The 56,560-nt window shown below is 59.2% G+C and carries 55 protein-coding genes; 32 read left to right on the forward strand and 23 right to left on the reverse strand.

Translation table 11 applies throughout. The features are described from left to right. On the forward strand, positions 1-1,474 hold a 1,474-nt coding region (locus tag ACTG3T_RS07005), incomplete at its 5' end, for a M20 family peptidase (protein WP_439101546.1). 48 nt (positions 1,475-1,522) lie between these two features. On the opposite strand, the gene ACTG3T_RS07010 is transcribed toward ACTG3T_RS07005, so the two are convergent. Beyond that, positions 1,523-2,185 (reverse strand): thymidine kinase, encoded by a 663-nt coding sequence (locus ACTG3T_RS07010; protein WP_439101547.1) that lies wholly within the window; start codon positions 2,183-2,185, stop codon positions 1,523-1,525. A gap of 77 nt (positions 2,186-2,262) precedes the next feature. On the opposite strand from ACTG3T_RS07010, the gene ACTG3T_RS07015 reads away from it, so the two are divergent. Continuing rightward, a complete protein-coding gene (locus ACTG3T_RS07015) occupies positions 2,263-3,123 on the forward strand; it encodes a tetratricopeptide repeat protein (protein ID WP_439101548.1) in 861 nt (286 codons plus the stop codon). Between the two features lie 45 nt (positions 3,124-3,168). Next, positions 3,169-3,624, forward strand: a complete 456-nt coding sequence (locus ACTG3T_RS07020) for a hypothetical protein (RefSeq protein ID WP_439101549.1) — start codon at positions 3,169-3,171, stop codon at positions 3,622-3,624. 21 nt (positions 3,625-3,645) lie between these two features. Here the strand turns inward: ACTG3T_RS07020 and msrB are convergent, their stop codons facing one another. Continuing rightward, positions 3,646-4,170, reverse strand: coding sequence for a peptide-methionine (R)-S-oxide reductase MsrB (gene msrB, locus ACTG3T_RS07025; protein WP_439101550.1), 525 nt, complete (start codon positions 4,168-4,170; stop codon positions 3,646-3,648). Positions 4,171-4,362: 192 nt separating this feature from the next. Here msrB and ACTG3T_RS07030 point away from each other — a divergent pair, with 192 nt between their 5' ends. Both ACTG3T_RS07030 and ACTG3T_RS07035 read left to right on the forward strand, forming a co-directional pair. Then, complete coding sequence (locus ACTG3T_RS07030; RefSeq protein ID WP_439101551.1) at positions 4,363-5,025, forward strand: TIGR00730 family Rossman fold protein; 663 nt, start codon at positions 4,363-4,365, stop codon at positions 5,023-5,025. 58 nt (positions 5,026-5,083) lie between these two features. Then, positions 5,084-5,581 (forward strand): SixA phosphatase family protein, encoded by a 498-nt coding sequence (locus ACTG3T_RS07035; protein ID WP_439101552.1) that lies wholly within the window; start codon positions 5,084-5,086, stop codon positions 5,579-5,581. 25 nt (positions 5,582-5,606) lie between these two features. Here the strand turns inward: ACTG3T_RS07035 and ACTG3T_RS07040 are convergent, their stop codons facing one another. Next, positions 5,607-6,587, reverse strand: a complete 981-nt coding sequence (locus ACTG3T_RS07040; protein ID WP_439101553.1) for a glutathione S-transferase family protein — start codon at positions 6,585-6,587, stop codon at positions 5,607-5,609. A 116-nt stretch (positions 6,588-6,703) separates the two neighbouring features. Then, positions 6,704-7,588, reverse strand: a complete 885-nt coding sequence (locus tag ACTG3T_RS07045) for a LysR family transcriptional regulator (RefSeq protein WP_439101554.1) — start codon at positions 7,586-7,588, stop codon at positions 6,704-6,706. Between the two features lie 103 nt (positions 7,589-7,691). On the opposite strand from ACTG3T_RS07045, the gene ACTG3T_RS07050 reads away from it, so the two are divergent. From ACTG3T_RS07050 to ACTG3T_RS07070, 5 genes are all read left to right on the forward strand, one after another. Beyond that, positions 7,692-8,534 (forward strand): pirin family protein, encoded by an 843-nt coding sequence (locus tag ACTG3T_RS07050; RefSeq protein ID WP_439101555.1) that lies wholly within the window; start codon positions 7,692-7,694, stop codon positions 8,532-8,534. Positions 8,535-8,615: 81 nt separating this feature from the next. Then, the gene (locus ACTG3T_RS07055) at positions 8,616-8,888 is read left to right on the forward strand and encodes a hypothetical protein (RefSeq protein ID WP_439101556.1); all 273 of its coding nucleotides are present in this window, start codon (positions 8,616-8,618) and stop codon (positions 8,886-8,888) included. Beyond that, a complete protein-coding gene (locus tag ACTG3T_RS07060; protein WP_439101557.1) occupies positions 8,885-10,204 on the forward strand; it encodes a dicarboxylate/amino acid:cation symporter in 1,320 nt (439 codons plus the stop codon). Before ACTG3T_RS07055 ends, ACTG3T_RS07060 begins: the two co-directional genes overlap by 4 nt. A gap of 8 nt (positions 10,205-10,212) precedes the next feature. Then, the gene (locus ACTG3T_RS07065) at positions 10,213-10,863 is read left to right on the forward strand and encodes an MBL fold metallo-hydrolase (RefSeq protein ID WP_439101558.1); all 651 of its coding nucleotides are present in this window, start codon (positions 10,213-10,215) and stop codon (positions 10,861-10,863) included. Beyond that, positions 10,856-11,191: a DUF2288 domain-containing protein gene (locus ACTG3T_RS07070; protein ID WP_439101559.1), complete on the forward strand. Its 336-nt coding sequence runs from the start codon at positions 10,856-10,858 to the stop codon at positions 11,189-11,191. Before ACTG3T_RS07065 ends, ACTG3T_RS07070 begins: the two co-directional genes overlap by 8 nt. Before the next feature lie 4 nt (positions 11,192-11,195). On the opposite strand, the gene ACTG3T_RS07075 is transcribed toward ACTG3T_RS07070, so the two are convergent. From ACTG3T_RS07075 to ACTG3T_RS07140, 14 genes are all read right to left on the reverse strand, one after another. Next, the gene (locus ACTG3T_RS07075; RefSeq protein ID WP_439101610.1) at positions 11,196-12,875 is read right to left on the reverse strand and encodes an amidohydrolase; all 1,680 of its coding nucleotides are present in this window, start codon (positions 12,873-12,875) and stop codon (positions 11,196-11,198) included. Positions 12,876-13,037: 162 nt separating this feature from the next. Next, positions 13,038-14,450, reverse strand: coding sequence for a M48 family metalloprotease (locus ACTG3T_RS07080; RefSeq protein WP_439101611.1), 1,413 nt, complete (start codon positions 14,448-14,450; stop codon positions 13,038-13,040). Positions 14,451-14,472: 22 nt separating this feature from the next. Then, on the reverse strand, positions 14,473-15,150 hold the full coding sequence (locus ACTG3T_RS07085; protein WP_439101560.1) for a hypothetical protein: 678 nt from the start codon (positions 15,148-15,150) through the stop codon (positions 14,473-14,475). Next, on the reverse strand, positions 15,147-15,869 hold the full coding sequence (locus ACTG3T_RS07090) for a hypothetical protein (protein WP_439101561.1): 723 nt from the start codon (positions 15,867-15,869) through the stop codon (positions 15,147-15,149). Before ACTG3T_RS07090 ends, ACTG3T_RS07085 begins: the two co-directional genes overlap by 4 nt. Next, positions 15,841-16,836, reverse strand: coding sequence for a VWA domain-containing protein (locus tag ACTG3T_RS07095; RefSeq protein WP_439101562.1), 996 nt, complete (start codon positions 16,834-16,836; stop codon positions 15,841-15,843). The genes ACTG3T_RS07090 and ACTG3T_RS07095 overlap by 29 nt, the downstream gene beginning before the upstream one ends. A gap of 11 nt (positions 16,837-16,847) precedes the next feature. Then, positions 16,848-17,942, reverse strand: a complete 1,095-nt coding sequence (locus ACTG3T_RS07100; RefSeq protein ID WP_439101563.1) for a VWA domain-containing protein — start codon at positions 17,940-17,942, stop codon at positions 16,848-16,850. A 9-nt stretch (positions 17,943-17,951) separates the two neighbouring features. Beyond that, positions 17,952-19,280: a hypothetical protein gene (locus ACTG3T_RS07105; protein ID WP_439101564.1), complete on the reverse strand. Its 1,329-nt coding sequence runs from the start codon at positions 19,278-19,280 to the stop codon at positions 17,952-17,954. After that, positions 19,280-20,080, reverse strand: coding sequence for a MotA/TolQ/ExbB proton channel family protein (locus ACTG3T_RS07110; protein ID WP_439101565.1), 801 nt, complete (start codon positions 20,078-20,080; stop codon positions 19,280-19,282). Before ACTG3T_RS07110 ends, ACTG3T_RS07105 begins: the two co-directional genes overlap by 1 nt. 8 nt (positions 20,081-20,088) lie before the next feature. After that, on the reverse strand, positions 20,089-20,349 hold the full coding sequence (locus ACTG3T_RS07115; RefSeq protein WP_439101566.1) for a hypothetical protein: 261 nt from the start codon (positions 20,347-20,349) through the stop codon (positions 20,089-20,091). A 5-nt stretch (positions 20,350-20,354) separates the two neighbouring features. Then, a complete protein-coding gene (locus ACTG3T_RS07120; RefSeq protein WP_439101567.1) occupies positions 20,355-22,415 on the reverse strand; it encodes a PEGA domain-containing protein in 2,061 nt (686 codons plus the stop codon). Then, positions 22,415-23,953 (reverse strand): hypothetical protein, encoded by a 1,539-nt coding sequence (locus ACTG3T_RS07125; RefSeq protein WP_439101568.1) that lies wholly within the window; start codon positions 23,951-23,953, stop codon positions 22,415-22,417. The genes ACTG3T_RS07120 and ACTG3T_RS07125 overlap by 1 nt, the downstream gene beginning before the upstream one ends. Before the next feature lie 15 nt (positions 23,954-23,968). Then, a complete protein-coding gene (locus ACTG3T_RS07130; RefSeq protein ID WP_439101569.1) occupies positions 23,969-25,195 on the reverse strand; it encodes a hypothetical protein in 1,227 nt (408 codons plus the stop codon). Then, positions 25,192-26,682 carry a hypothetical protein gene (locus ACTG3T_RS07135; protein WP_439101570.1) on the reverse strand — a complete coding sequence of 497 codons (1,491 nt, stop codon included), beginning with the start codon at positions 26,680-26,682 and terminating at the stop codon, positions 25,192-25,194. Before ACTG3T_RS07135 ends, ACTG3T_RS07130 begins: the two co-directional genes overlap by 4 nt. Further along, entirely contained in the window at positions 26,663-27,925 is a 1,263-nt protein-coding gene (locus tag ACTG3T_RS07140) for a tetratricopeptide repeat protein (protein ID WP_439101571.1), read from the reverse strand. Before ACTG3T_RS07140 ends, ACTG3T_RS07135 begins: the two co-directional genes overlap by 20 nt. A gap of 207 nt (positions 27,926-28,132) precedes the next feature. Here ACTG3T_RS07140 and ACTG3T_RS07145 point away from each other — a divergent pair, with 207 nt between their 5' ends. Genes ACTG3T_RS07145 through pdxH form a run of 3 tightly spaced genes read left to right on the forward strand, consistent with a single transcriptional unit; the run spans position 28,133 to position 29,693 of the window. Next, on the forward strand, positions 28,133-28,432 hold the full coding sequence (locus ACTG3T_RS07145; protein ID WP_439101572.1) for a hypothetical protein: 300 nt from the start codon (positions 28,133-28,135) through the stop codon (positions 28,430-28,432). Between the two features lie 50 nt (positions 28,433-28,482). Further along, positions 28,483-29,052, forward strand: a complete 570-nt coding sequence (locus tag ACTG3T_RS07150; RefSeq protein WP_439101573.1) for a DUF4136 domain-containing protein — start codon at positions 28,483-28,485, stop codon at positions 29,050-29,052. Further along, on the forward strand, positions 29,049-29,693 hold the full coding sequence (gene pdxH, locus ACTG3T_RS07155) for a pyridoxamine 5'-phosphate oxidase (protein WP_439101574.1): 645 nt from the start codon (positions 29,049-29,051) through the stop codon (positions 29,691-29,693). Before ACTG3T_RS07150 ends, pdxH begins: the two co-directional genes overlap by 4 nt. A gap of 122 nt (positions 29,694-29,815) precedes the next feature. Here the strand turns inward: pdxH and ACTG3T_RS07160 are convergent, their stop codons facing one another. Next, the gene (locus ACTG3T_RS07160) at positions 29,816-31,099 is read right to left on the reverse strand and encodes a CinA family nicotinamide mononucleotide deamidase-related protein (RefSeq protein WP_439101575.1); all 1,284 of its coding nucleotides are present in this window, start codon (positions 31,097-31,099) and stop codon (positions 29,816-29,818) included. A gap of 161 nt (positions 31,100-31,260) precedes the next feature. Here ACTG3T_RS07160 and ACTG3T_RS07165 point away from each other — a divergent pair, with 161 nt between their 5' ends. The 4 genes from ACTG3T_RS07165 to asnS all read left to right on the forward strand — a co-directional run bounded on the left by ACTG3T_RS07165 (position 31,261) and on the right by asnS (position 35,309). Continuing rightward, positions 31,261-32,043 (forward strand): ParA family protein, encoded by a 783-nt coding sequence (locus ACTG3T_RS07165; RefSeq protein WP_439101576.1) that lies wholly within the window; start codon positions 31,261-31,263, stop codon positions 32,041-32,043. A gap of 61 nt (positions 32,044-32,104) precedes the next feature. Continuing rightward, positions 32,105-32,608, forward strand: coding sequence for a GAF domain-containing protein (locus ACTG3T_RS07170; protein WP_439101577.1), 504 nt, complete (start codon positions 32,105-32,107; stop codon positions 32,606-32,608). Between the two features lie 106 nt (positions 32,609-32,714). Beyond that, positions 32,715-33,842: a tetratricopeptide repeat protein gene (locus ACTG3T_RS07175; protein ID WP_439101578.1), complete on the forward strand. Its 1,128-nt coding sequence runs from the start codon at positions 32,715-32,717 to the stop codon at positions 33,840-33,842. A 69-nt stretch (positions 33,843-33,911) separates the two neighbouring features. Next, entirely contained in the window at positions 33,912-35,309 is a 1,398-nt protein-coding gene (asnS, locus tag ACTG3T_RS07180) for an asparagine--tRNA ligase (protein WP_439101579.1), read from the forward strand. Between the two features lie 64 nt (positions 35,310-35,373). On the opposite strand, the gene ACTG3T_RS07185 is transcribed toward asnS, so the two are convergent. Next, positions 35,374-37,377 (reverse strand): VacB/RNase II family 3'-5' exoribonuclease, encoded by a 2,004-nt coding sequence (locus ACTG3T_RS07185; RefSeq protein WP_439101580.1) that lies wholly within the window; start codon positions 37,375-37,377, stop codon positions 35,374-35,376. A gap of 609 nt (positions 37,378-37,986) precedes the next feature. On the opposite strand from ACTG3T_RS07185, the gene ACTG3T_RS07190 reads away from it, so the two are divergent. Both ACTG3T_RS07190 and asd read left to right on the forward strand, forming a co-directional pair. Beyond that, positions 37,987-39,420, forward strand: coding sequence for a PhoH family protein (locus ACTG3T_RS07190; protein WP_439101581.1), 1,434 nt, complete (start codon positions 37,987-37,989; stop codon positions 39,418-39,420). Between the two features lie 46 nt (positions 39,421-39,466). Next, the gene (gene asd / locus ACTG3T_RS07195; RefSeq protein ID WP_439101582.1) at positions 39,467-40,309 is read left to right on the forward strand and encodes an archaetidylserine decarboxylase; all 843 of its coding nucleotides are present in this window, start codon (positions 39,467-39,469) and stop codon (positions 40,307-40,309) included. Here the strand turns inward: asd and rsgA are convergent, their stop codons facing one another. Next, positions 40,310-41,368 carry a small ribosomal subunit biogenesis GTPase RsgA gene (gene rsgA / locus ACTG3T_RS07200; RefSeq protein ID WP_439101583.1) on the reverse strand — a complete coding sequence of 353 codons (1,059 nt, stop codon included), beginning with the start codon at positions 41,366-41,368 and terminating at the stop codon, positions 40,310-40,312. A 39-nt stretch (positions 41,369-41,407) separates the two neighbouring features. On the opposite strand from rsgA, the gene orn reads away from it, so the two are divergent. Next, the gene (gene orn / locus ACTG3T_RS07205) at positions 41,408-41,962 is read left to right on the forward strand and encodes an oligoribonuclease (protein WP_439101584.1); all 555 of its coding nucleotides are present in this window, start codon (positions 41,408-41,410) and stop codon (positions 41,960-41,962) included. Here the strand turns inward: orn and queG are convergent. Further along, entirely contained in the window at positions 41,959-43,035 is a 1,077-nt protein-coding gene (gene queG, locus ACTG3T_RS07210) for a tRNA epoxyqueuosine(34) reductase QueG (protein WP_439101585.1), read from the reverse strand. The two genes, orn and queG, sit on opposite strands and share 4 nt — an antisense overlap. A gap of 89 nt (positions 43,036-43,124) precedes the next feature. Here queG and ACTG3T_RS07215 point away from each other — a divergent pair, with 89 nt between their 5' ends. The 12 genes from ACTG3T_RS07215 (at position 43,125) to ACTG3T_RS07270 (ending at position 56,047) form a co-directional block, all read left to right on the forward strand. Beyond that, positions 43,125-44,630: an NAD(P)H-hydrate dehydratase gene (locus ACTG3T_RS07215; RefSeq protein ID WP_439101586.1), complete on the forward strand. Its 1,506-nt coding sequence runs from the start codon at positions 43,125-43,127 to the stop codon at positions 44,628-44,630. Further along, complete coding sequence (tsaE, locus tag ACTG3T_RS07220) at positions 44,627-45,124, forward strand: tRNA (adenosine(37)-N6)-threonylcarbamoyltransferase complex ATPase subunit type 1 TsaE (protein WP_439101587.1); 498 nt, start codon at positions 44,627-44,629, stop codon at positions 45,122-45,124. The genes ACTG3T_RS07215 and tsaE overlap by 4 nt, the downstream gene beginning before the upstream one ends. A 43-nt stretch (positions 45,125-45,167) precedes the next feature. Then, the gene (locus ACTG3T_RS07225; protein WP_439101588.1) at positions 45,168-46,490 is read left to right on the forward strand and encodes an N-acetylmuramoyl-L-alanine amidase; all 1,323 of its coding nucleotides are present in this window, start codon (positions 45,168-45,170) and stop codon (positions 46,488-46,490) included. Between the two features lie 17 nt (positions 46,491-46,507). Beyond that, positions 46,508-48,397, forward strand: coding sequence for a DNA mismatch repair endonuclease MutL (mutL, locus tag ACTG3T_RS07230; protein WP_439101589.1), 1,890 nt, complete (start codon positions 46,508-46,510; stop codon positions 48,395-48,397). A gap of 25 nt (positions 48,398-48,422) precedes the next feature. Then, positions 48,423-49,367 carry a tRNA (adenosine(37)-N6)-dimethylallyltransferase MiaA gene (miaA, locus tag ACTG3T_RS07235; RefSeq protein WP_439101612.1) on the forward strand — a complete coding sequence of 315 codons (945 nt, stop codon included), beginning with the start codon at positions 48,423-48,425 and terminating at the stop codon, positions 49,365-49,367. Positions 49,368-49,520: 153 nt separating this feature from the next. Beyond that, a complete protein-coding gene (hfq, locus tag ACTG3T_RS07240; RefSeq protein ID WP_008292735.1) occupies positions 49,521-49,769 on the forward strand; it encodes an RNA chaperone Hfq in 249 nt (82 codons plus the stop codon). 98 nt (positions 49,770-49,867) lie between these two features. Then, positions 49,868-51,130, forward strand: coding sequence for a ribosome rescue GTPase HflX (hflX, locus tag ACTG3T_RS07245; RefSeq protein ID WP_439101590.1), 1,263 nt, complete (start codon positions 49,868-49,870; stop codon positions 51,128-51,130). A gap of 86 nt (positions 51,131-51,216) precedes the next feature. Further along, positions 51,217-52,368: an FtsH protease activity modulator HflK gene (gene hflK / locus ACTG3T_RS07250; RefSeq protein WP_439101591.1), complete on the forward strand. Its 1,152-nt coding sequence runs from the start codon at positions 51,217-51,219 to the stop codon at positions 52,366-52,368. Position 52,369: 1 nt separating this feature from the next. After that, positions 52,370-53,245, forward strand: coding sequence for a protease modulator HflC (hflC, locus tag ACTG3T_RS07255; protein ID WP_439101592.1), 876 nt, complete (start codon positions 52,370-52,372; stop codon positions 53,243-53,245). 104 nt (positions 53,246-53,349) lie between these two features. Beyond that, positions 53,350-53,544, forward strand: coding sequence for a DUF2065 domain-containing protein (locus ACTG3T_RS07260; RefSeq protein ID WP_439101593.1), 195 nt, complete (start codon positions 53,350-53,352; stop codon positions 53,542-53,544). A gap of 2 nt (positions 53,545-53,546) precedes the next feature. Then, positions 53,547-54,758 carry an ATP phosphoribosyltransferase regulatory subunit gene (locus ACTG3T_RS07265; RefSeq protein WP_439101594.1) on the forward strand — a complete coding sequence of 404 codons (1,212 nt, stop codon included), beginning with the start codon at positions 53,547-53,549 and terminating at the stop codon, positions 54,756-54,758. Then, complete coding sequence (locus tag ACTG3T_RS07270; protein WP_439101595.1) at positions 54,755-56,047, forward strand: adenylosuccinate synthase; 1,293 nt, start codon at positions 54,755-54,757, stop codon at positions 56,045-56,047. Before ACTG3T_RS07265 ends, ACTG3T_RS07270 begins: the two co-directional genes overlap by 4 nt. A 27-nt stretch (positions 56,048-56,074) precedes the next feature. On the opposite strand, the gene ACTG3T_RS07275 is transcribed toward ACTG3T_RS07270, so the two are convergent. Continuing rightward, a complete protein-coding gene (locus ACTG3T_RS07275; RefSeq protein ID WP_439101596.1) occupies positions 56,075-56,371 on the reverse strand; it encodes a helix-turn-helix domain-containing protein in 297 nt (98 codons plus the stop codon). Positions 56,372-56,560: the final 189 nt, after the last annotated feature.

Genomic DNA, 56,560 nt, shown 5'->3' on the forward strand with positions numbered 1-56,560 from the left:
AAGAGGATTTATGAAGCGTTTAGTTGTTGCCTGTTTTGGCGCACTGTTAGCTCTTGCTGTTGTGCTGGTCTATCGCGCCGAAAACCATTTTGAAAATCCGGTGCAAGAGATACCCGTGAAGAAGCGGCTGTTTTCGGTGGATGTCGATGCCGCTGCTCAGCGTCTCGCCAGGGCGATCACCTACCCCACCATCTCCTATGATGACGCTGCAAGGCTCGATGCGGTGGCCTTTTCCGGGCTGCGTCAGCACATGGCAGACAGTTACCCCCGGGTATACGGCGCAGCTCCGCCGCGATTGATCAACGAACATAGCCTGTTGTTCCGTTTTCCCGGAACCCGTTCAGATTTGAAGCCTGTGCTTTTTATGGGCCACGTGGATGTGGTGCCCGTAGATGAGGCTACCCTTAGCGAATGGCGCTATCCGCCTTTTTCGGGGGCGATGGAAGACGGCGTGATCTGGGGCCGAGGCGCCATGGACGACAAAGTGACGGTGTTCGCCCTACTGGAGGCGATGGAGGCCCTTCTTGAGTCCGGGACGGAGCTTGAAAGAACCATCTACTTTGCCTTTGGTCATGATGAGGAAATCGGTGGGCCTCAGGGAGCAGCGGCCATGGCTGACATACTTGCTGAAGAGGGGGTGGAGTTTGAGTTCGTTCTCGATGAAGGAGGTGTCATTACCCAGGGCGTGATGTCCGATATCGATGCTCCCGTAGCATTGGTGGGCGTTGCCGAAAAAGGCTTCGTTAATCTGAGACTCACCGTTAATGCGCCAGGAGGCCACTCTTCCCAGCCCCCCGATCACACCGCGGTGGGTATTCTCAGTGAAGCGATTGTGGCCCTTGAGTCGCACCCCTTTCCAAGTGACGTCAGCTACACCAAGATGACGCTGGACAGCATCGGCAGTGAAATGGGTTTTGTCACCCGTTTGATGATGGCCAATCTTTGGCTTTTCGAACCTGTTGTTGCCAGGGTGTTGGCAGAAGCTCCGTCGACAGCGGCCAGCACTCGGAGCACCATCGCCGCCACCATGTTGGAGGGAAGCTCCAAGTCCAATATTTTGCCTACTCGCGCTACCGCCGTGGTCAATGTTCGTATCATGCCGGGCGATAGTGTCGCCTCGGTAAAGGCGCACTTTGTTGAAGCTATCGACGATCCCCGAGTGGAAGTAACAACCTTCATGGAGAATGAGCCATCCCGGATCTCACCGACGGACAGCGTGGGGTTCCGGCTTATTGAGAAAAACATTCGCCGCATGGATGAAACCGCTTTGGTGGCGCCCTATTTGGTGATTGGCGGCACAGATTCAAAGCATTTCTATGACCTCTCGCCGAACATTTATCGTTTTATCATGGTACGGGCTGATGCTGAGGAGCTCAAACGAATACACGGTGTTAACGAACAGCTTCCGATCAACGAATACGGCAATGCCATTGAGTTTTTTATGAACCTTCTCGACGATACGGCAAAGGGGTAGCACAGCTACCCGAGGTAAAAGACGCAGAGAAACGCTCAATAGGGGGCGCTAAGTTGTCTTGTGAAAGCTGGCATTGAAGTGACGGCGACATAGCGATACGTAGCGGTCGTTGCCGCCGATCTCTACCTGGGCGCCGGCAGTGACCGTGGTTCCGTCGGCATCCTGACGGACCACCATGGTGGCTTTTTTGCCGCAATGACATATGGTTTTAATCTCTTTCAGGTTGTCCGCCCAGGCAAGTAGGTACTTACTGCCCTCGAAGGGTTCGCCACGAAAATCTGTGCGAAGCCCGTAGGCAAGCACGGGGATTTTCAGTTCGTCGCATACCTTTCCCAAAGCGAAGACCTGCTCTCTGGTCAGAAATTGCGCCTCGTCTATGAGCACACAGTCCAGCTTTTCGTCGCGATGCTTTCCGGTAACTATCGCAAAAATGTCAGCCTCACGATCAAAGATAAAGGCGTCCGCACCTATGCCGATGCGCGATGTCACTTTCCCACTGCCGAAGCGATCGTCGAGCGCCGGCGCCATGATCAAGGTGCGCATGCCCCGCTCGGCATAGTTGTAGCTCGACTGTAGTAGCGTTGTCGATTTACCTGCGTTCATGGAAGAGTAATGAAAGTACAGCTTGGCCAAGGGGCCTCCTGAAAAATACTCGAGAATCTGCGAAAGCATCGTCAGAGATAAAGTCGTGCCGTGCTTAGCTGCTAGCATGCCACAGTCTCCGTGGTGACGGGGTCCATTGCGGTGCATACTCTTAAATTCTGAATCCCCAAAACCGGTGATAATCAGTGCTAGATACCCTGTATGGTTTGGTTCGGCGTTCCCTCGGAGTTCTTGCCCTGAGTGCGCTGGTTACGAGCTCTTCTATCTTGGCGGAGACTCCCTCGAGCTACCCTTATGGCGGGGTCAACGAGAAGGCGTTGGCCCTTTATCGCCAGGGCTGGTCCGAGATTCTCGAACGGGGTCGCTGGGCAGAGGCCGAGCGTTTGTACCGGGCGGCCCTGGCCACGGCACCGGACTTTGTGATTGCAAAGAGCGTTCTGGCGCGCATGACGGATGACGCTAAAGAGCGAGAGACCCTCGTTGATGAGATTAAGCGCGAGAGAGGTGGTGTCGGCGCATGGGGGGAGCTCCTGCTCGACCCCTACGTTATGACACTCAAGCTTATTAGCGCCCGTGAAAGCGGGACAGCGCTGAGAACAGGCTTTCGCGACGATCTCACGAACCTGGCCATTGAAAGTTATCGCGACTTTACCGAGCGCTACCCGGATGAGTGGGCGGTTCGCATCGAATATCTGGAATGGATTCACGCAAAACATGGCCCGGGAGAGGCGCTTCGAGCCATCGATGCTATGGAGAATGCGAATCCGACTTACGTTGCACGGCTGAGCTATTTTCCCGCATCCTTTTACGCCGAACTGGGGGATTTTGCTCAGGCGAGGCGAGAGGCGGAAATCTTCCTGGGTCAGCTGGGTCCGGGAGACTGGCCGCAGGCTCACTACATTCGCGCGTTTATCGCCTACGAGCAGGGCGATTACCCCGCCGCCGCAGAATCGGTGAATGAGGCTCTGCGTCTCGATCCACAGCACGTTATCGCTCAGCGGCTCAAAGTGAAAGCCGATAGGGCTCTTGCGGAGGGGGCACAGTAGGACAACACTGGTTATAATTATTCTGACAGTCACGAGGATCCAGGCATGTTTAAAAAAGCTTTAACCGTAGCGGCTGCTGGTTGTCTGCTCGGCGCCTGCGCCGGGCGCAGCGACTATCAAACTTTCTATCATGCTGAGCAGGGCGATTACGATGCGGCGCTGATCGCGGCTCAAGCGGCGCAGGGTAATAGCATCAACGGGTTTTTCTTTGGCACCGGCGCCAGCCAATGTCGCGACTATAACGCCGTGGTCACCGTTCATGTTGCTCAGGGAGACTTCCCCGGCGCCTCGGCGGCCTGCCGGGACTACGAGAACGAATGCGCCGTAGTGCCCGACACTAATCTTTGCTTTAGCTACTCAATGAGTGATTTAAGCTCCGCAGGATCTGACCAGGATCTTGCTAGCCGCCTCACTGAAGAAGCGAAAGAAGGCCTGCATTTCCGTTGGCTGATGCTGCGCGATGACTACGAGGGTAGAGCACTGCAGCGGCCGCTGTATTAAAACGGGTGCTCAGGGAATTAATTATCCCGTCTTTGGTATAAAGCGTAACGACACGCCATTGTTACACCAGCGCTCACCGGTGGGCGCTGGCCCATCGCTGAAGACGTGGCCATGATGCCCCCCGCAGCGCACGCAGTGATACTCGGTGCGGGGAAATATCAACTTAAAGTCTTTTTTTGTCGCCAGGGCGTCGGGAATTGACGTGAAAAAGCTGGGCCACCCGGTGCCGCTGTCGTACTTCATTTGGGAGGTAAATACGGGGAGATCGCAGCCCGCGCAGACAAATACTCCGTCGCGTTTTTCATCATTTAAGGGGCTTGTAAAGGGCCGTTCCGTGGCCTCTCTACGGAGGACGTCAAAAGCGAGGGGCTCATCAAGGCGCTGACGCCATTCTTCCTTACTGAGTTCAAGCTTATCCTTTGGGCTGACCTCCCGGAAACCGTCGGGAAGAAAGCTCCTCCACTGCGACTGGATGTCCTCAAGCATCATACGTCCCTTGTCCTTGGCCCAGAGGATTGGCGCTGACGTCGCCAGCGTGGCTGCCATTGCCCCGAGTGCGACCTTGCAGCTTGCAGATAAAAAATTTCGTCTATTCATAAACAGTAAGACACACACGCGTCGGAATAATTCCATGTACGCTGCCAGGGAAAAGACGGATTCTCCCATGCAGTGCGTTTTTGTTAGCTTGTAAGCTGCGGGCAGCGGTGCCGTTGCCTTTTTAAGAGACAAGGATCGAGGATGAGCTCAACGGATATGCCGCCAGCCGCGGGGAGCGGTCTAAGCCCGGAAGAACAGGATCGCATCGAGCGGATCAGCGGTGAACTGCGGGCGGGAGTCGAGGAGCTTGGGGATGTGGGGCCTGCGATCAGTATTTTCGGGTCTGCTCGGGTCGCAGAGGACAGCTGGGAATATCGCAGTGCCCAGTCCCTCGGGAAATTTATGGCAGAGGCGGGGGTCTCAGTCATTACAGGCGGTGGTCCCGGAGTTATGGAGGCGGGGAATCGAGGCGCACGCTCCGGTGAGGGACGCTCTATTGGTTTGAACATTACCCTTCCCCATGAGCAGCTCGCGAACCCCTATGTGGATACGGATATCGCCTTTCGTTACTTTTTTACGCGAAAATTTATGCTCATCCGCTATGCCATGGGTTTCGCTATTTATCCCGGGGGCATGGGCACCATTGATGAACTGTTTGAGCTTCTGACACTGGTGCAGACGGGTAAACTCCAGCCTTGCCCCATGGTGCTGGTCGGGCACGATTACTGGAGTGGACTTTACAATTGGCTCGCCCGGGAGTGTGTGACTCGTGGGTACATCGGACCGGCTGATCTTGACCTGCTTGAAGTGGTCCCGGACGAAGAGGTGGCGGCCGCGGTGCTTCTGGACAAAATCAGGCAGTAGATTCCTAAGCCTCGACTAAAACAGTCAAAGCACAGGGGTTCTAATCGGAGGAAGTGTAATGAAAGTGTTGCATCTCATGCGCCATGCAAAATCCAGCTGGCAGGCTGCGGGCCTGAGCGATCACGAGCGTGAGCTTAACGAACGAGGCTTTAGAGACGCTCCGCGTATGGGACGAGCACTGGCGGGGATGGTATCGCCCCAGCCCGTACATTGTAGTTCTGCAACGCGCGCCCGTCAGACTCTCGAGGGACTGTGCGACGGCTGGCCCGCCATGGCCTTGCAGCAGCACGAGATCGATGACGCCCTTTATACTTTTGACTATCAGGACGTGATGGCCTGGCTTCAGGACTACCACGGCGCGAGGGGTCGCTGTTTTTTGCTGGGGCATAACCCCGGCCTTACCGATCTATGCAATCAGTTGGTGGGACGGCAGGCCATCGATAACCTGCCCACTGCAGGCTATTTGCAGCTGGATATTCCCGTGAGCCACTGGAGCGATGTGACCGAAGGGATTGCCACCCTTACGGAGTGGCAATTCCCCCGGGATCTTCCCTGACGGCCTACTATCGGTTCCAGGGAAATCATCCTCGCGCGGCGGAGGCGGCACTCAGCGCGTCACGACCATGAGGGCGTGTGTAGTCGATATCCGGACCTCGGGGAACGATGCCTGTGGGATTGATGGTCCCGTGAGACGCGTAGTAGTGCGTTTTGATGTGATAAAAATCGACTGTCCCGGCGAGATCGCCAAGCTGATAGATCTCGCGCACGTAGCCGGGTATGTGCGCAAAGTCCTCCAGCCGGTTTCGATTACATTTAAAGTGCCCGTGATACACCGCATCAAAGCGGATGAGGGTGGTGAACAGCCGAATATCAGCCTCTGTAAGGGTGTCTCCACATAGATAACGGTTGTTCGCCAGGTGCGAATCAATGCGGTCCAGTTCCGCGAATACCTCGCCGTAGGCTTCGTCATAGGCATCCTGCGCCGTGGCAAATCCTGCGCGGTAAACTCCGTTGTTGATGGCAGGGTAGATACGCTTGTTCCATGTGTCGATCTGCTCACGCAGCGCTTCGGGGTAAAGGGTCAGCCGATTGCCGGTGAGATCGTCAAAAGCCGTCCCCAGCATGCGGATAATTTCTGCTGACTCGTTATTCACGATGGCTTTGCGCGTCTTGTCCCACAGCACCGGGACGGTAACGCGGCCGCTGTAGTCACTTTGGGCTGTGGTGTACACCTGATGCATGTAGCTATGTCCCTGAACAGTATCGCCGGAACTGCCCTCGCTGCCGGCAAAGGTCCAGCCGTTTTCCAGCATGATCGGGCTGACCACGGATACGTCGATGTGGGATTGCAAGTCTTTGAGACTGCGCACGATTAGCGTGCGGTGAGCCCAGGGGCAGGCCAGAGAGACGTAGAGGTGATAACGACCGGACTCCGCGGGAAACTCACTATCGGGGCCGCCAATACTATGGCGAAATTGTGCGTCTTCGCGCACGAATCGTCCTCCCGATTCGCTGGTGTCATACCAGCGGTCTTTCCAGACACCGTCTACTAACAAACCCATGGCGGCTTCCTCCGTTGCTGTTTCATGATGTGTTTTGAGCGGACAACAGCATAGGTTCGAATGAGAAGGACTAAAATCAGATAAATAGCGATATTGCTTTCGATTTATTAGAACGTTTATGAGCCTTGAACCTGCTCCGTCAGGAGTTCCCCCAGGCGACAGGTGGCAGGCCCTGCCTTATCCGAGTCGGCATAGACCAGATAGAGCGAGACGCGGCGTCGCGAGCCTCGCTCCAGAGGCAGCTCCCGAAGTTGCCCGTTTTTAAGGTCCTGATCGATACGCGTCATGGGGAGCCAGGCAAAGCCCATACCTCGGCGTATCATCGCTATGGAGGTCGCCACGTGGCTTACGGTCCAGCGCTGCTCTGCGCCCAGCCACCCGGAGTCAACGCGCTGTCCGGTGGCAGAGTCGCGGACGACGATTTGTCGCTCCGCCGCGAGATCCTGAAGGTTAAGCGCCCGGTCCAGACTGTGCAGCGCGTGTTCGGGGTGAGACACCGCGATAAATTCCACATCCATCAGGGGTTCGCCTAAAAACCCCGGCGGAACCGTGCCTGCCACCAGGAGATCCACTTCGCCCTGGAGCAATCGTTCAGAACCGCCGGATAACACGCTTTCGACCAGCTCTACGCGGGTGTAGGGAAATTCTGTGGACAGACTCGCAAGGGCTTCCGCGAGGCAGTGTTGGGGAAAGATCTCATCGATCGCGACCCGCAGCTCCGGTTCATTGCCTCGGGAAAGTCCGCCCGCAATAACTTCCAGTTGCTCTGCCTGCTCGATGAGTTGCTCTGCGCGACGGAGCATCAATTCGCCCGCGTCGGTCAACTGGGCCTTGCGACCCACGACCTCCAGCAGCTGCAGGTCCAGCTGGCTTTGCAGTTTGTGAACCGCGTGGTTGATGCTGGACTGACTTTTGTGGATCGCCTCGGCGGCCTGAGCGAAACCGCCATGCTCAACAACCGCACGAAACATTCGCCACTGCTCCAGGGTGCTGCGATGCATGATCTTTGCCTTTTGTCTAAAAAATCGAAAGATAAGAGCAAAATAAAGCAATATTCTTACGATTTAACAAGCGCTAATCTGTCGGGAAATGGAGGTCTTTACTATGAATCGACAAGTACACCAGGTGATGAAAGCGCAGCCGAGCATGGATGGTGCCGGTGTGGCGATTCATCGGGTTGCGGGTTTTGAGCAGCGGGGCATGGATCCGGTACTCATGATTGATGAGTTGCGTTCGGAGCATCGCGAGGATTTCGCGGCGGGCTTCCCGCCCCATCCTCATCGGGGCATGCAGACGCTGACCTACATGAAGCACGGGGGCATCATTCACGAGGACAGCCAGGGTAACCGCGGTGAGATACGCAGCGGCGGCGCGCAGTACATGAGCGCTGGCCGGGGCATCATCCACTCTGAAATGCCCACGCAGGACAGCATGGGACTCCACGGCTTTCAGCTTTGGTTCAACTTGCCCGCGGCGCAGAAGATGGATTCGCCCCGCTATCGGGATCTTCCTGTGACCGAACTGGCAGTGGGCGACGGTGAGGGATGTCGGCTTGTCGCTGTGTCCGGTAACTGGCGGCTGAAAGGCATGGGTGCCATTGAAGGTCCCCTTAGCGAATTGGCCCCCCAGGCGGCACTGGCTGATCTGAGTCTCGACGCCGGCGTGGAGGTGGTGGTCGACACCGACGCCGGAGAGTCTGTCATGGTGTACATCTACGACGGCGGTCTGGAAGATGACGGCGCGAGTTTCCCAGAGCGACATATGCTGTTGTTCGCAGAAGGCGAGGAGCTTTGTATTCGCGGTGGCGCTGAGGGTGCAGGTGTGCTGCTGCTCCGCGGCCAGCCTATCGGCGAGCGAGTGGTGCACTACGGGCCTTTTGTCATGAACAGCGAGGCGGAAATCGAGCAGGCGATCCGCGATTATCAGTCGGGGAGCTTCGCTGCCTAGCCGGAACGTCACACTTGCCCCGGGGCTGCAAGGGCTGCGCAATGGTGCTACCCTTGCGAGCTTTTCTGTCCCAGGTAAACCATGCATTTTTCCTTTCTTATCAGTGCATTAACGCTCACTGCGGTCATCACAGCGACAGCGGGGTGCGCGACGCCGGTGGAGCCTGAAATACCGAGCTTTACGACCTGTGAAGAGCCCAGACCCCAGGTCTGCACCATGATCTTTGCCCCGGTCTGTGCCACTACTGTGACCGGTGAACTCACAAACCACGCTTCGGGCTGCAATGCCTGTGCCGATGATCAGGTCCTCACCTATGTCGACGGCGCCTGCGAAGAAGAGGGAGATAGTTTATGAGTCTGACCAATCGGATCCTGCTGGGTATGTTGGCAGGAATCCTGCTCGGCTCGCTTTTGAATCTTATCGGTCACGGCAGCGCGGTTGATGGCACGGTGCGAACCATCATCGATGACTGGCTGGTCGGTGGCGTCTTCGACGTTGTGGGGCGCATCTTTGTCGCCTCCCTCAAGCTTCTCGTGGTGCCTCTGGTCTTTGTCTCTCTGGTCTGTGGTTCCAGTTCCCTTGGTGACAGTGCTCGCATGGGGCCCATCGCCGGAAAAACCTTGCTTTTTTACCTGGCCACTACGGCCATCGCTGTTTCTGTGGCACTGGTCGTGGCCGTGTTTATCGGTCCCGGCAGCTCTGTGGAACTCGACAGCAGCGCGGCTTTTGTAGCCACAGAGGCGCCGCCGCTCAAAGAAGTACTGGTTAATATCTTTCCCGCGAATCCTATCAAGGCGATGGCGGATGGCGAGATGCTGCAAATCATCGTCTTCGCCCTGCTCTTTGGTTATGCCCTCTCCCAGGCGGGTGACGCTGGACAGAGAATGGCAGCATACTTCAGCGATCTTGAATCTATCGTGATGAAGATGGTCGGTGTGCTTATGGCATTCGCGCCCTACGGCGTGTTCGCATTGCTGGGTCGACTGTTTGCCGAAATGGGGCTCAGCGCAATTTTGGACCTTGGCGCCTACTTTTTGACGGTGCTGGGGGTGCTGATTTTCCACGGTATCGTGACCTACGGGTTGATCCTCAAGACCCTGACGGGCCTGCCTCCGCGAGTGATGCTCAAGAAGATGCGCTCCGTTTGGGCCTTTGCCTTTTCCACCGCTTCTTCGGGAGCGACGCTTCCTATCACCCTGCGCACCGTTGAGAAAAAACTGGGCGTTCACAATTCCGTTGCCGGCTTCACCGTTCCCCTGGGTGCGACCATCAACATGGACGGCACGGCTATCATGCAGGGCGTGGCGACGGTCTTTATCGCTGAGGTTTATGGATTTGACCTCAGTATGACTGCCTATATCACGGTGATTTTGACGGCGACGCTCGCTTCCGTGGGAACCGCGGCGGTTCCCGGTGTCGGTTTGATTACCCTTGCCATGGTGCTCGAGCAGGCGGGTCTGCCGGTTGAGGGTATTGCGCTGATTATCGGTGTCGACCGACTGCTGGACATGGTCCGCACCATGGTAAACGTTACCGGTGACGCCACCGCGTCAGTGGTGGTGGGCAAGAGCGAGGGACAGTTCGATGAGGAAGTGTTCTTCAACCCCAATGCCGATGCGCAGCAGGGGTCCGGTGACTCCCATAAAGTCGCCGGCACTGCTGGGACCTGAGTCTTATTATGAGTATCAAAGTCACCATTGTTCCCGTCACGCCCTATCAGCAAAACTGCTCCATATTAAAGTGCGAGCAAAGCGGTAAGGCGGCCATCGTTGATCCCGGCGGAGACACCGATCGAATTCTGGCAGCGGTAGAGCAACTGAGTGCTACCGTTGAGAAGATCATTCTCACTCACGGACACATGGATCACTGCGCCGCCGCGGATGTGCTGCGGCAGCAGTTGTCCGTTCCCATCGAAGGGCCCCACGAGGGCGATCGCTTCTGGATTGATAAGCTGCCCGAGTGGTGCAAGATGGCCAGTTTCCCGATAGCCGAGGCCTTTGAGCCCGATCGCTGGTTGGTGGAGGGAGACACGATAACGGTGGGGGAGCAGACCCTGAAGGTGTTTCATTGTCCGGGGCATACGCCGGGTCACGTGGTGTTTCTCCACGATGATCAGCGCCTCGCCTGGGTGGGCGACGTGATTTTTCAGGGCTCCATCGGTCGCACGGACTTTCCTCGGGGGAATCACGACGACCTCATCGCCAGCATACGCAATACCCTGTTCCCCCTGGGTGACGACATCACCTTTATTCCCGGTCACGGGTCCACGTCTACCTTCGGGCAGGAGCGCCAGAGTAACCCCTTTGTCGCTGATCAGCGGTATGGCTGAATCTCCCGGGCAGGCGCAGCGTCGGTCGGACTTCCTTGCGCAAACGGCCCGAATTCCTTTTGCTGAGCTTCAACGGTATTTTGCGGCAGGGCGCCTGGTACTCGTGAACGACGCGCTTGATCTTGTTGAGGTGGCTGTGCAGTTGTCCGAGGACAATGCGAAGCAGTTCGAGGCATGGCTGAATGCGTCCATGCTGGCCGGTGTCAGCGACGAGCAGGCAACTCGTTGGCTGGCCCATGAGCATTCACTTTGGGCCGTTGTGGCAGACCCCTGGGTGTTGGTGCAGGAACGTAAGGCAGGACCATCGCTGGCCCCGGCGCCTGATTGATGCCCTAGCGCTGATCGATCTTTGCGGGACGTCCCTCAAAAACTGTTCCCCAGATGGGGATGTCGCGCAGGCCTTGGACTCCCACTGCGTAAGGGTCACCTTCAAGCACCGTAAAATCCGCGCGTTTTCCCGCGCGAATGGACCCGATTTCATTTTCCCAGCCCATGATCCAGGCCGCGTCGATAGTGATTCCCCGCAGCGCAGTCTCAAGGCTGATGCGTTGATTCTGTCCCGTCGCATTGCCATTAATTGTCACGCGATTGCTGGCGGCCCATGCCAGCGTTAAAGGCTCCAGCGGTGCCATGGGAGCATCTGAGTGCAATGCGAGGGGAATGCCAGCGCGTTCTACGGATCCCAGGGGCACCATTTGAGCGCTGCGATCCGGTCCCAGCCAGGCTTCTCCGTACAGATCAGAGAGTATGTAGTGATAGTAGGGGTTGGCGGAGATGACTCCTCCGAGGGTGCCGAATTGTCGGATCTGTTCCTCGGTGGTGTAGGCGAAATGTTCCAGGGTGAGTCGGTGATCAAGGCGGGGATGTTCCAGTTGCAGCGCCTTGAGCATGTCGATGAGCGCGGCAGCACTGGCATCGCCATTGGTGTGGGCATGAATTTTGTAACCGGCTTTCCAGAAATGCGCTGCCCAACTGTGCGTCACCTCCAGAGGCGCCATCCACTGGCCCTTGTGCCCGTCGAGATACCCCGGTGGACCCATCTGAGCGAGCCCGCTGTAAATCGCGCCGTCCATCATCAGCTTGAAATGATGGTCGATCATGACGCGGTCAGTGTTGCTTTCCCGCCACTGATCGATCTCCTTTTCCGCTTCAGCGGGGCTACGACCCCGGGCCAAAAAGTCAGTGATGATGGGCGTCATGATGATGCGCAGCGGGGCGTTGGTGTCCTCCACAGCCTTCCGGATAAGAGCGAGTTCCTGCTCCGGATTGCCGAAAATGCCGGTGCCCATGTCCAAAGTGGTGGTGACACCTCCGCGGTGGGCCATGGCCAGAAAGTTCTCCATACCGACCAGGAAACGTGTGGGTTCAAAAACAAAGCCGAGCCTTGGGACCAGGGCTTTGAGTCCGTTCTCCCAGAAATGTCCCTTCCCCCAGTCCGCTTCATGGAGTTGCTCTACCTCTGCCTCGCTGAGGTTTAGCGCCTTGATGGCGGTATCGTTGAGAATCAGTTCATGAAAGGATCGGTGCCACAACATGACTGGCTGATTCGGGAACCAGTCGCTCAGCTGCTGTCGATACACATCCCCATGCCACAGCGGGTGATATCCCCAGGCTATAAAAGGCTGGTCTCCCTCATGATTGTCAACGAGCATGCGTAGTTTTTTCTCGAAGGCTTCGGGAGACAAGGCTCCGGGAAACGTTCCCGTGGGCAGGTCCCAGTCATCTGGCGCAAGGAAAGGAAACTGTGTGAGCACCGCCGGTAGCGTCGGATGGACGTGGGGATCGATAAATCCGGGAGTGAGAACCTTGTCCTCAAATCGCCTGTCTATCGCGTAGCTAGCGAGGGCTGGAGTGTCCTGCAACTCCGCAAGGTTGCCTACGGCAACAACGCGGCCGCTGTGTACGGCAACCGCCGTTGCCTCGGGCAGGCCTGGATCCATGGTAATAATCTTTTCTGCCGTGAAAATCACCTCCGCCCTGAGCCTGGGGGCGGCCGTAAGGCTCAATAACACTCCCAGGCAAACCGCCAGGGCGCAGCCCGCCGATGAGGGAAACAGTGTTCTTATCTTCCTAAGCCCCGCCATAAGATAGGGTCGCGTCAATTGCTGGATAACGCCAAGTCTAGCTGTAAAAAAGCGTCAAGCGGTAATGAAGGGGCTGGCGGAATGCGGCGATTACTGAATGACTTTGATCCAGTCACCGGTGCGAGGTTCGCCCCGGGGATAGAAGTCATTGATGAGTCTTAGCTGCGCTTCGGCGTCAGGTATGCGCGCGCTCGCTGCAAGGGAACTTACGTCTGCTCCCCGGGGCACCTGTATGTAGCGAACATAACGTCCGTTGTTGGAGCTCTTCTCCTTGGGGTGCATCGCCCGGAAGCTCTCAATGAGTGCGAGCAGCTGTCCGTCGCTTGCTGCAAAATCCGCGGCATCGCCCTCAAACATATAGGTGAGATTGCCCAGGTTAAACACCGCAAGACGCTTGTCCTTGCCCGCTGCGGCCGCGACCGCGGTATAGCCGTCCAGTCCGCTTTGCTGCAAAGTTTCTCCAGCACTGAGATTGCCTTTGGCGGAGGATTCCAGCACCGCCTGCGGTGTGGCAGAGGGATCTTTTCTGCGCAGGGTAATGGTCAGGCTTGCGCTCTCGTCCGGCGCTGCAACAACCACAGCCTGGGAGCTGGTGGTCACTGCCCAGCCTTCGGGCTGCTCGATCGTGAATCCCAGCTTGTTGTGATAGTAGCGATCGTCGGCACGCTGGCCCTCAACGCTTTCGCCCCACACCAGCCCATCGGTGACGCGACGGAATTCCCCGGGTTCCTCGGGGCTTTCGATGTAGGTGCCGTCGTCCAGTTCATTGGCGGCTCGAATCACCGTTTGCAGGCGCTTGTCATTGCGCGGGTGTGTTGCGTAGAGGCCATGGTAGGTAGTGCCGCTTTTACCTGCGGCCTTCGCCTTCAGGCGCATGAACTGCTCCTGATTCTTCAGTACGCCGATGACGTCCAGGAGTGCCTCGGGTTCATAGCCGGCCTTGTACATGTATTCTGCGCCCAGGCCGTCTGCCTCGAGCTCCATATCGCGACCATAGCCGCTGATAACCTCGGCGCCGTACATATTGGACGCCTCATACACGGCGCTGCTGCCGGTGAGTACGTAGGCGGTAGTGGAGAGCACCTTGCTGGTGACCCCTGCGGTTTTTCTGCGACCGTGATGTCGCGCAGTGACGTGGGCAATCTCGTGGCCGATGACACCCGCAAGTTCGGCTTCGGTGTTGAGATAGCCGATCAGTCCACGATTTACGTAGATAAATCCCCCGGGTGTGGCAAAGGCGTTTATCTCCGGCGCATCGATCACAGCGAAGGTGAATTCCCGGTCGGGCATGTCACTCTGTGCTACCAGGCGTTGACCGATTTTTTCCACGTAGGCCTGAAGCTCCGGATCCTCGTAGAAGGCGCCCTCGGCGAGAAACTTGTCGTACATTTCCTGGCCGGTTTCGCGCTCACCGCTGGCGCCGGAGAGCACTACGGAGGTGCCGCCCGTGGCGGGGTTCACCGCGCAGCCCGCCACACTGCCAAGGGTGGCCCCCAGCACCATTGCGATGAACAGACGCTGCAGCTCAGTGTTCACTGGACAGGAACTGTAACAATTGATCCCCCAGGCCATCGCAGGCTGTGCCCTGCACCGGGGCGATGATGGGGATGGGTACTACCACGGCGGGCATATAGGATTGACCGCTGGTGCTGGCATTCAGGCGACCTACTTCAGCCTTGTCCGTGAAATCCCAGATTGTGGCCTCGTAATCCGATGCATTACCCCAGGTGCCAAAGCCAAAGCAGCCCGCGCCGCCAGGTCCCACACCGCAGGTCATGGACCCCGCAGAGTTGGTTTGCACCGTACTGCCGTCCACCCAGATCATGTACTCGAGTTTCAGATTGGCAAGTTGTTGGGCCACGGGTTCCTGTTGCACCAGGCGATCGATATCCGCGGGCCTTAGCGGCGCCGTCCGCGGTTCGAACCAGGGGTAAAGCGTGTTGATAAATTCAATTTCATCAATGATTTCGATGCTCGAGTCCCGGGCCACCACGTGGTCTGCGATGCACTCAATAAAATCAAATTCCGTTTCATAGTCGCTGGCGTGACGTCGCCCCAGAATGACTACCGTGGAGTCACCGATCCCTTCTATTGGTTCGTTGAACACCATTTCGTCTACGGTGGATGTGACGCACCCCATGAGCGATACGCTCAGGAGCAAAAGCAGTACACCGCGCACAACGCGAGTCCTGACCGTGGTCATCGCGCCGCTACTCCCGCTCGTTCCAGCTCCAGTTGCTCCAGCCACTGGGCGACCTCCGGGACTTTGTGAAAACTGGTGATGAAGTGTGCTCCGGCATCCCGCAATGCCACGACCGCTGCAAGGTTGACCGCCGCCTCATCACTTTGGAGAAAGGCCGTGGGCGTTTTGCCATAGGCGGTCATGGTCCATTCAGCAATAGGTTCACCGTTGGTGGTAACAAGCTCAAAGGCATAACGCATCCAGATCTCGTAGACCTTCACGTTGGTGTGTGCGGGAATGGCGTATTGGAGCTCGTCCACCCGGGGGATCAACACCGCGTCCACCACCGGGTTCATTTGCTCCGGCGCGGGCTTGCCATCCATCTTGGTGACGCCGACAAACATGTTGTCCAGCAGCTGTCCCCACATGGCGACCTGGGCCTCGCCGGTTTTAACAATCCAGGATGACTCCGCTCGGCCTTTGGCCTCATCAAAAAATTCGTGGCCCTCAAATTCCGGTTCGTACCAGACGCCAAGTTTTACCGGCAGTGGCTGCATCAGCGGAGGGGGGAAGTTACCGGACACGATGACTTCCTTGGCGCCACAGCCAGCCAGAGCCAGCAGTGTGAGTACCAGCATGGCCCAAGCGGAACGGGAATACCCGGGACGGGCCCCGGCAGCGGCCAAATGTCCTTGCCTGCCCGTGCGCCTGTCAGGGTCTGAAGTCATTAAGTCCGACAAACGTGCCTCCATTGCGATAGGTCAGCTCCCGCATGAGCGCCGCAAACCGGATACCCGTGGTTTGCAGATTAGCTGCCCGTATGAATTGTACGGGGAAGCCCACGGCGTGGATTCGCACCAGTCGCTGGCCGTCGGCGGCCTCGCGGTTGATTCGCTCCACAGTATCCACCACTTGTCCGATGGAGTCCCCGGTAAATTCATCTCCGAAGACATAAATACTAATCTTTTTGTTGGGGTCGTAAAAAGTACGGATCGCAGCGGTAATACCCTCGACCGGCGAGGAGTTACTGAACACGTTCCAGTTGCGCAGGTTCTGCATGATGACGCGGCGTCGTCCATCGGTATCCGGAATCCACTGGCCTCGATAGCGGCTGAACATGTAGTTGCCCATGTCATTCATGATCTGGATGCCCTTCACATTGGGGTAAATGTTCAGGGTGGCATCGATCTCCTGCATCATTCGCTCCCAGGCGTAGGAAAACATGGAGCCCGAGGTATCAATCACAAAAATGATGTACTCGCTGTCTACGGGGATACCGCCGATGAGGTTACTGGTGACCTCCAGGCCGGCGAGGAGTCGCTTCTGCTCGGCGGTGAGTGACTGTCGGGCGATGGCCAGTTGCTCGGTGATCACCGAGTTGGTGTTGCTCTCCACCTGCAGACTGTCATAGCGCGATTTCGTGGAAGCCAGCTGGCCGCGAAGGACGGCAATGCGCTCCTTATACTCCGAGAGTTGCTCCTGGCGGGCATTGAGATCTCTGTTGAGAAAACGGGTTTCGCCACGGATCTCAAACAACTGCTCCTGCAGGTCCGCCACCAAACCCTCGAGGTTCACCGTGGAGGCCTCAATGATCTGGGGCTGAACAGTTTTTGTGATCATCAGCAGCAGGATCACGGCACCAAAGCCACAGCAGATGACATCGAGGAAGGAGAGCGTGAATTCAGACATTTCGCGACGCTTACGCATACCGTTTGCTCCTAGGGCCAGTCACTGGACGGACTCATAAAGGAGCCCCGGGTGCTTTGGGCAAGCTGCCAGAATTCGGAGGCCGCAAGGGGGTCTCCTTCCATGGGCGCGAGGATAATGTTCACGGGCACGTTGGCCGGGAGTTTCCGCACCGCCTGCCGATAGAGGCGCTGCCGCTGGTTGCCGCTGACGGTATTCCCGCGCGGCGGGTTGGCTCCCTGGGTAGGGAGGCCATCGGTAATGAGAAAAATATTATCGGGTATTGGTGACAGCGTCTGCAGATAATCAAACACGTTTTCCAGGCTGGTGCCGCCAGCGGGCGTAATCGTTCTCAGGGACTCGGACATATCTTCCAGCTGGGCCTGATCCGCTACTTCCAGCCACTGGCCGGCCGTGTCGGGCAAAGCGGTCTGTGCCTGGGTATTGAAAGTGATTACCTGGTACTCGCTGCCCACCGGCAATTGGGAGGTGAGCCAGTCCATGGTGTTCAGTGCCCGCGTCCACTTCTCGGCGCTGCGCTGGAGTGTTGGGTCCATGTTGCGAAGCCGGATGATGTTGACAACGCGGTCGGCGAGCATGCTTGCGGAAACATCCAGCAGAATCGCGATGTTCTTGCCGCCGAGATTCAGTCCCGTGAGATATTGCCGGTTACCGTCGCCCACAAAGCTACGGGCACTTTTGCCGCTTTCTTCTTCCGCGGCCTCACGCAGTTTCTTTACCTCCTCCTCGAGAGACTGGACTTCGGCTTTGAGTTTTTCCACCGCCTCGTCCTCGCTCACATCCTCGGGGATCAATGCGGCGATAAGGGCCTCGTACTCTTCTACCTCGTCGATGACGCGGGTGGCCCGGCCCTCGGCTTCAACAATGTCGAGGTTTACCTCATCCAGGGTATTGCGCAGCACAACAAGCCCCTCCTCGCCCTCCCGGATATCTTCCTCGAGCATATTCACCTCGGAAAGCAGGTCGACGTTGAGTTCCTTCGATTCCACGACGATGGAGTGATCGATGATCAAAAACACAAGAATTACGGCGCCGAATCCACAGGACATAATGTCCAGAAAGGACAGGTTGAAGGTGCTGAAGCTTCGTTTATTGCGCCTCGCCACGTCCCGGCCTCAATCTCGCACTTCGATGAGCCGTCCGTGGCCGGCGGTGCCCAGGGACAGGGTGTCGCCCAGCGCCAGGGGCTGCTGCGGTGCGCAGGGCATGCCATTGATCAGCGCGCCATCACCGTGGAGGGTCCAGTAGTCGTCCACCTTGCGGAGGGAGAACCCCCCCACAAGGGCCACCTCGCTACCGCGCAGAGGCAGCGCCAAAGTGCCCATAAGCACATGGGTGGCGATAGCAGACGCCGTCGCCTGAGTCCCTGCTGTTTTGGAGACGGGGGGCTCCGCGTTGGTAGCCGAGGGAGTAGAAGGGGCTGAGGAGGAAGCGGGAACTGACGGAGCTGCCGAGGACGCGCGTTCGTTGCCCTCCGAGTCCGCCGGCGGTAGCTGGTCTACCAGGTGAACATCTTCACCCGGTAGCTCGATGTGATTCCGCCTGGCGATAAAGGCGGTCCACAGTGTGTCTGCAGCCAGCGTGCTGGTTTTGCCATCCATAGCTTCTATGCCGGGGAGGAGATGCAGTTCCGCGTCCAGAAGTATGGGCACTCCCGTGTCCGGCTTGGACTGTTCCAGCCCTTTGATCAGGCGCTCGCTGGCACCAGCGAGGGCGCTGGCGGTGACGCGGCTGCGATGACCGTCGATATCGACGCTGGCCTCACCACGCTCGCGCAGGGTGGCGAGAATTTGCGGGAGCTTGTTGTACAGGTCCTGCTCACTGCGTGCACTTCGAGTGGGATCAAAACGGGTCTGCTGGATAAACGCGCTGGCAATGGCCGAGACGCAGCGCTCCTGCAACGCGAGCAGGCCACAGGCGGGCAGGGGGGTACTACGTGTCACCCGGATCTTGCCGTTTTCCACCAGCAATTCGTTGATGATGGTCTGGTTGAGCTGGCTTTCCAGATGAATTGCTCTGCCCGTCTGCAATACGACCGGGTGATTGCTCGCAATAAGCACGCTGCGGCTTACTATTCCCGACACGGTAAAGTCACTGGCCTGGGCTACCCCCAGCAACAGAGAAAGCTGCTCCGGAGGCATGCTGTCCGGCACCGCCAGCACCAGAGCATCGGGCGCTCCTGCCGTTGCATGAATGTGACGGAGGTGGGAGTGCACCAGGTCGGCGGTGTGCCGTGCGGCGCCCAGCGTGGGCTTCAGGGGCTGGGTGCTGAGCTGCCACCAGAAGCGGCTGTTACTGTCCCGGGGGCGCAGACGCGATTGTTCCAGAGCCGTTTGCCCAAAGTGATACTCACCGCCCTCCAGTACCACGACGCCTGGGCTGTGCAGGGCAGATCCCTCCTGCCAGAGGCTGATCTGCGTATCGCGACAATCCAGAATGGCCATCAGTCGTTAGCGACCAGGAAGCGAAGGAGACGGCTGTCTGCGTAGCGCTGCCCGTTAAGCACCAGTCGCTCCTGAGCCAGCTGAAGCTGGTGCAGGCAGAACATGATGATGATAGACAGCACCAGCGCCACAAAGGTGGAGTTAAAGGCGACGCCCAGGCTCACCGTAACTCCGGAGATATCGCCCTCCACCGCTTTGTACGCCTGTCCCAGGGCATCACCGATACCGCGAACCGTACCGATAAACCCGATGGAGGGAATGGCCCAGGCGATGTAGCGAACCATGGACAGCTCGGAGTCCAGGCGATCGGACTCGATATCACACTGCTCCCGGATAGCGTCGGATACCGCAGGGATACTCCCGGTGGTGGCAAAGCGTTGCAGGGCCGAAAGCAGGGTGCGGGGCAACAGGTAGCCCTGTTGAGTTACCGGCAGCGCCTCGATGGAGCGGCTGTATTGCCGCGCGTCTTCCGGGAGCACACTGGTGCCCTCGGGAATCGAGAGCAACTCGTCTTCCAGCAGTTGCTGCTCCTTCATGTTCTGGCGGCCCTTGTAGCCCATGATGGACAGCGCCCAGATCAGCAGGATAAAGCAGGCCTCCTGTTCGTAGTCGCGGATTACCACCGCCAGACTGCGCTTGGGAACAACTTCCTCTCCCGCAGCCTGGGCGGCCATTTCGGCGGCTAACTGGTCGTCGGCACTGGGACGGATCACGGCCACGTACATTGCGTGCACCAATATGATCGCCGTGAGCAAGGCAAAGAGCTGGAACATGAACTCGGAGGAGAGGCTGTTCTTCATGGGGCTTCCTAAATGTCGACGGGAAAGGCGACGGAGAGATCCTCGGAGATCTGCTCCGATGCCTCGTAGTCTTCGAAAGGTTGATTGACCGGTGGGCTGGTCACCGGATCGGCGTCAGTGTCTCCGGTTTCCCGATCCACCCCCCCGGTTGAGGGGGCAGGGGTCTCGGCCGGCGGCTGGGCCACCGCGACGATGTTAAAAAGGGTGTAGCTACCCAGAAGCAGCAGTAGTCCGACGAAAACTTTCTTGACCGTGCTCTTGTGCCCCATTTGTCTTACTCCGCGTAGCGAGCGATGCGAAATCCTACGTCATCTCGCCCTGCCTGCCCATAATCGCGGTAGGACAGGCGCAGCTCGGGGAGTCTCCCCAGGGCCCAGCTTGCACCGCGAATCACGTAATTGTCCCCCCGTTGGCCACCCAGGGGGTCCGTCGTTACCACGCCGCTGGAGGCGGGGATGGTGTACACGTCATGAATCCACTCGGAGACATTGCCCCCAAGATCAAAGATACCGTGCTCGTTGGCCGCAAAGCTTCCCACGGGGGCGCTGACCACATAGCCATCGTCGTAACCATTGAGTACCCGACCGGTCACATAGGCGGAGCTGTTATCGGCAACATTCTCAGCGGTCTTCTTGGGAGGGAATTCTTCGCCCCAGGTAAAGCGCTGGAGCTCCTCTCCCTTGAGTCGCGCCACCCAGGCCCATTCCGCCTCGGTAGGCAGGCGATAGCCCAGGGCATCGGGATTGAATCCAATGATGATGCCCTGCTGCTCCTGATAAAAGGGTGTGATGCCTTCCCGCCGGCTTAGCCAATTACAGAATGACGCGGCCTGTTGCCAGCTGATCTGCGCCACCGGCTGGTGTTCGCGGTTGAGACTGTTGCCCTCAATCTGACCGGAATTGTGCGATGCCTGAAACTGGCGGAACTGCGCGTTGGTCACTTCCTGGTTCTGAAAATAGAACGGCCGCTCCAGGCGCACGGGATGGAGCACCTCGTTGGCTCTGCGCCCCGGATCTCTCCGCGACGCGCCCATGGAAAACTCATTGCGCGGTGAGTCCAGGGGATTCATCAGCACCAGGGTCTGGCCCAGGGCGGTGGTGATGGTGGGGGTCAGGCGGGCCTTGCGTGCGGCCTCGGGGGTCAGCAGTGTGAGCTCAATGAGTTGTTCGAGACCGGGTCTGGGCGTGACGCTGCGCTTGCTGCTTTCATAGCCGTCCAAGCGCGCTTCAATCCGCTGGACCACCGCGGGCAGAGACAGCGTCTGCGTGCCGCGACCCACGGGCTTACCGTTTACCAGTAGTTCCGCGTCTGCGGGGCTGACTTTGACCAGGACATCGCCCAGCAGCGGTTTGAGGCTGACGCTGCGATCAAGGCGCGCGCCTGCCTCCATACGCACCGTGTCGCTGGCGCGCCGGTAGCCCGCCCGGGAGAGGCTGATGCGATGGTCTGTATTGGGCGAGAGTTCGAGTTCCAGCGGTGTCTGCCCGGCAAACTCTCCATCGACGCTGACATTTGCACCGCTCGGTGTACTGCTCAGGGTAAGGACACCGGTAGCTGGTGTGAGCTCGATGCTGCCCAAATCCTGCGCTACACCGGCCTCTGACGTCAGGGAGAATTCCTCGGGGGCAAAGCCGGGTCGCATCAACGCCAGCTGGCGCTCTCCCTGGAGTATCTCAAAGGTGCCGGGCGTGTTTCCTAGCGGCGTTCCGTCGACCAGAAGCACGGCCCCGGGCGGGTCCGTGATGATGCTGACCTCGGCCCAGGCGGGATCCAGGGCCAGATCAAGACGCTGCTGAACGTTGCGCCCGGTGACGTCGATGTCCTGGGTCAGCGGCAGGTAGCGTGGGAGCTCCAGCCGCAAGGATCGGTTGCCGGCTTCCACCGGAAGATCAGTCAGCGGCGTGATGCCGGTGTTTTCCTTATCAATAGAGAGGGTGGCACCCGCTGGCGTGGTAGCAATGGTCAGGCGACCGGGGAGCGGCTGGAGGATCACCTCCTGTCGCTGGGTGGCGTCCTTTGAGACATTTATGTCGCTCTCGTAGGGGTGATAGCCGGGCGCCGTCACCGTCAGTGCATAGGTACCCGAGCGGAGCAGGAAACGGTCACCAAAGGGCAGCACGAGACCGGCAAGATCGATGGCAGCTTCCTCTTCGGCAACAACGGAAATTTCCAGAGAGCGGGCGGTAAGCAAAAACCACAGCGCCACCAGAAAAAGCGCCACAGCCACGAACAGTAGCCAGCGCGACGCAGGGATACGGGCTTTCTTCTCAACGGCAGTGGGGTCCAGCGGCTCAAAAGCCGCAGCCTGAATACTCCGGGGTTTTTGTTCACTCATCAGATGGACTCAGTACAGGCGACGTAAACATCTGGCGTGTTTCCGGGGGCAACGGTAAATACCACGCGGGCATCGCGATAACCCCGTCGCGAGCCCACCGCAGTGTACTGCCCGGGACGCAGGCTGAGTTGCTCCCGGTTAAAAAGACCGAGGCGCGCAACCTTGTAGACCGTGACTTCCGTGAGGCCGTCGGAGCGGATCGTGACCGGCAGCGGGGTGCTGGCTACCGCCAGGACATTCTCCGCGGCGTCTATTTGCGCGCTGAGGCGGGGGCCCAGTTCGCTCAGGGACCGGGCACGGGCAACGGCGCTTTGCGCTTCCCGTAAAATAGCGTCATCCACAAGGCGCTCGGGTTTCTCCACGATTGCGGTGAGTTCTTTTTCCACTTGCGCCCGGGGCTGGGCAACAAGGAGACCCTCTCGCGCAAAGCGTAGGCTCTGATCTATGGCAAGCGCTTCTTCAAACACCTTGATGGCCGCTGACCAGTCCTCGTCCTCAAGGAGCGAATTGCTGCGGTTCTGTAATCCTTGCAGCGTGGCTGCCGTGCGCGCCGACGATAGTTCCTGCAGGGCAGCTGCGGCCTCAGAGGAGCCGGGGTAAAGACTTCCGGCGCGCTCAAAGCGCCGCTGTGCCCTGTCAAAGTTGGCCTCGTCCAGTGCCGCATAGCCCTCTGACATGGCGGCATTAAACCGCTGCTCGGTGAGCTCCGCCCTCAGTCGTGTCAATTCACTGCCTACGCGTTCGTGCGCGCTGTCGCTTTCGGCGGCGCTTTCCATGCGCGCAACGGCAGTGTCGAGCTCACCGGCGGCCTCCGCTTCCGAAGCTGCGACGTAGTCTTCTGTTACTGAGGGGAGCACCTCAAACCTCCCGGTGAGAGAGGCGGTCTCCGGTGCCCCGGGCTCCAGCTTTTCGGCGAGGGTCAATGCCGTCGCCGCAGTATCTTCATCGAAGGCTTCAATGGCTGCTGTGGCGCTGGCGATCTGCGCTTCGAAGCGCTGCGGCAGGGATTGTTCCAGAGCTAGAGCCGCCGTCAGGGCCGCCTGATACTGGGTGATAGCCTCTTCAAAGGCGCGCTCTCGATACAGCTCATCGCCGGACAGTGCCTGTTCTGCGATGCCCGCCATGGCATCCGCTGCCCATTCCTCGGCGCCGCGCTCTGTGAGGTTCTCCTGCACATCCAGTAATTCAGCGAGAAGATCCTGAGCCTCGGCGCGGGCTTTTGCGGCCCGGGCATCGGCAAAGGGCGAGGCCTCATCGCTTGTCTCGGGCGCTGCGGCCTTAGGAGAGGACGTGCCGGGGGAGGCCTTGGCTGGTGACGTTCCCTGCGCTGTTTGATTGCTGGCTGGATCGACGCTATTGCCGCGAGATTCCACCCAGGCGGGCAATACAAAAATGACGACCAGCGCCAAGACTGCGAGGCCCCCAAAAGCGGGCAGCAGCCACGGGGGTCGGGTATCCGCCGCAGCGGAGTCGGCCGCCGGCGTGGACTCCGGTGCATCAAAGGGTGTGGGCTGGACCCGTTGGTACTGCTCTGTCACTCAGATGGTTTCCGACTAGTTCTGAACGGGATCGTCGGACGCTGGGGGGGCGAGTTCTCCGATCTCATTGCGGTAGATCTCAGCGAGCACTTCACGCCACTGAGCATACTGATCATCGACACTGCCACTGATCATCACCGTACGGTCTTCCAGCTCGATGACCTGTGGCGTGATTTCCGCTTCCAGGGATTGACCGATTTCTTCCAGGGCCTCGACGTGTATCTGTGCCTCGGCGCGACTTTCAAGACCGCTTTTTAGCAGATACCCGCCGCCGATAATCGCGACGTTACCGGCAGCGCGGGCGCTACGGTCTCCGCTCCCCGCGGCGGCGATACCGGCAATGATGGCGGCACCCCCGGCAATGAGCTGACGGGTACTCTCACGCTTGAGTTCCTGATAGGCGACGACCTCCTGGTAGCTGAGCTTTCGCCATTCGTGGTAGGGGCCGAACATGTCGTCAGAAAAGCCGTTGTAGTAGGTTTGCAGCGTGTCTACGAAAACATGGTCGCGCTCTCGCAGCATGCGCACCCGTTCCAGCATGGGGTCGTCTTCAGCAGGGAGTCTAACCACCAGCTGTTTTCCCTTGCGGGTTTTATCGAGATAGCCATCAAAGGCCTCGGCAGAAAAGCTCTGGGCAAACAGGAGTTCCGACACCATGCGAATTTCTTTTCGCTGCGCCGTGGGCAGCTCGTCAAAACGCCGCACCAGATCATTGGCTACCTGGTGATACACAGCCTGAAAAGGGTCGTAGCTGGAACGGGTTTTGGTGTCGTAGGCATAGCGGCTGGCACTGCCCTCGTAAACGCGGTCCAGCCAGACGTAATCCCGGGAGTCCTTGGCGACCACCTGTATTTCAAGGGTTTCGCCATCGGAGTGGAGTATGGTGCCCCTGATCATAAGGTCAGTGATTCGATCGTCGTTGGGAACAACCCTCACAGCGCCCCAGGCACCGGAATTTTGTAGCACCTCAGCCAGCAATTTAGGGATGTAGCGTGCCTCGGCCCGGCGAACTTCCGGGTAGAGGCGTTCATCTTCGTCGGCGAAATCAATACCCGGATCAAAGATGGCGACGGCCACGTCCAGTAGCTCATCCTCTGGCACCATCGAGGCCGGCGCCTGCAGTGCCGGGATTGATGTACTTTTCACCGTCTGGCTGACGCAGCCCGCGAGGCTGAGGCCAAGACACAGCAGCGCCAGAAAACGCAGGCCGATCGTCGCGTTGACGGTGGAGCTGGCTATCACGGCTGCTTGATACCCTTGTACTTGCGATACTCCACCCACAGCTTTTCGCGCACCTCGGGGTCGGGCTCGCGCATGGCGGCCTCGCGCAGCTGTCGCGCCACTACGTCATCGTCATTGCCGTTGGGAATATCCGCTGGAGGCGGGTACTTCGCCGTGTTCTGGGGGATGCTGCCACCCCCGGCGCCCACGCCGCCCATGCCGCCACCGACACTGTAGCCACCGCCGCCCATCTCGCGGCCATAACCGCCTTCTGCTTCACCGTTGCCGCTGCCGCCTCCGGCTGAGGCGGTCTGCGTGGGTTCCGTGGGCTGGTTGCGGCTGGCCTCGCGCTGTGCTGCCTGTTCTTCCAGAATCATGGCATCAAACTCGCCCATGCCTCGCTCGAGCTCAGCGTCAAGAATAGCCACTTGTTCTGCCGGGGTTAAAGGACCCTGTCCGCCGGATGGGTAGCGCCCGGAGCTGCCTTGTCCCGTGCTGCTGTCACCCGCACCGGATGTGCCCGTACCCTGACTGCTGCCCTGGGGACCGCCGGCAACATCGCCGGCGCCCTGGGCGCCGTTTCCACCAGCCCCCGCGTCTCCAGTCTGACCCGGAACGCCTGGAATGCCTGGAACCCCGGGAATACCGGGTATTCCCATGGAGCCCTGCATGCCGCCACTTCCGCCACTTCCGCCACTACCTGCGGAACCCGCAGGTTGGCCCATGCCGCTGCCACCGGAGGCTACGGACTCTTCATCCTCCATGCTGGGGAGGGCGTCGCTGCCACCGGCGCTGTCTTCAAACCCGGGCTCGCCGGCTCCGCCACTGTCGCCCGCTGCGCCATCACTGGTGCCCGCCGTGGTGTCTGCACCGGCGCTGCCGCCCGCAGAATCCTCGCCGGCCTCACCAGCGGATCCGGCTTCGCTGCTGTCGCCGGTGCTGCCAGATTGCTCCCCGGTCTCGCCGCTACCGGCGACCTCGGCGCCGGGGGCCTGACCCTCGGGGAACTCTCCCATGTCCCGGGATACGTCACCAGCGCCCTCAAGATCGCCGTCGGTGGATCCCGTCTCTCCGGACTGCTCCGAAGAGGCGGTGCTTTCAGCCGATGGCTCGCCTGCCTGCTCGCTGCCCTGGGCACCCTGGCTGCTGCTTTGGCTGCCGGGCGACGACGCACTGCTCGTCGGGCTCTGACTGCTCTGGGGTGAGGGACTGCTAGGGGAGCTGCTTGATGAACTGCTCGAAGAACTACTCGAAGAACTACTCGATGAGCTGCTGGACGAACTCGATGATGAGCTGCTGGACGGTGGCGCCGGGCTGCTCGGCGTTGGCATCGATGGTGTTTGCGGCGTGGTGGGATTACTGGCGCTCGGACAGCCGCTCAGCATCAGGCAGGCCAGCAGAGACGCCAGAGGCAATCTGGCTGCCTGGCCTGGAGTCAAGGGCGTCGTGTTCGACACCTTCTCCCGCTGACTCTGCGGTCCCTGCTGTTCACCATGCGGAAGTATCATAAGCCCAGCGCAATCCTTGTGTTTCTACCGGCAGACCATCATCTATGCGTGGCCGGAACGGCGTTCGTCTCAGGCGATTGATAATGTCGCCCGCCTTTTCGTCGTTGTGGCTGTGGTCGTCGAGACGGACGACATCCATGACCCGTCCGCGCTCGGAAACCCCGAATTCTAGCAGCAATCGCCCATTCTGCTCGCCCAGGTGCCGGGGCAGCGCCCGGACTCCCTCAAGTCCCGGCAGGGGTTGCGGTGTTGCAAACAACTGCTCTCTCAAGTCTTGGGCAGCCTCAGTCTCTGCAAGTTCCCCGTAAAGTTGCGCGTAGGTGTCCAGCGCTTCGGTGCGCTTGCCATGCCAGTACTGCCAGTCACCCAGTAATAATAGGACCTCCGCAGTATCCTTCAGCGTCACATCATCCTGGGCGACCTGAATGTCGTAGATGGCCTGAATAACCGCGTTACCCTGCTTGTAACTCTGACTGCGATATCCTATCTGCCGTGATTCCTCGTCACCATAAACTCCGCCCGTGCGATATCGGCCGTTGGTGGTTTCACCGACGAAACCACTGAGCATATACTGGGCCTGCAGCATGCCGTAGAGCGGTCGCAGTAACAGGGGAGACGTGTCGCCTTCCACCTTGGCAAATTCACTGAGGGCGAAGCGATAGAGGCTCCACATGTTGACCAGACGCGCGAAGGGGTCCTCGCCAATGCCGGCCTCGTAGGCCTGACGCTGCCACAGAGCGTGCTCCATCAACGCCTGACCCCGGGTGACATCCGAGAGTGTTTTGGCCTGCACACGGTACAGATAGCGCTGCCTCTCGTCGGCTGCCGCGAGAGAGCCGAGGGCAATATGGCTGGCTATTTCGCCCTCCAGCAGTGCCAGCTGTCGCCGGCTGTACAAGCCTTCGTTAACACGGGAAAGGTGTATCCCCCGTTTGAACACCTTCACAGCCTGCTCGTGGTCGCCATTGCGCTGTAGGGCCAGCCCCAGACCCAGAAGGTCTTCCGTGAGCCCTGGCGCAAAGGCTCCATCGCGGCTTTCTTGCGCTTCAATACGCTGGAGGTAGGCGCGCACATCGCTCATGAGCGCTTCCTGGGCGGCCTCTTCACTGGCCAGTGCATCGGTTTCTGACATCGCAGTGTCAGTGGCGCCCGTGGCCGGGGTCAGACAATTCAAAATCAGGAAGAGCACGCCGATAACCGGCGCTGTTCTCGATGACGTATCTTGTCGGTGGATGAACTTCATTTTAGGGTGGATCGCTGGTTCCAGTCAGTACTCGATAGCTGTTGCGTACTTCACCTTACGCATGGTCGTTCTCCGCATTGTCACTCTACGTACTATAGCTCTTTATGGCTCACGCCGGCGCCCAACGCGGGCAGATCGCACGGCCCTTGGGTGACCGCCGGTAGGATGGCACTATGAAGTCGTATTACGGCGGTTTTGGGAGTGCGCATGAGCACCTTAGCTGAAGAGATTAGACAGCGATTGTCGGCGCAGTTCCAGCGCGTTGCCGACGGTCACGACCTGCCACCCGGGCCCCGCTTTCGCCTTGAGGGGCTCATGGAAGCGGCAGTGCTCACCGGCGAGTGTGAAGAGGATGAGCTCCGGGAGCTCATTGCAGAGCTCCACGGGAATATCGTGGGAGAATCTCTCGACGCCCGACTCGGGGAGCGCTGGAAGCGCTGGCATCCCTTTCCTCAGATTCCGCTCTACATGGAGCGTGCGCCGGTATCTCCATCAACCAGCGATTGACTATACTGCACAGCCAACCGGACGATTCTGTGATTCAGGAGTAATTTTAGATGGGTGCATCCCTTCGCTTGGCCGTCGTGATTTTTATGGCCTATCTGTTAAACGGCTGTGCTAGCACGGATCTGAAAGCGGTAAGTGACTACGATACGAGCTTCGCCTTTGACAGGGTCCAGCGGTTGGCGATTCTGCCCATCGACCGAACATCCGCTGCAGAAAAGCTCATCAGCGACCTGCAGGTGGATCGTGTTAATGAAGCGCTCGGTGAAGAGTTGCGGTCCCGCGGGTATGAAGTGGTGGACGATCGCGCGGAGGCGGATGTTTACCTAGCCTGGCACCTGGTGACCCGAGAAAAAACTGATATCCGCGCCTACAACGCCGCCAGCGCCTATAACTGCTGGCGCTGCGGTCCTCCGGTGTCTGATGTCAGCGTGCGCCAGTACGTGGAGGGCACATTTATCGTCGATCTTATCGACCCCGCCCGCAACCGCTCCGTCTGGCGATCGACGATACAGTCAACCCTCAAGAGCAAGCCCGACCCCGACGATGCTGCAAAAAATCGTGCGGTGGCCGCCAAGGCAGTGCTGGCTCCGTTCCCGCCGGAGTGGAGCCCCCCGCAGTGAGCGGTAATTTCGAAAGTTATCGGCGGGAGTACACCGCCGGCGGACTCACTGCCGACGATCTGTGTGAGTCACCCATTACTCAGTTTGAGCGCTGGCTGGAGCAGGCGGTGAACGCGGGCCTTTCCGATCCCACCGCCATGGCACTGTCCACCATCGACGATAAGGGAAGGCCCTGGCAGCGCATCGTATTGTTGAAGGGGCTGTCGGATGATGGCTTTGTGTTCTACACCAATTTTGGCAGTGATAAAGCGAAGGCCATTGACGCCAACGACAAGGTGTCTTTGCTGTTTCCCTGGAATGAGCTGGATCGTCAGGTCATTGTGGGGGGGGCTGCAAAACGCATGAGCCTTGCAGAATCGGCGACCTATTTTTTGTCCCGGCCCCGGGAGAGCCAGATCGCGGCCTGGGCCTCCCGCCAGAGCCGACCCATCGCCAAAAGGGCTCTATTGGAGAAGGAGGTGCGCAAGCTGCGGAGCAAGTTTGCCGAGGGTGAGGTGCCGGTACCGGACTTCTGGGGCGGTTATCGCATCGATCCCGAGCGCATTGAGTTCTGGCAGGGAGGAGAGCACCGCCTCCACGATCGCTTCCGCTACGAGCGTAGCAGCGCTGGCGGCTGGCAGGTGGAGCAGTTACAGCCCTGAGCGTGTGGACAGCCCTGAGCGTGTGGACAGCCCTGAGCGTTTGGACAGCCCTGAGCTTGTAGGCAGCCCTGAGCGTTTGGACAGCCCTGAGCTTGTAGGCAGCCCTGAGCCGATCGACGAACTCAGCGCAGGCGCCTCTGGTCAAAATAGCTGGATTGTTTCTCAATGCCCGCCAGCTTTCGCCGGAGCACATCGAGAGCCGCAGCCGCCACCATGGTCTGAAACAGCACTCGCTCCACGGGCCAGCAAAGGCACACGGTTTCCACGACATTCCGGTCTCCCCAGGCTAGCCAGACGGTGCCCACGGGTTTGTCATCACTGCCCCCGCCGGGACCTGCAATTCCGGATACGGCAACAGCCAGATCAGCTCCCGAGGCATCCAGCGCACCGCGAACCATGGCTTTTACCGTGGATTCACTCACGGCACCCTCGGACTGCAGGGTAGCACCGGGTACCCCGAGAACCGATTGTTTCAGCGCATTGGAATAAGTCACAAAGCCGCCGGGGAACACATCCGAGGCGCCAGCGATTTGTGTAAGCATGGAGGCGATCATGCCGCCGGTGCAGGATTCGGCGCAGCTGATAGTGGTGCCCGAGGTCCGTGCCAGATCAATCACGGCCTCTGCGATGCGTGTATCACCTTCGCCGATGATATGGTCGCCAAACAACGTCTTCAGCCACTCGTAGCATTGGTCACGCTTGGGCCGGTCTTCTGCCCGCGTGATGCTGAGTTTTATTTCCAGCTGTGGCGCCCCCGCGCGAAAGCTGAGCACGACCTCCGGTGGCCAGTCCGGGTGATTATCCACAAGCAGTTGCTGCGCCGTGGATTCACCCAGGCCGAAGGTTTGCAGGCGCAGAACATCTTTCTGGAGGGTGATACCGAAGCGGTCCCGCAAGCGCTGGACCATGACGGGTAGCATGGCCCGCAGTTCTCCGGGGACGCCGGGGGTACACATGACCAGGCAACTGCCGACGATCAGGGAAAAGCCCACGGCGCTGCCCACGGAATTGGGAATGATGGCGCAGCCCGCCGGCAGCATGGCCTGCTTGCGGTTGGCGGCATTGAGAAGCAGGTTGCGTTTTTTACACCACCGCTCCAAATGATCGAGGGCTTCCGGATGCTCCTCGAGACCGCCTCCGGCGACTTCAGCAAGTACCGCAGCGGTGAGGTCATCGATGGTCGGCCCCAGCCCACCGTTCACGATGAGCACATCTGCATCGCCCGCCAGGGCCGCCATTTCCCGGGTCAGCGCAACCCGGTCGTCGCCCAGGGTTACCCGTCGGCAGGGGGTGAGCCCCAGTCCCGCAAGTTCCCGGGCAATGAGCGCGGAGTTCGAATCCACGGTGTCGCCGCTCATCAACTCGTCGCCGGTGAGCAGCAGCTGCACGCGGGGCTTAGGGGCCATGGTGTTCTCCAGCAGGAATAGTTCGGGTGCGGAAAATAGCACAGGCTCGCGTTTAACAGTCCAATCTCTGCGTTTATCCCTCCTTGAGCGGCTGACAGCCTGTCCGGGCTTGGCTACACTCCCTGCCCTTTGCGTGGTGCGGATCCAAGCGGGGAATAATGATGAAGCGTGTGGTTTTCAATCAGAAAGGCGGGGTGGGCAAAACCAGTATCACCTGCAACCTCGCGGCCATCGATGCGAGCCTTGGCCGCAAGACCCTGGTGATTGATCTGGATGTACAGGGCAACACGACCCATTACCTGGTCGGGGAAATCGACGCCGAAGCATTCCCGGCGGAGGCCCAGGGCGTGTCGGGTCTTTTCAAGCAAACGGTGGGATCCCGGCGTATGAGCCGCAATCCCGACGCCTTTGTCTGGGAGACACCCTACGAGAACCTGTTTCTTATGCCGTCCAGTCCGTTGCTGTCGGAACTGGAGCGCGAGCTTGAAGCCCGCTATAAGATTTACAAGCTCCGGGATGCCCTGCTCAAACTCGAGGATGAATATGACCGGGTGTACATCGACACGCCGCCAAATTTCAACTTCTACTCAAAATCAGCGCTGATCGCTGCAAATAGCGTCTTAATTCCCTTTGATTGCGATAGTTTTGCCCGGCAAAGTCTCTACGCGCTGATGGATAATATCGCCGAACTTCAGGAAGACCACAATGAGGATCTGGCGGTGGAGGGGATCGTCATCAACCAGTTCAACAGTCAGGCGCGCTTACCCGGAGAACTGGTCGCGGAGCTGGAGGACGAGGGATACCCGGTGATATCGACCTTCCTTAACAGCTCAGTGAAGATGAAAGAGTCCCACTACCTCCATCGGCCGCTGATCGACCTTGCGCCCTCTCACAAACTGACACAGCAGTATCGTGACTTGCACGCGGCCCTCGATAAGGGGTGACCGCGACAAAAAGCGCGCTGCTAACTTGGCGATGGCGTGCAGCTTGTACCATACTCAAGACATGAACGACTTAGCCACGCTTGGCGCGGCCGACACCACAGCGCCGCTGTTGCCCTTACCGGAAGCCCGTCAGCAATTGACTGGACTCCTTGCGGGTGAGGATGACCTCATCGCCAATGCTGCCAACACGGCAGCATTCCTGAATACGCTCCTGGCGGATATTAACTGGCTGGGGTTCTATTTTGTGCACGACGATGTGCTGGTGCTGGGTCCGTTCCAGGGGAATCCTGCCTGCGTACGCATTCCAGTGGGCCGTGGTGTTTGTGGAACCTGCGTGGCCTCCGGTGAAACCCAGCGCATAGACGATGTGCATGCCTTTCCCAGCCACATCGCCTGTGACATTCGCTCGCGCTCCGAGCTTGTGGTGCCCATTCAGACTGACGACAGGATAGTCGGCGTGCTGGACATAGACAGCCCTTCCGTCGCCCGCTTCAGCCAAGGGGACCAGGATTACGTCGAGGCCCTGGCCGATGAATTCGTCAGACATCAGTTTGGCCAGCGTTAGGCGCAGGACTTTTTCCGGGGCTCCATGGCGGGCCTACATTGCTGCGTATTCTGTTGCCAAGTTACCAGTCCTAAGGAGTATCCGCCGGGGTTTACTGGCATCGCTGTTGCTGACGGTATTGGCCGGCTGCGCGGCGGCACCACAATGGGCCTTTGATCTGCGTAACGTGCCGCCCCTGAAACTGGACGGGCAAATCCATAGCTACGACCCCGACAGTCCTGACCTTAGGGACCCTGGCATCCTGGAGGTCACTCCACAGATGCGTGAATTTGTGGAGTTGTATACCGCCGACTCCAACAACGCCCACAACAAGTTGATTTCCTTGCATCGCGCTATCAAGGGGCAGGGCGCGCTGGCGATGCAATACGACCCCTTCGCCGATGGTACTGCTGCCCAGGCCTTTGGCCGCGGTTCGGCCAATTGCCTGAGTTATGCCCATATGTTTACGGCGCTGGCGCGGGAGGCGGGCCTGAACGCCCAATACCAGTGGATGGAGGTGCGCCCCGAATGGCATCGCATGGGAGAGCGGGTTGCCGTAAGACTGCACGTCAATGTGCAGGTGAAAATGCGTGATTCCACGGAATATATGGTCGACATTGACCCCCTCAATCGCAATGAGGTGGCCGGCGCGCGGCTCATGAGCGATCGGGAGGGCTTCGCCCTGTATTACAACAACCTCGCCATGAGCGCGTTGGCCGATGACAAGCCGGTGTATGCCTGGAAACAGCTGGTCAGAGGCCTCCATGAGGCCCCCGGCCTGTCCCAGCTATGGGTGAACCTGGGTGCCATCTATCGCTATGCAGGGCAGTACGATGAGGCGGAGCAGGCTTATTTTCATGCTCTGGAAATAGACAACGGCGATCGCTCGGCAATGAATAATCTGGTGGTGTTGTATGAGTTGCAGGGCCGTAGCAACGAGCAGAGCTACTGGGAGGAGCGTCTTGAGCGCTACCGAAATCTCAATCCCTACTATCACGCCAGTCTTGGCGATGCCGCCATGGAAGAAGAGGACTGGGGAGCCGCTTACGATCACTACACGAAAGCCGCAAAGATGCAGCCGGACGACGGTCTGCTGATCTATAGCAAGGGCTTGGCGGCGCACCAGCTTGGAGATGTTGCTGAGGCAGAGCGTCTGGTCTCTCGGGCCATTGAGAAGGCGTCTTTCCAGGTCGAAAAACAGCGCTATCGCGTGCAGTTGAAAATTATCCGCGAGGAGCAGGCCGCCGCCCTCTGATTCGCTCACCGCCATGGCGGTAAGCGGATTCTTTGGTTATGCTCCGCGCCTTTGCTGCGGAGGCCCAGGATGACAGCGTTCTCACGAGTTTTGGATTTATTGCGTACCGACCCTGACACGGGCGGTGAGGTGGCGGTGCGAGGCTGGCTCAGGAGCAAGCGGGACTCCAAGGCGGGCATTTCTTTTCTGGCCATCCACGATGGATCTTCCTTCGATGCGATCCAGGCGGTAGTACCTTCGGAGCTCGAGAATTACGAGAGCGAGATCCTGGCGTTGAATACCGGCTGCTCTGTCGAGGTGAAGGGAACCCTGGTGCCCTCCCAGGGCAAGGGCCAGAGCGTAGAAATCCAGGCGAGCGAAGTGCGGGTGCTGGGCTGGGTAGACGATCCTGAGACCTATCCGGTGGCCAAAAAGCGGCATACTTTCGAGTACCTTAGAACGCAGGCCCATTTGCGTCCCCGGACGAATACCTTTGGTGCCATTACCCGCGTGCGCCACACGCTGGCAAACGCCGTGCACAGCTACTTCCATGACAACGGCTTTTATTGGGTGAACACGCCCATCATTACCGGCAGTGATTGCGAGGGCGCTGGGGAGCTGTTTCGCGTAAGCACCCTGGATATGAGCAATATTCCCCGCACTCCCGATGGGGCGGTGGACTATACGCAGGACTTTTTCGGTGGTGACGCGTTCCTCACCGTGAGTGGACAGTTGGCGGTGGAGTCCTACTGCCTGTCCATGAGCAAAGTGTATACCTTTGGGCCCACTTTCCGGGCGGAAAACAGCAACACCAGTCGCCATCTTGCGGAGTTCTGGATGATCGAGCCCGAGGTGGCTTTTGCGGATCTTGCTGACAATGCAGATCTGGCGGAATCACTGCTCAAATACGTGTTTAGCCGCGTGCTGAATGAGTGCGAGGACGATCTCGCGTTCTTTAACCAGCGCATCGACAACACGGTTATCGACCGACTCACCGCCATGGTGGATCAGAACTTCGAGCGCATGGATTACAGCGATGCCATCACCATCCTCAGGGATAGTGGCAAGAAGTTCGAGTTTCCCGTGGAGTGGGGTGTGGATCTTGCCAGCGAGCATGAGCGATTTCTCTGTGAGGAACACGTGGGGCGTCCTGTCGTGCTCATGAACTACCCCCGGGAAATCAAAGCGTTTTACATGCGCCTCAACGATGATGAAAAAACCGTAGCGGCCATGGACGTGCTCGCGCCCGGCATCGGGGAAATCATTGGTGGCAGCCAGCGCGAGGAGCGGCTCGACGTGCTTGACGCACGAATGGATCCACAACTTCGCGACGAACTTTGGTGGTATCGCGACTTACGGCGCTACGGCACCGTGCCGCACTCAGGGTTCGGTCTGGGTTTCGAGCGACTTATCAACTATGTCACGGGCATGGAAAACATCCGCGATGCCATTCCCTTTCCCCGAACACCGGGTAACGCGCACTTCTAGGGCAGTCTCTGCTGCAACCCCACCTGCCTCCGATGCGAGAGGCAGACGGCGTTTGTGACACAGCCTAAGTGGATTCGGGCGCTGTGGGCTCGCTGGGTTTGCCGATGACTTCCAGTTTTCGTCCGGAGTTGGCGTCGAGCTTGAAGAGCGGTAGATGTGCGGTCTCGTCATCGCTGCCGATGAGCGTGACATCTACCGGGGTGCCCACCCTGAATTCCCGGGTTTTGCTTTTTAACGTGGCTGTCCACTTATCAAAGTGAAACTTTTCCCCGGCCTTTCGCAAGTCCACGTAACCCTCCAGGCCGCTCGCATCCAGACGGACACTGAAGCCGTTGTTACTCATATGCGACACCGTTGCGGGCCAGGGGCCGGGCGTGCTTTCGGCCTGGCGCTGTAGGTACTCCAGGGTCAGCCAACGCTCCGCTTCGTTACTGATATTGCGAAGCTTCTGCAGCTTTTGGGTCAGCGAGTCGAGCTCCGGTTGCTCGCAGAGCGCGGCTTTTTCTCCCCGCAGCGCGGCCTTGATCTGCAGATGCACAAGAAAATCCAGGTACTTGCGGAGCGGCGAGGTGCAATTGGTGTACAGCGGTAGCGACATGCCCATATGGGCACCCGGATTTTTTGACAGGCGGGCCCGGGTGAGCAGGCGATTCACCATGCTGCGCAGGGGCAGTTCATGCTCGCTGGCGGCGAGTTGGCGCAGTAAATCCCGGTAGCCTTCCAGAGAGTCCGGATCCAGTTGATCAGCGTCCTGTACATAGAGTTCGAAGAACTTTGTCCGATCTTTCAGGCGATCTCTGCGAAAGCCATCGTGGACGACAAAGGGACCGCTGGCGCCGGCATCTGCCAGAAACATAGCGGCACAGCGGTTGGTGGCGACCATGCACTCCTCAACGAGGCGCTGGGAGCTTAATTTCTCGCAGGGTTCGATGGCTTCGATGTGTCCCCGGTCATCCAGTAACCAGCGAAATTCCTGCCGATCTTCCATCACCAGCTCTTTGGCCTCCCGGCGGGTGCGCAGTGCACGGGACACCTGATAGAGCGCCTCCAGAGGCGTGGCGTGGCAAATGAGTGATTCGTCCTGTCCGTTGAGATAGCGGTCTACGGCAAAGTAGGACAGCTTCGCTCGGGAGCGGATTGTTGCCTCAAAAAACTTAAACTCTCCGACGCTCCCGTCCTCTGCGATAGCGATACGACAAACCAGTGCGGGGCGAAGCTCATTCTCGATGAGTGCGCAGCACTGTTGGGCAATGCTTTCGGGCAACATGGGCACCACCGCGCCATGGAAATAGGCGCTACTGGCCCGCGCGGCAACGGTCGCCCGCAGGGGGGAGTCGACGGTGATGTAAGCCGTGGGGTCTGCGATGGCCACGTAGAGCAGCCACCCGTCATTGGTAACCTCAGCATAGAGCGCGTCATCGATGTCCTGGGTTCGGGCAGCGTCGATGGTGACGAAAGCCAGGTCAGAGAAATCCTCGCGGTGATCGTCGTTTTCCGGCGCTACGGACCCGATCAGTGATTCCAGTTGCCGCTGGTCTTCTTCCGGCCAATCCCGCTCCAGGCCGTATTTGGCCATGGTGTAACTGTTTTCAATGCCGGGGTCGTCTGCCGCGCCAATGATGGCAAGGATCTTGGCCTGCGGCTTGCCGTCGCGAATAGGGTGGCGTTGCAGCGCACAGTGCAGGTAATCACCGGCCTTCGCGCCGTTGCGCGCCTGGGGGGGTAAAAACAACCAGCGATTTACCCCTGGGATGTCCGGCTCGACGAACATCGCTTTGCCTTTGCTGACACAGCGGCCCGTGAACTCGCCTATGGGGCAGTCCACGAGACTTTCAATTTCGGCAATAGGTCGCTTGTCCTTGCCCGGGCGCAGGCAAACGCGCACACGATCGCCCGGGAAAGCCTTGAGCATTTCATCCGGTGGTACAAAAACTTCGCGACCATCGTCTGTGCGGGCGAATCCGTAGCGCGCAGGAGTACCGCGAAGCACCGCCTCGGTGCGTTCTTTCTCGGCCTCAATCTGGGTTTTCAGCCCTTTTAGCTGGGCAAGGGCATTTCGATCTAACATCGGAAAGCTGTGGTTGACCTACATCTATTTTAGAGGCGCTATGCTATCGGAAATGCCTGCAGGTGTCAGTTTGTGCGCGGTTTTAGTGGCGATATTGATAAAAACGGCGGAAGCATTTCTCCGTGGCCTGTCCAGGGGCGCACAACTGGAGTAGGGGGGGGCGCCGACTAACCCGGGGCGCATCGTCACTAATGAAAAAGTTCGTTGACACTGTTTGTGGCGGAGGCTAATAATCGGGGTGTTTCCAGCTTCAGGTGGATGCGACGATCTTTCCAGCCTTTGAGGGTGATCAGCAGGGCACCAGACACACCGGGCGCAAAGCCACGGTTGTTGAAGGCCTGAGTCTCGGCGGTACTGGCGGTACTGGCGGTACTAAAGGTACCCGGCAGAGCGGCAGCGCGATAAAAGCGCCCGGTCGTACCCCTGCCCCTGCTTCCAGCACTCCCGCGTATCCTGTATTGACACTTTGGCGCGCTAGACCTTCTCGGCGCGCTCAACCTCCCACAGCCTCGCTCACAGTGCCGTGCGCGCCTGCTTTCCAGTTCTTGTCTGTAACCGGCGTATCGCCCGATACGGCGTTTTTTTGCTCCATACCCCGAGGAATCGCTTATGGAATCTAGCTCCGTTGTGCACGATCTGACCCCGCTCGTCGAACCGGCCAAGAAAGTTTATGTGCTGGATACCAATGTGCTTTTACACGACCCGACGGCAGTCACCGCGTTCAACGAGCACCACATTGTGATACCCATGACGGTGCTGGAGGAACTCGACCACATCAAAGACCGCCGCGATAAAACGGTCAGCCGCGAAGCCCGGATTGCGATCAACATGATCGACAAAATAGTGGATGCGGCCTCCCCCCAGGCGATACAGGAGGGGGTGGGGATTCCCTCAGCGGACGCTGAGGGTAGTCGTGGCACCCTGGCGATTTTCCCTGATCAGCTGATCAATGATGACAGCGATGTGCCCTATCTGGACGGCACGCCGGATCAGGCCAACGACAATCGAATAATCAATGTTGCACTGAAGCTCCAGGCGGAAAACGAGGGCGCTTTTGTCTGTCTTGTGACCAAAGACATCAATATGCGCATCAAGGCCAAAGGCTCCGGTCTGCTGCATGTGGAAGATTACCGTCGGGACCGGGTGCTCGATGATATTGATCTGCTGTGCAAGGGCTATCAGCACATCGAGGGCGACTTCTGGGCAGGCATCAGCGAGGTGGACACCATCCGCGAAGATGATATTACGCTCCATCGTGTGCCCCGGGGCTCGGTGCCCGATGCCTATCCCAATATGTTTCTTCATGACGACCATGAATTCCTGGCCTTTGTGCATCGCATCGACAGTGAGCACCTATATCTGCGCTGTGACAGTCGCGACAACCTGATGAATCGACGCTTCTGGGGCTTGTCACCAAGGAATCTTGAGCAGGCCATGGCCATGTCCCTCATTGGCAACAACGATGTGGATATGACGGTGATGACCGGCCCAGCGGGCTCCGGTAAAACCCTTATCGCCCTTGCCTATGGTCTCCATGCCATTCTCGAAGAAGGGCGCTACAGCAAGCTTATTGTCGCGCGCTCCACACCCCCGATCGCCGAGGACATTGGATTTCTCCCGGGCACCGAAGAGGAGAAAATGGCCCCCTGGCTGGCGGCCTTTGATGACAACCTGGAGATTCTCCACGGCTCTGATGAGTCCTGCACCGGTAGTATTGATTACGTTAAAGAGCGTGCCAATATCCAGTTCAAGTCGCTGAATTTTATGCGTGGACGCTCTTTCAATAACGCTTACATCATTATCGACGAAGCTCAGGGTCTGACCCAGTTTCAGTTGAAGTCGATAATCAGCCGTGTGGGCGAGGACTCTAAAATTGTGGTGCTGGGTAATCTCGCGCAGATCGATAATAAATACATTTCTCCCCTGACTTCAGGCCTCACCTACCTGGTGGAGCGCAGCAAAGGGTATGATCACGCGGGTATCATGCACGTGAACGGCATAGTGCGCTCACGACTTGCCGCTTTCGCTGAAGAGAACCTCTAACCGCAGCGGCCGATCCCTGATCGGCCTGGATGACTAGTAACGCACCGTGGACAATCTTTTTATCCTGCTCCAGCGCCTGCTGCCCCAGCACGCGCTGTCCCGACTCGTTGGCTGCCTTGCCGCAGCCACCGGCCCCCGCTGGTTGAGAAACCGCGTCATTCGCGCTTTTGTCAGTCATTACGATGTTGAGCTGGAGGAGGCGGAGCGACCGTTTCCCGAGGCCTATGAGAGCTTCAACGCGTTCTTTACTCGGGCCCTGAAGCCCGGTGCGCGGCCGTTATGCAGCAGTGGCATCGCCTGCCCCGCAGACGGCGCCATCAGTGAAATTGGCGATATCGACGGCCAGCGTATTTTGCAGGCCAAGGGACGCAGCTACTCTCTGGACGCCCTGCTCGCTGGCGATGAGGCCCGGGTCCGGCAGTTTACCGGCGGCAGCTTTGCGACGATTTATCTCTCCCCCAAGGACTATCATCGAGTGCACATGCCCCTCGACGGGCGGTTGCAGGCCAGCAGCTATGTGCCCGGTGACCTGTTTTCGGTGAACGGGACCACGGCTGCGGCCATCGACGGTCTCTTTGCAAGAAACGAGCGGCATATCAGCTATTTCGATACGCCCCGAGGTCCCATGGGGATGGTGTTGGTGGGCGCCATGATTGTTGCCGGCATCGAGACGGTGTGGAGTGGGCAGGTGGCGCCGCGGCCGCGTCAGGTGGAGCGCTGGGATCATGCCGGCACGCCGACGCCGGTGTTGCTGGATCGCGGCAGCGAGATGGGGCGGTTTTTACTGGGCTCCACGGTGATTTTGTTGTTTCCCAGGGGCGTGGCTGCTTGGAACGAAGACTGCGTCCCGGGGGCGACGGTGCGTATGGGCCAGCAGCTGTCGGCCTAGCTAACCCTGCAGTGGCTGATCCAGAGACGCGATAATGCGACGGTAGCTATCGAGGCGTGCGGGGTGAATAGCGCCCGCTTCAATGGCTGCGGTCAGCGCGCAGCCCGGCTCACTCTGGTGCTGGCAATCCCGGAAGCGGCATTGGCCGATGCGCTCCCGAAACTCCCGAAACCCCTGCTCAATGTCCTCCCGATCCATATGCCACAAACCAAATTCCCGTATGCCGGGGGAATCAATCAAGGCGCCACCGCCCGGTACGTCAAAAAGACGTGCGGTGGTGGTTGTGTGTCGGCCTTTCTGTTTGTCAGGAGATAGCTCTGACACCCGCTGCTGCGCCTCCGGGATCAGCGCATTGACCAGGGTGGTTTTGCCTACGCCGGACTGCCCTACAAGTATGCTCGTATGGCCTGCGAGGAGCCTGGTGAGTTCTTCGATGGCACCAAATTTCCCTTGGGCGCGGATGGTCTGATATCCCAGGGGTGCATAGGGCTCCAGCAATACCTCCATGGCATCAGCGAGAGCGGGGTCTTCCAGCATATCGGCCTTGTTAAGCAGAATGACCGCTTCCGCGCCGAGATTTTCCGTGGCCACGAGGTAGCGGTCGATAAGCCCGCCGTGGGGCTCCGGGTAGGGCGCGATCACAATAATCACCCGGTCGATATTCGCTGCAACGCTGCGCAACTTGCCAAACTTGTCCGGCCGGCGAAGTTCGGTGCTGCGATCTTCCCGCGCCACGACCACCCCGGTCTCCTCGCCGGCGCAAAAAATCACCCGATCCCCGGCTACAACAGAGCCCAGATTCATGCGCAGATGGCAACGATGTATTAGCCGGTCATCCGCTTCTATGTCCGCCTGGGTGCCGTAGCGGGCGATTACGCGACCGTGCTGCTCGCCGCCCAGCTGCCCCCCCGCGAGCGCCTCGTCACCCAGTGCCGCCGAGCGTTCTGCGCGATCAGCGCGCTCCTGCTGCTTGCGTTCTATGCGCCAGTTCTGGCGACGGTTAAGTTTTCGTTTACTCACCCTCGCATTATTGAGCGGCGCCGGGAGACTGTCGAGCACATGCTAAACTTCATTGTCCTTTGAGGAGCGGAAACAAGCATGGTCGACGAGCGCAATTTGATCTGGGTAGATATGGAAATGACAGGGCTTGATCCCGATGGCGATCGCGTTATCGAGATCGCGACCATCGTCACGGACAGCGATTTGAGCACCCTTGCCGAAGGGCCGGTTATTGCCATCCATCAGTCGGATGCAACCCTGGAGGCCATGGATGAGTGGAACACGACCCATCACGGTAACTCGGGTCTCTGTGATCGCGTGCGTGCCAGCGCTATTGATGAGGTGGAGGCTGCCCGTCTGACCATGGCATTTCTTGAGAACTGGGTGCCCGCCGGGGCGTCTCCCATGTGCGGCAACAGCATCTGTCAGGACCGGCGCTTCATGGCGCGGCATTTGCCGGAGCTGGAGCGCTATTTTCACTACCGTAATCTGGACGTGAGCACCCTGAAGATTCTGGCGCAGCGGTGGCGACCGGATGTAGCCGCCGGGTTAAAAAAGCGGGCGGTGCATCTGGCCCTGGAAGATATCCGGGATTCCATCGAAGAGCTTCGTCACTATCGGCAGCACTTTTTGAACTGCCAGTCAGACAGCTAGGATATCGCAGCGCCATGGCGCTCCAGCGCCCAGCTCACATGCTCCTGCACCAACTCTGACGGGTACGCTGCGCGGCGCTGCAGCGCTTCGATGATTGCCGCACTGGTAGGCGCATTCCCCAGGGCAATAGCCAGATTGCGTAGCCAGCGCTCATAGCCAATGCGGCGCAGCGCCGAGCCCTCGGTGCGCGCAGCCCAAGTCTCTTCGTCCCAGTTAAACAGTGTCAGTAGGTCACTGTCGTCCAGTCCATGGCGCGGCCGGAAATCCTGCTCTTTTGTGGGCTGGGCGAACTTATTCCAGGGACAGACAAGCTGACAGTCATCACAACCGAAAATCCGGTTTCCCATTAAGGGCCGAAGCTCTGGATCAATGCTGCCTTTATGTTCGATAGTGAGATAGGAAATGCAGCGGCGCGCATCCAGCTCGAAAGGTCCGACGAAAGCGTTTGTGGGGCAGATATCCAGGCAGGCCTGACAGCTTCCGCAGTGCTTGCTGTCCTGGGGGGGGTCAACGGGCAGAGGCAGATCCGTATAAATTTCCCCCAGAAAAAACCAGGAGCCGGCGTCCTGATTGATGAGCATGGTGTTTTTGGCAATCCACCCGAGACCCGCATTCTCGGCCAGGGCGCGCTCCAGCACCGGTGCGCTGTCCACAAAAGCGCGGTAGCGACCGTGTCCCAGATGTTCTTCGATGCGTTTGGCCAGCTGCGCCAGGCGCTTACGCACCAGTTTGTGGTAGTCGCGCCCGAGGGTATAGCGCGCAATGTACGCCTTATGGGGATCTTCGAGTACTGCCATGGGCTCGGCGCCATCGCTAAGATAGTCCATACGCAGGGTGAGGACCCGGCAGGTACCGGGCACCAGTTCCTCCGGTCGGGAGCGTTTGCTGCCATGGTCACCCATCCATTGCATCTGCCCCTGGTAGCCTGCCGCAAGCCAGCGCTGGAGGTAGGTCTCATGCTCGGCAAGATCAATATCGCTGACCCCTAGCTGTGCAAACCCCAGCTCTTTTGCCCAGGCGCGAATCTGCGCCACCAGGGCGCCGCCGTCGTTGGCCAGGAGATTCTCTGTCATGAGTGTGCAGCCCTTTTCCCACGCTCACCGTATAATTGCGTAATGCGTTTGCAAGTCATAACAGCGATTGTGCCAGAGGTCCGGTTCTCATGAGTATGAAAGTGCCGCGCTTGCTGTATACGGCCGCGCAAAGCCGTGCCGTTGATCGCGAGGCGATAGAGGTGCACGGCCTCCCCGGTCCCCTGCTCATGGCCCGGGCTGCGCGCGCTGCCTTTGCGTTTCTCCTTGCCAGGCAGCCCGAAATCACCGCGACCCAAAAGCCCTTGCACGTGCTCTGTGGCCCCGGAAACAACGGCGGAGACGGGCTATTGCTTGCGATGCTGGCGACGGCCAGGGGAATACCCACGAGGGTTTTCCTTGTCGACGGTGCGCCTCGTAGCAATGATGGTAAGACCGCGATGGCGCGCGCGAAGTCTGCTGGTGTTGCTATTGAGGATTACGTCCCGGGAGCGCTGGTCGAAGGCGGCCTTATCGTCGATGGAATGTTGGGTACGGGGATTAGTGGTGAGGTCCGTCCCGGGTACGGCGCGGCGATCGAGGAAGTAAATGCGCTATCAGTCCCGGTGCTGGCCCTGGATGTTCCCTCGGGGATCGATAGCGATACCGGCGCGGTATGCGGCGCAGCCGTGAATGCCACCTGGACTATGAGTTTCATTACGCCAAAGCGTGGACTTTACACCGGAATGGGTGCAGAGCACGCGGGCGATTGTTCCTGTGATGACCTGGAGGTACCCGAGGCGGCTTATGCGGTGGCAGGGGAAGCTGTTGAAGCGCTGGACCTGGGATCGGAACTGCAAAACCTTCCGCGACTCAGGACCACCGCTCACAAAGGTCATTTCGGCCGCTGTCTGGTCATCGGCGGTGATTACGGGATGGGCGGCGCTGTTGTTCTCGCGGCGGAGGCGGCGCTGCGCAGTGGTGCCGGGCTTGTCCGGGTGGCAACCCGGGGGGCGCATATCGCTGCGCTTCTGGCGCGGCGACCGGAGACCATGGTGACGGCAATTGATCATAGAAACGCCCTGATGCCGATGCTGGACTGGGCAGACGCTGTGGTCATCGGTCCCGGATTGGGGGGCGAGGTATGGGGCGAGCAGATAATCCACGCGGCGCTGGATTGCGATAAACCGCTGCTCCTGGACGCGGACGCCCTCAATCTTCTGGGTAGACAGGGCCCGCGAAGCCTCCCGCCCGGCTCCGTGATCACCCCGCACCCTGGGGAGGCCGCAGGACTATTGGCGTCGGAGCAGGCTTTGGATGCCTCTGCGGTGCAGAATGACCGCTTCGGCGTTGCTTCGCAGCTGGCCGAGTTATGGGGTGCCACGGTGGTGCTGAAAGGCAACGGCAGTCTTGTTCAGGGGCACCGACGTTGCGCCCTGTGTCTGGACGGAAATCCTGGCATGGCTTCCGGCGGCATGGGCGACGTGTTGAGTGGTGTTGTTGGAGCCTTGCTGGCCCAGGGCTTGCCGGCGGAGCAGGCGGCAGCGCTGGGTGTGGTGCTCCATGCCCGGGCGGGCGATGCGGCAGTTGGAGACGCGTCACCGCGCTCGCTGCTGGCCAGCGATCTCATGGCACCTATAGGAGTATTGCTCCAGTGAGAGCGAAGCCTTTCGCAAAACTACACCTTGAATTAAGCACCGAGGACGCGGTGGTGGCCTTTGGCGGGGATTTGGCGCGAGTGATGCCACCCGGTACCACGCTATACCTCCACGGCGAACTGGGCGTCGGTAAGACAACGCTGACCCGGGGGATTGCTCAGGGCCTGGGTCATGGCGGGGCAGTCAAGAGTCCTACCTATACTCTGGTAGAGCCTTACCTCGATTTGGCGACGCCGCTGTACCACTTTGACCTTTATCGGCTGGGTGATCCCGAGGAGTTGGAGTACCTGGGTATCCGGGACTATTTCGACGGACGGGCGCTGGTAGTCGTTGAGTGGCCCGAGCGCGGAGGCGACTTTTTGCCGCAGCCTGATGTGGAGATTAGACTGGCGGTTAGTGACGCCGGGCGGCGGCTGCAGATTAGTGCCTATGGCGATGCCGGCGAGGCATGCCTTGGAGGACTTCGCGCTATCCCGGGTGAAAGTGCAACATAATCATGATAGTTGGGAGAGACTCGCGATCGATGGAGCGTGGACAGTGAGATCCGGCCGGTGGGCACTGCGGGCTGTCGCGGTATTGCTGTGTCTGATCCCGTCGCTTCTCCAGGCGAAAAATGTCGATGTGAAGGATCTTCGCTTGTGGCGGGCGCCGGACCATACGCGCCTGGTTCTGGATTTGTCCGGCCCGGCGGAGCATCGCCTTCTGGAGCTACAGAACCCGAGGCGCCTGGTCATAGATGTGACCGACGCAAAGCTCCTTGCCAGCATCGGCGAGTTGGAGCTCGACAAAACGCCTATTTCGGGCATTCGCAGCGGCGTCCGCGAGGGCAATGACCTCCGCCTGGTGCTGGATCTCTCGGAAGCGGTTCGACCTCGAAGCTTTGCGCTGAAAGCCTCGGAGCGCGCGGACGATCGTCTGGTGATCGATCTCTATGATCTGGATACGGTGGTGGCGGCGCCTGCAGTAAAAAAGAGTGCTCGCAGCAGTGGTCGTCGCGACATTGTGGTTGCCATCGATGCCGGGCACGGGGGCGAGGACCCGGGAGCGTCGGGGCCGGGACGCTTGCGCGAGAAGCAGGTGGTGTTGGAAATAGCCAAAGAGCTGCACGATTTGTTTAAGGCGGACACCGGTTTTGCGCCCACGCTGATTCGCAGCGGCGATTACTACGTAAGTCTGAAAGGTCGTCGGGATCTGGCCCGCAAGCGTCAGGCCGACATGTTTGTCTCGGTGCACGCGGATGCGTTTCGCGATAAGCGTGCCCGGGGAGCGTCGGTCTACGCGCTCTCCACGCGGGGCGCCACCAGCACCACCGCCAGCTATCTGGCCCAGCGGGAAAACGCTGCGGATCTCCTGGGGGGTGTGAGTCTCTCAGACAAGGAAGACGCGCTAGCGATGACCCTCGCGGATCTCTCCATGACTGCCACGCTGGACAGCAGTCTTAACGTAGGCGCCAGTGTCCTCAATGAGATGAACCAGTTCGCAAGACTGCACAAAAAACAGGTGGAGCAGGCGGGCTTTGCCGTGCTCAAATCGCCGGATGTGCCGTCGATACTGGTGGAGACGGGTTTTATATCCAACCCTGAAGAGGCCAGAAAATTAGCATCGGCGAGTTATCGCAAACGTATGGCCAAAGCCATTCATCGCGGTATTGTGCAGTGGTTTCGCGCCCATCCACCGCCGGGATCCTTGCTGGCAACCCTGCGCGATGCCGGTGAGCGCGAGTACGTGATTGTTGGCGGTGACACGCTCTCGGGTATCGCCCAGCGTTTTAACGTGAACGTCAACCTGCTGAGCCAGTACAACAATCTACGTAATAGCAAGATTCTTGTAGGCCAAACGCTGCGTATCCCCACCAGCTGAATAAGTGGATACCTTTCATGCCCCTGATTAAGCGCCTCCCACCGCGCCTCGCCAACCAGATTGCTGCCGGTGAGGTGGTCGAGCGCCCCGCCTCGGTGGTCAAGGAGCTGCTTGAGAATAGTCTCGATGCCGGCGCTCGCCGCGTGGACATCGACATCGAAGGGGCGGGCACCAAGCTGATTCGCATCCGGGATAACGGTTCCGGTATCGCCCCGGACGACCTGCCCCTGGCCCTGGATCGTCATGCGACGAGTAAAATCGGGTCCCTGGATGATCTGGAGCAGGTGGGCAGCTTCGGATTCCGGGGTGAGGCTCTTGCAAGCATCGGCTCCGTTGCCCATCTGGTGGTCACCAGTAACACGGCGGACGGAGGCAGCGACGGACAGGCCGCCAGTTGTTCCGGTCGCGATATGCAGGTGACGCTCAAACCGGCGGCACATCCGCAGGGCACCACCGTGGAAGTGCGGGACCTGTTCTTTAACACGCCCGCGCGGCGCAAGTTTTTGCGCACGGAGCGCACGGAGTTCAATCATCTGGACGATGTGGTGAAGCGCATCGCGCTATCGCGTTTTGATGTGAGCTTTGCCCTGCGTCACAACGGCCGTCAGCTTAGGGACCTTCGTCGCTGCGACAATGAAGCCGATCAGCTGCGCCGGGTGGCGACCCTCTGCGGACCGGCCTTTGTGGACAATGCGGTGGCCATCGATCGCGATGCGGGAGAGCTGCGCCTGCACGGCTGGGTGGCGCAGCCGAGTTTCTCCCGGAGCCAGGCCGATCTTCAGCATTTTTATGTGAACGGACGCTACATTCGCGACAAGCTCGTGGTGCACGCGGTGCGTCAGGCGTTTAGTGACGTCCTCTACCAGGGCCGCCATCCCGCTTTTGTCCTCTATCTCGAGCTGGATCCGGCGGAGGTGGACGTCAATGTCCATCCCACCAAGCATGAGGTGCGTTTCCGGGATGGTCGCAGCGTTCACAGTTTTATTTACAGTACCCTGCACAAGGCGCTCGCAGATATCCGGCCCAGCGATAGCTCGGTTCCCACCCAGGCGAGCACATCTCCGGTATCGGCATCCGCGGGGCGCCTGGATTTGCTCACCGGCGAGCTGGTGCGGCAGCAGGAGATGGGTCTCACAGAGCAGGGCGCGGCGAGTCTGATGTCAGGGAATACGGCGGTTTTTAATGATCGCGGGAGCCGCGGCGATTTTCAGGCAGGCCGGGGAGCACCGGCGAACTTTGATGGGGCGACGGCGGCGAGCTATCAGCAGCTTTACGGACCGTCGGACAAGCCGGGTGCGGTAGAGGAGGGGAATGGCGCCGATATTCCGCCTCTGGGATACGCCCTCGCACAACTTCACGGGATCTACATTCTCGCCCAGAATCGCGAGGGTATGGTTCTGGTGGACACCCATGCGGCGCACGAGCGCATTACCTATGAGCGCCTGAAGCAGGCCAGGGACGAGCAGGGAATCCGCAGTCAGCCCCTACTTGTCCCTCAGAGCGTGTCCGTCAGCAGTCGTGAGGCGATTCTTGTGGAGGAACACGCCGCGCTGTTTGAAAGCCTGGGACTGGGGGTGGATATTGCCGGCGAAGAAAGCCTGCTAATCCGCGAAATTCCCGTGTCTCTGCAGGGCGCGGACGTGGAGCAGCTGCTCCGTGACGTTCTTGCGGAGCTCCTTGAGTACGGCACCTCCGAGCGGATTGCGAGGCATGAGGACGAACTACTCTCTACCATGGCCTGCCACGGGTCCGTGCGTGCAAATCGCCGCCTCACGGTACCGGAAATGAATGCGCTGCTTCGAGACATGGAAATCACTGAACGCTCAGGGCAGTGCAATCACGGTCGTCCCACCTGGACGGCGCTCAGTGTGCAGGATCTGGATCGCCTGTTCCTTCGCGGACGTTGAGGTGAGTGCTCCGCTGCTGTGCATCATGGGGCCCACGGCCTCAGGAAAAACCGACCTCGCTATTGGCCTCGCTGATGCCCTCAACGGTGAATTGATCAGCGTGGATTCCGCGCTGGTGTATCGCGGCCTGGATATCGGTAGCGCCAAGCCCCGCTATCCCCACCACCTCATCGATATCTGTGACCCCCGCGATGCCTACTCAGCCGCGCGCTTTGCCGAAGATGCGCGGGCTGCGATGGAGCAGATCAGAAGTCGGGGGCGTCGGCCTATCCTGGTGGGCGGCACCATGCTGTACTACAGCGCCCTGGTGCAGGGGTTCGCTGCAATGCCCGATGCTGATCTCCAGGTCCGTGCTGCGATCGCTTCACTGGCGGCAAGGGATGGCTGGCCGGCGGTGCACCGTGAACTGGCGCGGGTTGACCCCGATGCCGCGGCGCGCATCCATCCGAATCACTCCCAGCGTTTGTCCCGTGCCCTGGAAGTGTATCGGCTGAGCGGAAAAACCATGACGGAGCTTCACGGGCAAACACCGGACGCTTCCCTTGATGAGGAGGTGCTGGCGGTAGCCATTGCCCCGGCAGAGCGACGGGTGCTCCATCAGCGAATCGCCACGCGTTTCGGGCAGATGATGGAGGCGGGCTTCCTCGATGAAGTGCAGGCTCTCAGGGCACGTGGGGACCTGCACGGAGACTTGCCGTCAGTGCGAGCCGTAGGCTATCGGCAGCTTTGGGCCCATCTTGAGGGGGAGTGCAATTTGGACGAGGCTCAGGAGCTCGCGATTGTTGCAACCCGCCAGCTCGCGAAGCGCCAGTTCACCTGGTTACGTAAATGGCCTGATCTGCACTGGATTCATACCGACGGTTCGGGCGGGGTAGTTGACAGCGATTTGGCCTTAAATGACCCGGATCTCCTTAAAATCACCGATCCCTTAAATCTGCTCTTGAACTACCTAACGTACAACCCCATGTAGTAAGCTGAGCAGGCAGCGGCACTGTCCCCGGCCCGTGGCTGAGGGAGTGGCGGCTGCAGAGCCGGCCTCGGGCCGTGCTCAGGTTTTTTCTTTGGTTTTTTTTGGCTCGATTTGAGCCCCAAATAGCCCGCGTGGCTGAAGGAGAGTTGCATCATGTCTAAAGGGCATACCCTACAAGACCCTTATCTGAATCTTTTGCGAAAAGAGCGGGTCCCCGTCTCCATTTACCTGGTCAACGGCATCAAGCTGCAGGGTCAAATCGAGTCTTTTGATCAATTTGTCGTTTTGCTGAAAAATACCGTCAGTCAGATGGTGTACAAGCATGCGATTTCAACGGTGGTGCCTGGGCGAGTGGTTCGCATGCCCATGCAAAATCCACCAGAGGATGACGGTGAGAGCTAAGTCCTCGGTACACCGCCATACCCTGTTTCGTCGTTCCACTGTCACCGAGACACTGGGTGCTGCGGGCGTTGTAGTAAGTAAGACACACTGGAATCCTCTTGTTTTTTGATAGGCCGGACAGCGGCGAGCGGGCCGTGCTCGTCAATATCAGTCTGGATAATGACGGTGGCGGTATTGATCCCCGGGAATTCGAGGCGCTGGTAATTTCTGCCGGGGGTGACCCCGTGGCGCTGGTCACTGGTCACCGCAGCACCCCTAAAGCGCGTAGTTTTGTGGGGAGCGGAAAGCTCGAAGAGATCGAAGAGATTCTTCGGGCCGAGGAAGCCTCCCTGGTCATCTTTAATCACAGCTTGAGTCCCAGCCAGGAGCGCAACCTGGAGGCGACTCTCAAAGCGCGGGTTCTGGATCGTACGGGGCTCATTCTGGATATTTTTGCCCAGCGGGCGCGAACCCACGAGGGCAAGCTCCAGGTGGAGCTGGCCCAGCTGCGGCATATGAGCACTCGTCTTATCCGGGGATGGACCCACCTCGAGCGCCAGAAGGGCGGTATCGGCATGCGCGGCCCCGGGGAAACCCAGCTGGAGACGGACCGTCGTTTACTGCGTGCGCGCATTAAATCCATTAGCGGCCGTCTGGATCGCGTGCGCCGCCAGCGGGGTCAGGGGCGCAGAGCGCGGCAGCGCGCGGAGCTGGCTACCGTGGCGCTGGTGGGCTACACCAACGCCGGTAAGTCCACCTTGTTTAACACGCTCACTAACTCAAAAGTCTATGCGGCGGACCAGTTGTTTGCGACGCTGGACCCCACACTGCGGCGCCTGGAAGTCGATAATCTGGGCCCGCTGGTGATCGCAGATACCGTGGGGTTTATCGCACGGCTGCCCCATGGCCTGGTAGAGGCCTTTAAGGCAACGCTGGAGGAGACGCGCGAAGCGGATCTGTTGTTGCATGTTGTCGATGCCGCCAGCGAAGAGCGCGATGACAATCGTCACGAGGTGCAGGCGGTGCTGGAGGAGATCGGCGCAGAAGAGCGACCGGTGCTGGAGATCTACAACAAGATTGATTTGCTGGAAATGCAGCCGCGCATTGACCGCGACGATGAGGGGATGCCCTATCGCGTGTGGATCAGCGCTGAAAAAAACCTGGGGCTTGATCTGGTGCTGGAGGCCTTGGCGGAGCGTCTCGGTGCTGACGTGCTGGCTCAAGACGTTGAGCTACGGCCTGAACAGGCAAAATTGCGTGCAGCGCTTTATGCTCTTGGCGCGGTAGAGAACGAAGAATTTGGTGACGATGGCAGCGCTCACCTACAGGTGCGTTTGCCGCGTTCGGACTGGGAACGATTGATTTCCCGGGAAGGCGCTTAATCGCGGCAGTGGATTTTGGAGTCCAACCTATAGTTGGCCTGAGATTTTGCTAGAATGCCGCGCTTCCTGTTTTGAGGAGATAGAGCATGGCCTGGAATGAACCGGGTGGCGGTAACAATTCACGCGACCCCTGGGGCGGTGGCAATCAGGGTCCGCCGGATCTTGATGAAGCGCTCAAAAAACTGCAGCAACGCTTTGGCGGCCTCTTTGGCGGCGGAAAAGGCGGTGGTGGTGGAGGCGGCGGTGGACCCTCTGCTTCGCTATTTATTGTTTTGGCCTGCGGTGCTGCCTTGGTCTGGGGTCTTATGGGCCTCTACCAGATCGACGAGCAGGAGCGCGCGGTAGTGCTTCGCTTTGGTAAATACCATTCCACGGTGCAGCCGGGCCTCCACTGGAATCCTCCGGGCATTGACGAAGTCATCCGGGTCAACACGACCAAGGTTCGCGCGGCAAGTTTCCGGGAAATCATGCTGACCCAGGACGAGAACATCGTTGAGGTCCGTATGTCGGTGCAATACATCATCGATAACGTGCAGGATTTTGTGCTTGAAGTTCGCCAGCCCGAGAACTCGCTGCAGCAGGCAGCGAAGAGTGCGCTTCGCCATGTGGTCGGTGGTATGACCATGGATCTGGTGCTCACCGAAGGGCGGACGCGGATTGCAACGGAGGTGGATGAGCGGCTGCAGAATTATCTGACCAACTACACCACCGGTATTCGCTTGTCGGCGGTTAACGTCGATGATTCGAAGCCACCTTCACAGGTGCAGGCGGCCTTTGATGACGTGATCAAGGCTCGGGAGGACGAGGAGCGCGTGAAAAACGAAGCTCAGTCCTACGCCAACGGTATCGTGCCAGAGGCCCGGGGTCAGGCGCAGCGCCAGATCGAGGAGGCAAGCGCCTACCGCGAGCAGGTCATCGCCAACGCAGAAGGTGAGGCCGATCGCTTCAACAACCTGCTGTCGGAGTACCGCAAGGCGCCGGAGGTCACCCGCGAGCGTCTCTATCTCGATGCGGTGCAGAACGTGCTCAGCAATACCAGCAAGATCATGGTGGACGTCGAGGGCGGTAATAATGTGATGTATCTGCCATTGGACAAGCTTAACGCCGGTTCCAGCTCGACCCGTCGTAGTGCGCCTATGGATATCAATTCAAGCAATATTCGTGAGCTGACCGATGCGGTAACGGAGCAGTTGCGCCGCGATGCCGCCGCTCAGCAATCACGACGGGGGGGACGTTGATATGACAGGACGTTCATTGACACTGTTAGTCGTAGCCACGCTGCTCTTGTTCGTGGCGAGCAATTCTCTTTATGTCATCAAGGAAACCGAGCGCGGTGTTCTCCTGAAGTTTGGTGAAGTGGTTAATCCAAACCTCGAGCCGGGACTGCATGTGAAAGTGCCCTTTGTGAACAATGTCCGCAAGTTCGATGGTCGGATTGTCACTCTGGATTCTCAGCCAGAGCGGTTTTTCACCCAGGAACAAAAGGCACTGATCATCGACTCCTACGCCAAGTACCGCATCGCGGACACGGCGACGTTCTATAAAGCCACCAACGGCGAAGAGTCCCGAGCGTCAGGCCTGCTAGCCCAGCGGATCAACAACCGTCTGCGTAACCAGGTGGCGATTCGGACCATTCAGGAAGTGGTATCCGGTGAGCGGGATCAGCTCATGGAGACCATTACCCGGGAGCTGGATGTCGTGGCTCGCGCAGAGTTAGGTCTCGAAATTGTTGATGTCCGTGTGAAGCAGATCGATCTGCCGCCGGAAGTGTCCGAGTCGGTCTACCGACGCATGAACGCGGAGCGGGAGAAAGAAGCCCGGGAGCGTCGATCCCAGGGTCAGGAGCTTGCCGAGGGTATTCGTGCCGCAGCGGATCGTGAGGTCACGGTGATCAGCGCTAATGCCTATCGGGAAGCGCAGCAGATTCGAGGTCGGGGAGATGCCGAGGCCACACGGGTCTATGCTGAGGCTTTCGGTCAGGATCCGGAGTTTTACTCCTTTACCCGAAGTCTGCGCGCCTATCAGGACTCGTTTCAGAGCAGTGGCGATATCATGCTGGTACGGCCTGACAGCGAGTTCTTCCGCTATCTGAAGGATTCCAGCGGAGGCATTTAAAGCAGCGGCTGCGCCCGCAGCCCTGTGCTAAAATCCGTAAACCGTGGAGGATGATGCGCTAAATCAGCGCGTACTAACCCACGGTTTTTTCTTGGGGGAGTGTTTTGCAGGAATTTTGGCAGGTCTTTCCCGTTGCTGTGGCGCTCGTCTTTGTGATGGAGGGGCTGCTGCCCTTTATTAGCCCGGAACGCTGGCGTTCCATGATTGCGACCGTCGCTCAGTTGGATGACGATGCGATCAGACGCTTCGGGTTGGGTAGCATGCTCTTTGGCGTCGTGATGTTGTATCTGGTGCATTAATCGTGGAAAAGCAAAGCCCCATTCGGGCATGGCAACTGCCGGATGGCATTGACGAACTCCTGCCGGAGGCGGCGGCACAGGTCGAGGCTCTTCGCAGGAGGTTACTGGACTGTGCCTCGCGGTGGGGGTATCGCCTGGTCACTCCACCGATGGTGGAATTCACGGATTCGCTGTTGGTGGGTGTGGGTGAAGATCTCGATCTGCTGACTTTCAAGGTGCCCGATCAGGTGACGGGCCGGATGCTGGGATTTCGTGCGGACATGACGCCGCAGGTGGCGCGCATGGATGCCCACAGTCTCCACGGTGACCAGGTGAATCGACTGTGCTACGCCGGTTCGACGTTACACACTCGCTCCGGGTCTTTGGCCGCGTCCCGTTCACCCCTGCAACTAGGCGCGGAACTTTACGGTGCCCGGGGGTTGTCCGCGGACATCGAAGTTATTGCCCTGATGTTGAGCATGCTCCATGTAGCGGGTGTGGAAATTGGCCAGGCCTTAACGCTGGATCTAGGTCATGGCGATATATTCAAACACGTGCTCGCCGCCAGCGGTGCCGTGGAAGCGGGTATGGAGGCGGCGGTTTTCGACGCGCTCCAGCGCAAGTCCCGTCCGGATCTTGAGCGGCTTCTTGCACGGCTGCCCGAAGCATCAAGGGCCGGTTTGCTTGCGCTCATGGAGATGCATGGTGATCTATCGGTGCTGGATCGTGCGGAGGCGGAGCTTGCCGGAACCGCACCCGAGATTCGCGACTCCCTTCGGGAGCTGCGCGAGCTCTCATCGGCACTTCAGTCCCGATACCCCAACGTGTCCCTGTACGTCGATCTCGCTGAGTTACGTGGCTATAGATACCACACCGGTGTGGTGTTTGCCGCTTACACACAGGGGCTGGGAGAAGCTTTGGCGCGCGGCGGACGTTATGACAACGTGGGTGAGGTTTATGGCCGGTCCCGTCCCGCAACGGGCTTTGCGACAGATTTGAAGTTGTTGGCAGCTCAGCTGCAAAAGCAGGACATAGCCCAGGATGCAATTGCGGCGCCGGATGAGGAAGACCCCGCCCTGCAGGAGGCTGTGAAAAGGCTTCGCAGTCAGGGAGAAACAGTAATCGTCATGCTCGACGGTGAAAGAGATGCCCGCTGCATGCGGAAGTTAATCAAAGTTGATGGACAGTGGCAGCCCGAAACGCGGCAAGAGTCACTCGTTGGAGAGGGTAAATGAGCCGTAACGTGGTAGTGCTGGGCACCCAGTGGGGCGATGAGGGCAAGGGTAAAATTGTCGATCTGCTGACCGATCGGGCAGATGCTGTCGTGCGCTTTCAGGGTGGACATAACGCCGGCCACACACTGGTGTGTGATGGCGAGAAGACCGTGCTCCATTTGATTCCGTCGGGCATTCTCAGAGACAGCGTTGTCTGCTGCATCGGTAACGGCGTGGTCCTTGCCCCGGATGCACTGCTTAAGGAAATTTTGGAACTGGAGGAGCGGCAGGTGCCGGTGCGCGAGCGCCTGAGGATCTCGCCTGCATGCCCCCTGATTTTGCCCTACCACGTGGCCCTTGATGTGGCGCGAGAGGTGCGCCGCGGTGCGGATAAGATTGGCACGACAGGCCGCGGTATTGGTCCCGCCTACGAAGACAAGGCCGCGCGACGGGGCCTGCGTCTGGGGGATCTTTCGGATCCCGCGCGCTTTGAGCGCAAGCTTCGTGAAGTCATGGAGTACCACAACTTTCAGCTGGTGAACTACTACAAGGTCGATCCGGTGGATGTAGAGGAAGTCTTGCAATCCAGTCTGACCATGGGCGAGCAGTTGCTCCCCATGATGACCGACGTGACTGCAATGCTGCACCAGTTCCGCGCCGAGTCGCGGAGTATTCTGTTCGAGGGTGCCCAGGGTTCGCTGCTGGATATTGATCACGGTACCTATCCCTTTGTAACCAGCTCCAATACCACCGCCGGTGGCACAGCAACGGGATCGGGTTTTGGTCCTCTTTATCTGGATTATGTGCTGGGCATCACCAAGGCCTACACTACCCGCGTGGGCTCCGGGCCCTTTCCCACAGAATTGTTCGACGCTACCGGTGAGCATCTGGCCACCCGGGGTCACGAATTTGGAGCGACCACGGGGCGCGCTCGGCGCTGCGGATGGTTTGATGCCGTCGCTCTGCGCAACGCCGTCAACATTAACTCTGTCAGCGGTATCTGCCTGACAAAGCTGGATGTTCTCGATGGCCTAGAGTCCATCCAGATCTGCATCGGCTACACCAACGAGGCCGGGGATGCGGTACTTAACCCCATGGACTCGGAAGATTACGAAGGCCTGGTCCCCGTTTATGAAACGGTACCCGGCTGGAGCGAATCTACTGTGGGCGCCAAGTCCCTTGAAGAGCTGCCGAAGGCGGCACGCGACTACATCTCCACCATAGAGACCGTGGTCGGTGCACCTATCGACATTATCTCCACCGGCCCTGACCGCGTGGAGACGATCATCCTTCACGATCCTTTCAGCTAGGTTCCTGTGGTGCCGGGCATGTACTGATCAGTGGTACCGCTGCCGATAATCACTGTAGCTCAGCCCCGTCCAGCGGCGGAACGCGCGGTAAAAGCTGTTTACTTCGAGATACCCCAGCTCATCGGCGAGACATTTGCCGGGGAGCCACCGCTCCCGCAAGCGGGCTTCGCAGCGGTACTGGCGGGCTCTATCGAGGAGAAATTGATAGCTGGTGTGATCGTTACGCAAACGCCGTCGCAGGGTGGTGCAGCTGATACCCAGGGTCTCGGCTACGCTCTCGGCGCGTACTCGGGCCAGGTCACCGTCCAGCAAAATCCGGAGCACTTTATCGGTCGTCCGCGATAGGGGTAAACAGCTGTTTTTCTTCTCGTTCTCTGCTGTTCGGTGTGACTTGCAGGCTTTCCGTCGTGCGAGTGTTGACGGATGATGATTATGATTTTCCCGGAGTTCTGCCACCGGGTGGGCCTCTGCTGCGGATTGCGGCTTAGCGAGACAGTCTCTTGATTCGTAGCG

Source organism: Congregibacter sp. (assembly GCF_965660375.1).
Lineage (GTDB): Bacteria > Pseudomonadota > Gammaproteobacteria > Pseudomonadales > Halieaceae > Congregibacter.

What these genes read in the sequence shown, in the direction of transcription:
- ACTG3T_RS07270 (WP_439101595.1), top strand. Translation starts at nt 54,755, where the DNA reads ATGAGCCGTAACGTGGTAGTGCTGGGCACCCAGTGGGGCGATGAGGGC.
- ACTG3T_RS07115 (WP_439101566.1), bottom strand. Translation starts at nt 20,349, where the DNA reads ATGGGGCACAAGAGCACGGTCAAGAAAGTTTTCGTCGGACTACTGCTG.
- ACTG3T_RS07105 (WP_439101564.1), bottom strand. Translation starts at nt 19,280, where the DNA reads ATGGCCATTCTGGATTGTCGCGATACGCAGATCAGCCTCTGGCAGGAG.
- ACTG3T_RS07165 (WP_439101576.1), top strand. Translation starts at nt 31,261, where the DNA reads ATGAAGCGTGTGGTTTTCAATCAGAAAGGCGGGGTGGGCAAAACCAGT.
- ACTG3T_RS07185 (WP_439101580.1), bottom strand. Translation starts at nt 37,377, where the DNA reads ATGTTAGATCGAAATGCCCTTGCCCAGCTAAAAGGGCTGAAAACCCAG.
- ACTG3T_RS07010 (WP_439101547.1), bottom strand. Translation starts at nt 2,185, where the DNA reads ATGCTAGCAGCTAAGCACGGCACGACTTTATCTCTGACGATGCTTTCG.
- ACTG3T_RS07050 (WP_439101555.1), top strand. Translation starts at nt 7,692, where the DNA reads ATGAATCGACAAGTACACCAGGTGATGAAAGCGCAGCCGAGCATGGAT.
- msrB (WP_439101550.1), bottom strand. Translation starts at nt 4,170, where the DNA reads ATGGCAGCCACGCTGGCGACGTCAGCGCCAATCCTCTGGGCCAAGGAC.
- ACTG3T_RS07170 (WP_439101577.1), top strand. Translation starts at nt 32,105, where the DNA reads ATGAACGACTTAGCCACGCTTGGCGCGGCCGACACCACAGCGCCGCTG.
- ACTG3T_RS07080 (WP_439101611.1), bottom strand. Translation starts at nt 14,450, where the DNA reads ATGGTGCTGGGGGCCACCCTTGGCAGTGTGGCGGGCTGCGCGGTGAAC.
- ACTG3T_RS07030 (WP_439101551.1), top strand. Translation starts at nt 4,363, where the DNA reads ATGAGCTCAACGGATATGCCGCCAGCCGCGGGGAGCGGTCTAAGCCCG.
- ACTG3T_RS07070 (WP_439101559.1), top strand. Translation starts at nt 10,856, where the DNA reads ATGGCTGAATCTCCCGGGCAGGCGCAGCGTCGGTCGGACTTCCTTGCG.
- miaA (WP_439101612.1), top strand. Translation starts at nt 48,423, where the DNA reads ATGGGGCCCACGGCCTCAGGAAAAACCGACCTCGCTATTGGCCTCGCT.
- ACTG3T_RS07120 (WP_439101567.1), bottom strand. Translation starts at nt 22,415, where the DNA reads ATGAGTGAACAAAAACCCCGGAGTATTCAGGCTGCGGCTTTTGAGCCG.
- ACTG3T_RS07055 (WP_439101556.1), top strand. Translation starts at nt 8,616, where the DNA reads ATGCATTTTTCCTTTCTTATCAGTGCATTAACGCTCACTGCGGTCATC.
- ACTG3T_RS07135 (WP_439101570.1), bottom strand. Translation starts at nt 26,682, where the DNA reads ATGATACTTCCGCATGGTGAACAGCAGGGACCGCAGAGTCAGCGGGAG.
- ACTG3T_RS07065 (WP_439101558.1), top strand. Translation starts at nt 10,213, where the DNA reads ATGAGTATCAAAGTCACCATTGTTCCCGTCACGCCCTATCAGCAAAAC.
- ACTG3T_RS07085 (WP_439101560.1), bottom strand. Translation starts at nt 15,150, where the DNA reads ATGACCACGGTCAGGACTCGCGTTGTGCGCGGTGTACTGCTTTTGCTC.
- ACTG3T_RS07160 (WP_439101575.1), bottom strand. Translation starts at nt 31,099, where the DNA reads ATGGCCCCTAAGCCCCGCGTGCAGCTGCTGCTCACCGGCGACGAGTTG.
- ACTG3T_RS07040 (WP_439101553.1), bottom strand. Translation starts at nt 6,587, where the DNA reads ATGGGTTTGTTAGTAGACGGTGTCTGGAAAGACCGCTGGTATGACACC.
- ACTG3T_RS07095 (WP_439101562.1), bottom strand. Translation starts at nt 16,836, where the DNA reads ATGCGTAAGCGTCGCGAAATGTCTGAATTCACGCTCTCCTTCCTCGAT.
- hflC (WP_439101592.1), top strand. Translation starts at nt 52,370, where the DNA reads ATGACAGGACGTTCATTGACACTGTTAGTCGTAGCCACGCTGCTCTTG.
- ACTG3T_RS07020 (WP_439101549.1), top strand. Translation starts at nt 3,169, where the DNA reads ATGTTTAAAAAAGCTTTAACCGTAGCGGCTGCTGGTTGTCTGCTCGGC.
- ACTG3T_RS07150 (WP_439101573.1), top strand. Translation starts at nt 28,483, where the DNA reads ATGGGTGCATCCCTTCGCTTGGCCGTCGTGATTTTTATGGCCTATCTG.
- hflK (WP_439101591.1), top strand. Translation starts at nt 51,217, where the DNA reads ATGGCCTGGAATGAACCGGGTGGCGGTAACAATTCACGCGACCCCTGG.
- asnS (WP_439101579.1), top strand. Translation starts at nt 33,912, where the DNA reads ATGACAGCGTTCTCACGAGTTTTGGATTTATTGCGTACCGACCCTGAC.
- mutL (WP_439101589.1), top strand. Translation starts at nt 46,508, where the DNA reads ATGCCCCTGATTAAGCGCCTCCCACCGCGCCTCGCCAACCAGATTGCT.
- ACTG3T_RS07190 (WP_439101581.1), top strand. Translation starts at nt 37,987, where the DNA reads ATGGAATCTAGCTCCGTTGTGCACGATCTGACCCCGCTCGTCGAACCG.
- queG (WP_439101585.1), bottom strand. Translation starts at nt 43,035, where the DNA reads ATGACAGAGAATCTCCTGGCCAACGACGGCGGCGCCCTGGTGGCGCAG.
- orn (WP_439101584.1), top strand. Translation starts at nt 41,408, where the DNA reads ATGGTCGACGAGCGCAATTTGATCTGGGTAGATATGGAAATGACAGGG.
- ACTG3T_RS07060 (WP_439101557.1), top strand. Translation starts at nt 8,885, where the DNA reads ATGAGTCTGACCAATCGGATCCTGCTGGGTATGTTGGCAGGAATCCTG.
- ACTG3T_RS07035 (WP_439101552.1), top strand. Translation starts at nt 5,084, where the DNA reads ATGAAAGTGTTGCATCTCATGCGCCATGCAAAATCCAGCTGGCAGGCT.
- hfq (WP_008292735.1), top strand. Translation starts at nt 49,521, where the DNA reads ATGTCTAAAGGGCATACCCTACAAGACCCTTATCTGAATCTTTTGCGA.
- ACTG3T_RS07215 (WP_439101586.1), top strand. Translation starts at nt 43,125, where the DNA reads ATGAGTATGAAAGTGCCGCGCTTGCTGTATACGGCCGCGCAAAGCCGT.
- ACTG3T_RS07110 (WP_439101565.1), bottom strand. Translation starts at nt 20,080, where the DNA reads ATGAAGAACAGCCTCTCCTCCGAGTTCATGTTCCAGCTCTTTGCCTTG.
- ACTG3T_RS07045 (WP_439101554.1), bottom strand. Translation starts at nt 7,588, where the DNA reads ATGCATCGCAGCACCCTGGAGCAGTGGCGAATGTTTCGTGCGGTTGTT.
- ACTG3T_RS07145 (WP_439101572.1), top strand. Translation starts at nt 28,133, where the DNA reads ATGAGCACCTTAGCTGAAGAGATTAGACAGCGATTGTCGGCGCAGTTC.
- ACTG3T_RS07140 (WP_439101571.1), bottom strand. Translation starts at nt 27,925, where the DNA reads ATGAAGTTCATCCACCGACAAGATACGTCATCGAGAACAGCGCCGGTT.